We start from the raw sequence: 57671 nt of genomic DNA, 5'->3' as shown, positions 1-57671 counted from the left end.
GCGCCCGGGTGGCGTGCCCCGTCGGTGGCACGCGGCTGTTCCCGGTCGAGCGTCGTCACCGGCACCTCACCACGATCACGGGCCGAAGGCTACCCGGCCGCCCCGCCGACCTGCCCGTAGGTGGCCCGCTGACGGAAATCGGGGCGCGGCCCAAGCCGCGCCCCGATGCTCCCAGGCCCTCCCCGGCCGGTGGGGCGAGGACGATCGGCGCCGACCTTCGGACCGACCGGACGTGGACTGGCTGCCCCCGCCTGGCCGTTGTCTACTGGCCGTTCCTCTCACCCTGCCCGTACACCGGTAACCGCGACCGGTTCGCGCCGCCCCGCCGACCCCCGCCCGCTGGACCTGGCCGCCGCAACCTTCCGGTCGCTCGGCCAGCGGACGAGAGGACGAAACGAACAACAGCCGCTTCCCGTGGTAGGACTCAAAGACGGTACGGCGTGCACCCCCGTCGCTGTCAACCCACCCGGGCCTGTCGTGTGTTGCGCCACGGCGTGTCGCGTCGGCGCGTCTCGATACGCCGACAACCGACAGGGCCCGCCGGCGGAAGGCTCAACCGGCCAGATGCCGCCGCAGCAACGCCACCGCCACCCCCGGATGATCACCGGCGAGCAACCCACCGGCAGCCAACACGTAGTCCACGTCGACGACGGCGCGCGCCGCCCGCGGCAGCGGCCACCCCCCGGCGTGGTCACCGAGCACCGCGGCGAGCACACCGGCGGCGTCGACCGGCGCGGCGTGCCGCAACACCCCACCGGAACCGACCATCACCTTCACGTCCCGCAGATCCCGACCGGCGCGTTCACCGGTCGCCGCGCCCCGGGCATGCCGACGCAACGCCACCGTCGCGGCCAACCCGGCGATCCGCCGCTCCACGGCCCGGTCGGCGTCGTCGACAGGCAGGAACCCGGGATCCGCGGCCCGCACCGCCGCCGCAGCCGCCAGGGCGTCGGCCTCCCCCACCGCGAGCAGCCGCTCCTCGACGGCGGCCCGGACCACACCCGGGGCACTCCACCGCATCCCCAGATCCCCCTCGACGGTACGGGCCCGCCACAGCGTGCCGGCGACCTCCTGGCCGGGACCGCTGTCCCGCTCGTCGGGAGTGAGCACCGAATAGACATCGGTGGTGGCGCCACCGACGTCGACGACGGCCAGGTCCCCGCCGAGCGCGTCGGCCAGAACCTCCACCCCGGTGAGCACCGCATCCGGCGTCGCGGCCCGCACCAACCGGGCGAAACGACCCCCGCGGGACAACCTCTTACCGCCGATGACGTGCCGCAGGAACACCTCCCGGATCGCCGCGCGGGCCGGGCCGGGCCTCAGCACCCCGATCCGCGGCAACACATTGTCCGCGGCGGTGACCGGCACCCCCGCCGCGGACAACACGGCACCCAACTCGCCCCGCACGTCGACGTTGCCGGCGAGCACCACCGGCACCCGCCAGCGCGCCCGCGCCAACCGCGTCGCGTTGTGGGTGAGGGTGTCCGCGTCCCCGCCGTCGGTGCCACCGACGAGCAGCACCACATCGGGCCGGGCGGCACGCAACGCCGCCAGGTCGGCCCGCCCGAGCCGCCCGGCGGCCACGTGCACCACGTTCGCCCCGGCGGACAACCCGACCCGCCGGCCCGCCTGCGCCGTCACCAGCGGCTCGTAGCCGACCACGGCCAGCCGCAGACCACCCCCCGCCGACGAACACACATACCAGGGCACGTCCCCACCGACCAGCCCGGCGGTGGCCGCGCCCACCGCCGCGTCCAGACCGTGCAACACGTCGGTGCCCACCGTGGTCGGCGCGGCCGCCGCACCGACCAGCCGGGCACCGTCGAGGTCCACCACCGCGGCCTTCGTGTACGTCGACCCGACATCCGCGCAGACGGCGAGGTTCACGCGCCGCTGCCCTTCGTCAGCGACCCCGGGCACCGCACAACCATGCTCACGCCGCTGGGGGGACAACCACCGTGCCGGTGGCGGTGACCGCCACGACCGGCTCGGCGAGCACCTCGGCGGCCGACTCACCCCGGTCGGGGCGGCCCCGGCACACCACCCGCGCGGCGAAGTCGATGGTGCGGCTGCGGGTCCCGACCCGGATGACGGTCGCGACCACCTCCAACACGTCACCGGCCCTCATCGGCGCCCGGAACTGCACATCGGAGTAGGACGCGAACAACCCCTCGTCACCGTCGGTACGGATGCACACCTCGGTCGCCACATCCCCGAACAACCCCAACGCGTACGCCCCGTCCACCAGGTTCCCGGCGTAGTGGGCGTGCGAGTACGGCACATACCGGCGGTGCGTGACGGTCAACCCCACCCGGGGATCCTGCTCGCTCAACTGCTCGCCTTCCTGGAAGTGATCAACGCGTGCACGAGGTAACTGGCCACCTCACCCGGAGTCGTCCCGCGACCGAAGATCCGGTCCACGCCCAACTCGTCGGTCATGGTCTCGTCGAAACGCGGCCCACCCACGATCAACAGGGGCCGCTTCCCGGCCGGCATCGCCTCCCGGAACGCCGCCGACATCTCCCGCGTGTTGTGCAGATGCGCGTCACGCTGCGTCACCACCTGCGACACCAGCACCGCGTCGGCCCTCTCCTTCCGGGCCGCCTCGACCAGCTCCGGCACACTCACCTGCGCACCCAGGTTGCTGACCCGCAACTCCCGGTAGTACTCCAGACCCTTCTCCCCGGCGATGCCCTTCACGTTCAGGATCGCGTCGATGCCCACGGTGTGCGCGTCCGTGCCGATACACGCCCCGACCACCGACAACTTGCGACGCATCCGCTGCTTCACCACCGCGTTGACCTCCTTGGCCGACAGCAGCGGAAAGTCCCGCTCCACCACCTGCACCCTGTCCAGGTCCACCAGGTGGTTCACCCGCCCGTACACCACGAAGAACGTGAACCCGTCCCCGATCGGCTTGGCGTGCACCAGCATCGCCGGATCCATGCCCATTCTGTTCGCCAACTGCACCGCGGCGCCCTCGGCCCGCTTGTCGTGCGGCACCGGCAACGTGAACGACACCTGCACCATGCCGTCACCCGTGGTGTCCCCGTACGGCCGCACCACCGACTTCCCCGTCATGCGGGCTGCTCCAGGATCTCCGTCGCCGGGTTGTAGTAGTCACCCTCGTGCCGCGCCACCCCGTCCAGACCCTTACCCCGGTCCGCCGGCCGCTTCATGATCCCGAACGTGCCCTCGGCGATCGCCGTCAACAACGACTGCTCCCCGATCCGCTCCAACAACTCCACCGCCTCACCCAGCACCCGATGCGCCCGCTGCTGGATGAACCCGCCCGGCGCCGGCACGAAATCCTCGTGCAACCCACCCGCCGCGCCCAACACGTACCGCACGTTCTGCAACGCCACGTCCCGGTCCGACAACCACGGCGTCACCACCGCCTCCGTCATCATCCCCACCAGCAGAATGCCCTGCCCCGTCATGGTCCCCACCAGGTTGAAGAACCCGTCCAACAGGTTCCCCCGGAACACGTCCCCGGTCATGTGCTTCGTCGGCGGCATCCACTTCAACGGCGCGTCCGGGAACAACTCCCGCGCCAACAACGCGTGCGCCAACTCCAACCGGAACGACTCCGGCACATCCGGATTGATCTCGAACGCGTGCCCCAGCCCCAACAACCCGTCCGACAACCCCGCCTCGTGCGCGAAGAACTCGTTGAGCAACTGCGACACCGTCACCGTGTGCGCCTCGTCCACCGCGTCCGCCGTGGTCAGGTAGTTGTCCTCACCGGTGTTGATGATGATCCCCGCCCGCGCGTGCACCTGCCGCGAGAACCGCTGATCCACGAACGTCCGAATCGGGTTGATGTCCCGGAACAGAATCCCGTACATCGAGTCGTTGAGCATCATGTCCAGCCGCTCCAAGCCGGCCAGCGTCGCCATCTCCGGCATGCACAGCCCCGACGCGTAGTTCGTCAACCGCACGTACCGGCCCAACTCCCGCGACGTCTCGTCCAACGCCGCCCGCATCAACCGGAAGTTCTCCTGCGTCGCGTACGTGCCCGCGAAACCCTCCCGGGTCGCCCCCTCCGGCACGTAGTCCAACAACGACTGCCCCGTCGACCGGATCACCGCGATCACGTCCGCGCCCGCCCGCGCCGCCGCCTGCGCCTGCGGAATGTCCTCGTAGATGTCCCCCGTCGCCACGATCAGATAGATCCACGGCCGCTGCTTCGGATCCCCGTGCCGCCTCACCAGCCGATCCCGCTCCGCGCGCCGCCTGTCGATCTGCCGGATCCCCGCCGCGACCGCCTTCCGGGCCGCCCGCCGCGCCGCCGTCGCCGCCTTGCCAGACGGCACCCCGAACCGCACCGACCCCGCCGCCGCCTTCTGCGCCAGCAACGTCACATCCGAGACGCCCTCCCGCGCCAACGCGTCGAACACCGGCACCGCCACCCCGTGACCCAGACCCACATCCGCCACCACGGCGTCCACCAGCCGGTTCACCCACGGAATACCGTCCGGGTCCGCGCCCGACACCCCGGCCAGCCGCAGCACCGCCCGCTCCACCGACACCGTGGTGTGGCTACGCGCCAGATCCACCACCGGCTGCCCCGCCCGACGCGCCAACTCCCGCGCCCGCGACACCAGCACCGGATCCAGCCCAAGCTTCCCTGTCACGAAGACCCTTCCTGATAGATCACGTCACCGCGCAACACCGTCGCCCGACACACCGGCAGCGGCGTCGGATCATCCGGCCCCCGCAACTCCGGATCCGCCGCCAACAGCACCGGCAAACCCCGCTCCACCCCGGCCGGCGCATCCCACACCGCGAACGTCGCCGGCGCCCCCAACGCCAGCACCCCCTCGCTGTCCAGATGCACCGCCCGCCACCCACCCCGGGTGTGCGCCGCGAACGCCGCCCGCACACTCATCCGCTGCGACGGATTGTGATGCGCCGCCGCCGCCCGCACCGACCCCCACGGATCCAACGGCGTCACCGGCGAATCCGACCCGAACGCCAACGCCACCCCCACCCCGTGCATCGCACCCATCGGATTCGACTCCAACGACCGGGACAAACCCAACCGCGACTCGTACATCCGACCCGCGCCGCCCCACAACCTGTCGAACGCCGGCTGCATCGACGCCACGATCCCGAACTCCACGAACCCGGCGATCAACCGCTTGCTCATGATCTCCGCGTGCTCCACCCGGTGCCGCGCCGCCCGCAACCGCTCCGTGCCCACCCGCTCCGCCGCCGCCGCGAACCCCGCCAACACCGTGCCGATCGCCGCGTCCCCGATCGCGTGGAACCCGCCCTGCATCCCGTGCGCCGCACAGTCAAACAAATGATCACGAACCTGCTCCGCCGACACGTACCCGTGCCCACACGCCCCCGGCTCCCCGTCCAGATACGCCGCCGACACGTGCGCCGTCCGCGACCCCAACGCCCCGTCCGCGAACAGATCCCCACCCGCACCCACCGCACCCAACTCCCGGGCCTTCGCCGCACCCGACAACTCACCCCAGTACCCGTACACCTCCGGCACCCCGGCCCCCGAGATGCCCAACAACCCGGTGAAATCCTCCTCATCCGAAATGCCCGGACCACCACACTCGTGCACCGCCGCGATCCCCAACGACGCCGCATGCCCCAACGCCCGCCGCTGCGCCGCCACCCGCTGCGCCCGCGTCACCGACCCGAACGCCGCCGCCCGCACCACATGATGCGCGTCCCGCCGCAACCAACCCGACGGGTCGTACCCCGCCACCGACGACACCTCCGGACACGCCGCCAGCAACGCCGCCGACACCAACGCCGAATGAATCGACGCCTGCGACAGATACACCCGCCGCCCACCCGCCGCCCGATCCACCGCCGCCGCGTCCGGCACCACCGGCGTCACCCACGTCGACTCGTCCCACCCGTGCCCCAACACCACCGCGTCACCCGGCAACCCCGCCGCGAACGCCGACACCGCGCCCAGCAACTCCCCGGCCGACCGCACCCCCGACAGATCCAGCCCCGACAACGCCAGACCGGTATCCGTCGCGTGCACGTGCGCGTCCACGAACGCCGGCGTCACCAACGCGCCGTCCAACTCCACCACCCGGTCCGCCGACGGCGCCTCCGCGTCCGCACCCAACCAGGCGATCCGCCCGTCCCGCACCAACAACGCCGTCGCGCTCGGCTCGGCCGGACAATGCAACACTCCACCGCGGTACAGCGTCGAGGGATTCGTCATGACCTCAGTCTGCCGCCAGCCGCGCCTCGAACAGACCACGCACCCCCGGCTCGGACCGCAACAACTCCAACGCCAGCTCCGCGTGCCCCGGCACGAACCCGTTCCCCACCAGCATCGTCACGTCCGCCGCCAGACCCTCCGCGCCCAACGCCGCCGCCGCGAAACTCGTCGCCATCGAGAAGAAGATCACCGTCCCGCCGTCCGCCGTGGCCAACACCGCGCCGTGCTCACAACCCGGCACGTCCACGCACACCACCGTCACGTCCGCCGGCACCCCCAACGCCGTGGTCACCGCCGACGACAACCCCACCGGATCCCGCGCGTCCGCCAACGCCACCGCGTCGGCCACCCCGGCCGCCGCCAGCGCGTCCCGCTCCGCCACCACCGGCACCACCCCGACCGTACGACCCGCGCCCGCGCGCCGCGCCGCCGCCAGGGACAACGACCCGCTCTTACCGGCCCCACCGATCACCGCCACCGACACCGGACGCGCGTCACCCTCCCGCGCCCGCCGCGCCACCTGCTCGGCCACCACCCGCGCCGTCAACGCCGGCGCCCCGCACACGTCCAGCACGGCCAGGGACAACTCCGGATGCAGATCCGCCGGCAGCACCGCGGCGATCGACCGGGCGAACAGGATCGCGTACCCGTCGCACGGCACCTGCTCGCTGCGCCCGTCCCACCGGGCCAGCCCGTCGGAGATCGTCAGCGGCGTCAGCGTCAACGACACCAGCGTGGCCACCCGGTCGCCCGCGCGCAGCCCCAGCGGGGACCGGCGGCCCGCCTCCTCCACCGTGCCGATCAGCATCCCGCCGGACCCGGTCACCGGGTTCTGCATCTTCCCCCGGGTCGAGATGATCTCCAGCACCTCGGCGCGGACCTTCTCGCCGTCCCCGCCGTGCTTCTCCGCCAACTGTCGGAAACTCGCCGCGTCCAGGTTCAGCCGCTCCACCCGGATCCGCACCTCGTTCGCCGCGATCCGCGGGTCGGCGTCCAGCCGCCAGGCCGCCTGCGGCAGCACCCCCGCCGGTTCCACGACTCGGTGCAGACCCACCGGTGACGTCACGCCGACCCCCTACGTCCAGCCGCCCGAACCCCGGGGTGGGGTTCGCGTCGCGGGAAAACTTACGGCAGACTAATTTCTTCACCGCAGATTTTCCAGTAGCCTTCGCAAGGTTGATCAAACCGCACCGCAGACGAGGAGGGGCCGTGACCCAGACCCAACCGGTGGAGACCATCCCGACGCCCCGCTCCACGCCGGTCGCCGTCCCCGCCGCCGGACAGCCCTACGAATACCGGCGCGCCCCCCTGGTCGAACCCGACTGGACCCGCTTCCCCGGCTGGCGCCACGTCACCCGCGAACAGTGGGAGAACGCCCAGTGGCAGCGCGTCAACTGCGTCAAGAACATCAAGCAGCTCCGCGCCGTCCTCGGCGACACCGTCGACGAGACCTTCTACGCCGACCTCGAAGCGGACCAGAAGGCCCTGGCCACCATGTCCATGCTGGTGCCGCCACAAATGATCAACACGATGGTGCCGTTCGCGCCCATGACCACCGAGGCGCTGCTCGCGGACCCGATCCGCCGCTACATGATCCCGGTCGCCTCCGACCGGCGCACCGACTGGCCGTCACACCCCTACGCCAGCCGCGACAGCCTCCACGAACACGACATGTGGGTCGCCGAGGGTCTCACCCACCGCTACCCCACCAAGGTCCTCGCCGAGCTGCTCTCCACCTGCCCGCAGTACTGCGGCCACTGCACCCGCATGGACCTCGTCGGCAACTCCACCCCCGCCGTCGACAAGCTCAAGCTGACGCTCAAGCCCGTCGACCGCTACGACGCCCACATCGCCTACCTCAAGGCCCACCCCGGCGTACGCGACGTGGTGGTCTCCGGCGGCGACGTCGCCAACGTGCCCTGGCGCAACCTTGAGTCCTACCTCATGCGCCTGCTGGAGATCGAAACCATCCGCGACATCCGGCTCGCCACCAAGGCCCTGATGGGTCTGCCCCAGCACTGGCTCCAGCCCGACGTCGTGGAGGGCCTCGAACGCGTCGCCCGCACCGCCGCCCGGCGCGGCGTCAACCTCGCCATCCACACCCACGTCAACCACGCCCAGTCGCTGACCCCACTGGTCGCCAGGGCCGCCCAGACCGCCCTCGACGTCGGCGTCCGCGACGTCCGCAACCAGGGCGTGCTGATGCGCGGCGTCAACGCCACCAGCGCCGACCTGCTCGACCTCTGCTTCGCGCTCCAGGGCGAGACCGGCATCCTGCCGTACTACTTCTACATGTGCGACATGATCCCCAACGCCGAGCACTGGCGGGTCCCGGTCTGGCACGCCCAGCAACTCCAGCACGACATCATGGGCTACCTGCCCGGCTACGCCACCCCGCGCATCGTCTGCGACGTGCCGTTCGTCGGCAAGCGCTGGGTGCACATGCTCACCGACTACGACCGTGAGCGCGGCATCTCCTACTGGACGAAGAACTACCGCACCTCGATCGAGTCCGCCGACCTGGAGGCGCTCAACAAGCGCTACGCCTACTACGACCCGATCGACACGCTGCCCGAGGCCGGCCAGTCCTGGTGGCACGCCCACCGCGACGACTGACCCGCGCCGACGCACACCCCGAAGGCGGGCCACCGGTACTCCGGTGGCCCGCCTTCGTCCGTCGTCACTTCTCGAACGCGTCCTTGACGTCGCGACCGGCCTGCTTCACGTTCTCCCCGGCCTGCCTGGCGCGCGCCGTGCTCTGCTCGCTGGCGCCCTCGGCCCGCAACCGCTCGTTGTCGGTCACGTCACCGATGCGCTCCTTGGCCATGCCGCTCATTTCCTGGGCCTTGTTCTTCGCCTTGTCGGTGAAGCTCATGTCGCCCTCCTCGTCTGGGCTGCGCGTTCCTCTTGTCGCGTCCCCGGTGTGTCGGAGTGCAAACACGTGCGGTGGCGCACCACCGCTAGGGCATCCTAGGACAATAGGGTGAAGGCAGGTGTCAGGCGGGTCCGGTACCCGCGTGGTTGACTGAGGCGATGAACGAGATCCTGCTGGTACGGCACGGCGAGACCACCTGGAGCGCCAGCCATCGGCACACCTCGTACACCGATCTGGAGCTGACCGCCGACGGCGAGCGGCAGGCCCGCGCGCTCGCTCCCCTGCTCGCCGGCCGACGCTTCGTGCGGGTGCTGTCCAGCCCTCGGCAGCGGGCCACCCGCACCGCGCTGCTGGCCGGGCTCACCGTCGACGCCACCGACCCCGAGCTGGCCGAGTGGAACTACGGCGAGTACGAGGGCCGCACCACCGCGGACATCCAGGAGGAACGACCGGGCTGGAGCATCTGGACCGACGGCGGCCCCGGCGGGGAGTCACCGAACGCCGTCGGCGCCCGCCTGGACCGGGTCCTCGACCGGGTGGTCCCGCTGCTGGAACACGGCAGCGTCGCGCTTGTCGGGCACGGCCACAGCCTGCGGGTGCTCGGGGCACGCTGGATCGGGCTGCCGCCGTCGGCCGGCGGGCTGCTGCGGCTGGACACCGCCACGCTCAGCGTGCTCGGTCACGAGCACGGCCGGCGGGTCATCCAGCGGTGGAACCTGCCGGCTCCGACGACGACCGGGACCGGCCCCGACCAGGCAGCTCGCCACTGATCTTCGGCGGCCGGTTCTCGTAGGGCGTGGACAGCACCACGGTGGTGCGGGTGGTGACGTTCGCGGCGATGCGGATCTCCTGCAACAGCCGTTCCAGATCGGCCGGGCCGGCCACCCGCACCAGCAGGAGATAGAAATCCTCCCCCGCGACCGAGTAGCAGGAATCGATCTCGGGCAGGTGGGCCAGCCGCTCCGGCGCGTCGTCGGGCTGCGACGGGTCGAACGGCCGGATCGCCACGAAGGCGGTCAACGGCAGCTCCAGCGCCTCGAACGACACGTGGGCGGCGTACCCCTTGATCACGCCGCGCTGCTCCAGCCGGCGGACCCGCTGGTGCACGGCGGACACCGACAGGCCCACCCGCTCGGCCAGATCCGTGTACGACAGGCGACCGTCCCCGGTCAGCGCCGCCACGATCGCGCGGTCGATCTCCTCCACGCGCTGCAACCTACCGGAGATAGCGCTCCCACGCCGTACCCGCCTCGCCGCGGTGACGCTCAGCGGGCCGTGCGGTCGCGGACCGCGTCGGCGGCGTAGTTCAACACCTCCACCATGTCCTCCTCGTCGAGGAACGGCAGATCGGTGAGGATGTCCGTGACGGACATGCCGTCGGCCAGCATGGCCAGCAGCGTGGCCACCGGGACGCGGGACTGCCGCACGCAGGGCGCCCCGCCCATCACGTCGGGGTCGGCGGTGATCCGGGGGAAGGTCACCGCGACAGGTTAGCCCTTCGCCAGGGCGCGGGAGATGACCAGCCGCTGGATCTGGTTGGTGCCCTCGACGATCTGCAACACCTTCGCCTCGCGCATGTACCGCTCGACCGGATGGTCGGCGACGTAGCCGGCGCCGCCGAGCACCTGCACCGCGTCGGTGGTCACCCGCATCGCCAGGTCGGTGGCGAACAGCTTCGCCTTCGCCGCCTCGATCGAGTACGGCCGGCCCGCGTCGCGCAGCCGCGCGGCGGCCAACAGCAGCGCGCGGGCGGCGGAGATGCCGGTGGCGTGGTCGGCGAGCATGAAGCCGAGGCCCTGGAAGTCGACGATGGCGCGGCCGAACTGCTGCCGCTGGCGCGCGTAGTCGACCGCGTAGTCCAGCGCGGCCTGCGCCAGGCCGACCGCGCAGGCGGCGATGCCGAGGCGGCCGGAGTCCAGCGCCGACATGGCGATGGTGAAGCCGGCGCCCTCGCCGCCGATCAGCCGCTCGGCCGGCACCCGGGCGTCGTCGAACGCGATCTGCGCGATCGGGGAGGCGTGCAGGCCCATGGTGCGCTCGGCGGCCTGCGGTGCGATGCCGGGCGTGGCCCGGTCGGCAAGCAGGCAGGAGATGCCCTTCGGGCCGGGCCCGCCGGTGCGGCAGAAGATGTTGTAGAAGTCGGCGACCCGGGCATGGGTGATCCACGCCTTGGTGCCGGTCACCACGTAGTCGTCGCCGTCGCGGACCGCCCGGGTGGTCAGCGACGCCGCGTCCGACCCGCCCTGCGGCTCGGAGAGGCAGTACGCCCCGAGCAGCTCCCCGCCGATCATGTCGGGCAGCAGCTTGCGCTGCTCGTCGGTGCCGAACTGCGCGAGGGGGTAGCAGGACAGCGTGTGCACGCTGACCGCCTCGGCCACGGCCAGCCACCGGCTGGCGAGGATCTCCAGCACCTGGAGGTAGACCTCGTACGGCTGGGCGGCGCCGCCGTGCTCCTCGGCGTACGGCAGGCCGAGCAGGCCGGCCCGGCCCAGTGTGCGCAGCACGTCCCGGGGGAACTCGGCCCGCTCCTCGAAGCCGGCGGCCTTCGGCGCCAACTCCCGGTCGGCGAGCTCGGTGGCGAGCTCCAGCAGGTCGTGTGCCTCGTCGGTGGGCAGGATCCGGTCGACGTTCATAGCGCGATGAGCTCCAGGGGTGGGTGAGCCGGTGCGGCGTCCGGGTCCGGACCCTGCCAGCTTAACGGTCGTTTGGGCGGCGGTGGGAGTCCGCGTCCCTGTCGTACCCGTGGTCCATGATCCTTGTCGTCACAGCGGCACGGAGCACGGGCCGGCGACGGCGTCCCGGCTTGCCCGGCGACGCCCACCGGCGGGAAGGTCGAAACGATGACGGAGCCGACGGACGCCGCACGGCGACGACGGAGCGTGCTGCGGGTCGCGCCCCCGGCGCGGGCCCGCAAGTTGGCCAAGGTGCCCTTCGTGGAGCTGGCCGACGGCCGATTGCAGGGGGTGGTGTCCAGCGGGTCCGACGTGGAGCGGGTCTACGTCTCCTCGGTGACCGCCGGCAGCCACGCGGTCAACTGCAGCACCAACAACAACCGCCCCTGCGGCGGCCTGCGCGGCAGCCTGCTCTGCAAGCACCTGCACGCGCTGGCCGACGAGGCCGTGCTCCAGTACGGCGTCGAACAGGTGGCCCGCTACCTGCGCATCGACACCGGCGACGGCGTCGACAGCGGCGTCGCGCTGCTGGCCCGCACCGACGCGCGGCACGAGCCCGGGCCGGCGGCGGTGGTGTTCAGCCGCTTCCTGCGCCACCTGGCCTACCTGGAGGTCCCGCCGAGCACCACGCCGGTGCCCGAGCTGCACTGGTTCCCGGCCACCGCGGCGGTGCGCTGATGCTCGCCGCGCAGCTCACCCGCCTCGACGACGGCGCACCCGCCGGGCTGGCCGAGGCGCTCGCCGTGGTCGACGGCGTCGACGACTCGCTGACCCGCGGGCTGGCCCGGCCGGGCGAGCCGGACGCCGCCGCCTGGGCGGCGCTGGCCGCCGCGGTCGACGGCACCCCGCTGGCCGAGCGCGCCGCCGCGGCGGTGCGCGCCGCGACCACCGGCGCGCTCACCGAGGACCACCTGGCCGTCCTCGCCGGCGCCCGCGCCGCGCTGCTCGGCGCCGTCCACGACGCGCTGCTGGACCGGCTCGACACCGCGCTGCACCGCTCCCGCGCCCCGTGGCCCGCCGCGCCGTCGGCCGCGCCGGGCGCCACCCCCGCCCTGGCCGGGGCGCGCGCCTGGCTGCACGAGCTGACGCTCGCCGGCTGGCGCGGCACCGACCACGAGCTGCTCTCCGGCGCCGCCGGGCCGGTGGAGGCCACGCTCGCCGAGCCCTCCCAGCGCCGCCTCGCGGTGCTGCTCGACGGTCTCGCCGCCGAGCTGCGCGCCGGCCTGCCGGTGACCGCCGCGACGCCGGCGCCCACCCGCCGGTGGGCCGACCTGTGGACCCGGGCCGTGCTGCTCGCCGCCGGCGCCGCCACCGAGGCCGCCCCGGCGGAGACGGTGTCCGGCCGGCTGCTGCCGCTCGGCGTCGACGTGCACGAGCACGACACCGCGTTCCAGGCGCAGCTGCACGCCCTGCTCGAACCGGCCGGCGGCGGTCCGGGCCGGCTGGTCCGGGTCACCGTCGTCGCGGCCAAGGTAGCCACCATCGTCGGCCCGGCCGGCTGGCGGCTGCTGGAGGCGTACCCGATCCTGCTCAAGGCCCTCGCCGAGCGGCGGGCCGTGACCGTCACCGACCTGCCCGCGCACGGCGGCGACCTGCACTGGGTCGAGGAGCGCGCCGTGCTCGGCGACCCCGCCGACCCGTTCGCCACCGCCCGGGTGCTGCTCGCCGACGCGACCGCGCCGGCCACCCCGCCGCTGCAACGCCACCCCGCCGCGCTCGCCGAACCGGTCCTGGTCGAGGGCCGCGTCGTCCGCGACGACGACGGTGACCCGGTGGTCGCGCTCGACGGCCGGACGCTCCCGCTGGCCGTCGACCGGCTGCCCGCCGCCGGGCCGCTCACCCCGGCGCTTCTCAACGCCGCCACCGCGTGCCTCGGCCTGCTCCGCTGGGACGACGGCCGCTGGCTGCTGCAACCACTCGCCGTGCGGGCCACCGTCAAACGGCAGACCGTCGAGGCGCACAACGGCGACTGGGCGTGCGGCGTCACCGACCCGAAGGTGGCCAAGGCCGAGGCGCGGGCCGGCGACGCGGTGGCCGTGCTGCGCGAACGCGCCGGAAGGTTGCTGCGCCGATGACCGCCGACCGCGACCACGCCAACCGCCGCCAGGTGCTCTACTGGCGACTGCTCGCCCGCCTGTTCCACCCCGACGAGCAGCCCGCGCTGGAATCCGCCAGCGTCGCCGTCGTCGACGACCTCGACCTGCCCACCGCGCTGCTGGACCCGGCCGTCTCCGTCGACACCGTCGTCCAGCGCTTCCCGGCGCTCGCCGACGAGCTGCGCGACCTGCTCACCCCCGACCCCGACGCACCGGCCGGCCCGTTCGAGCCCACCGAGACCGAGGTACGCCGGGCCGCGCTGGCCTCGAAGCTGCTGCTCAACGTGTTCGCCACCGGCGCCGGCGAGGTCAGCGCCGGGCAACTGGCCCGCTGGCAGGCCGACGCCGGCTGGTTCGAGCAGGCCTGCGGCGTCGCCCCCGGGGAGCTGCGCCGCGACGGGACCGGTCTCGGCGCCACACTCGCCGGCCTGGAGGGCGACCTGGTCCGCCGGATGCGCCTGCGGGAGGTGCTCGCCGACCCGGCGCTGGCCGCCCGGCTCACCCCGAGCATGTCCCTGATCGAACAGCTCCTGCGCGACAAGTCGAACCTGTCCGGGGTGGCGCTGGCCAACGCCAAGTCACTGATCCGCCGCTACGTCGACCAGGTCGCCGAGGTGCTGCGCACCCAGGTCGCGCAGACCACCGTCGGCACGGTCGACCGCTCGGTGCCGCCCAAGCGGGTCTTCCGCAACCTCGACCTCGACCGCACGATCTGGCAGAACCTCACCAACTGGAGCCCCGACGACGAACGCCTCTACGTCGACCGGCTCTACTACCGGCAGACCGCGCGGCGCACCACACCGTCCCGGCTCATCGTGGTCGTCGACCAGTCCGGCTCGATGGTCGACTCGATGGTCAACTGCACCATCCTCGCCTCCATCTTCGCCGGGCTGCCCAAGGTCGACGTGCACCTCATCGCGTACGACACCCGGGCGCTGGACCTCACCCCGTGGGTGCACGACCCGTTCGAGGTGCTGCTGCGCACCAACCTCGGCGGCGGCAACGACGGCCCGGTCGCCATGGCAATGGCCCGCCCCAAGATCGTCGAGCCCCGCAACACGGTCCTGGTCTGGATCTCCGACTTCTACGAGTTCGGCCGCTCCCAGCCGCTGTTCGACGGCATCGAGGCCGTGCACCGCTCCGGGGTGAAGTTCATCCCGGTCGGCTCCGTCAACAGCTCCGGCAGCCAGAGCGTCAACCCCTGGTTCCGGCAACGCCTCAAGGACCTGGGCACCCCCGTCATCTCCGGCCACATCCGCAAGCTCGTCGTCGAGCTGAAGAACTTCCTCACCTAGGAGAGCACCCCTGATGTCCGACATGCTCCGCGCCCCCGCCGAGGTCACCTACGCCGACGAGCTGGCCTACCTCGAGTCGGTCGACACCGGGCCGAAGCCGTTCTCCTGGCGCCTGAGCCCCCGCATGGTCCGGCTGTTCGTGCTCGGCTCCGAACGCGCCGACGGCCTCGACCGGGCGATCCCGCAGAAGTGGTTCGGCGACCGCAGCTTCGTCGAACGCAGCATCGTCACGCTCGCCTCCGACCGGGGCCTGCTGCTCATCGGCGACCCCGGCACCGGCAAGAGCTGGCTCGCCGAGCTGCTCTCGGCCGCGATCTGCGGCAACTCCACGCTCGTCGTGCAGGGCACCGCCGGCACCACCGAGGACCACATCAAGTACTCCTGGAACGTCTCCATGGTCATCGCCCGCGGCCAGTCCCGCGAGTCGATGATCCCCTCGCCGATCATGACCGCGATGGAGCAGGGCGTCATCGGCCGATTCGAGGAACTCACCCGCTCCACCAGCGACGTGCAGGACGCCCTCATCTCGATCCTGTCCGAGAAGTACGTCTCCATCCCCGAGCTGGACCAGGACAACATCGTCTTCGCCCAGCCCGGCTTCTCGATCATCGCCACCGCGAACAGCCGCGACCGGGGCGTCAACGACCTCTCCTCCGCGCTCAAGCGCCGGTTCAACTTCGTCCGCATCCCGGTGGTCACCAACAAGCGCAGCGAAGCCGAGATCGTCCGCTTCCGCACCGAGGAGCTGCTGCGCCGGCACCGCATCGAGCTGGAGGTCCCGCCCACCCTGCTCGACATCCTGCTGCAGAGCTTCGCCGACCTGCGCGCCGCCGCGTCCGCCGCCACCAGCGACGACGAGAAGCTCGAGTCGGCGCTGTCCACCGCCGAGCAGATCGGCGTGCTGGAGGACGCCGTCCTGCACAGCCAGTTCTTCGGCGACCGCACCCTGCGCGCCGGCACGCTCGCCGGGTCGCTGGTCGGCTCGCTGGCCCGACGCAGCCCGGAGGACCTGGCCATCCTCAACAAGTACCTGCACGGCGTCGTCGAGCCCCGGGCCAAGGCCGACGGCGGCGAGTGGGACGGCTTCCTCGACGGCGGCCGCCAGGCGATCGCGTCGCTGTCATGACCGCACCCGCCCAGACCGGCCTCTTCGGCGCGCTGCGCGAGCAGCTCACCGACGCCGCCGCCGCGTTCGCCGAGTCCCCCGACGCGCTCGCCGGGATCCTCGCCGGCATGGTCGACGACGTCGACCGGGCCCTCTGCGAACGGCTGGAGATCTTCCCGGTCTGCCACCACTCCCCCGCCTCCGCGCTGGCCATGGCGCGACGGCTGCGCGCCCACCCACCCAAGGTGATCTACCTCGAACTCTGCGAGGACCTGCGCCCCCTCCTCGACGAGCTGCGCAACTGCCGCCTCCCGGTGGCCGTGCAGGCGTTCGCCACCGAACTCGACGGCTTCCCCGCCGAGTGGAGCCCGCTGAGCGTCATCGCCCCGATCACCGAGGCCTCCGCGGAATACCAGGCCATCGCGTACGCGCTGGACACGCCCGGCGTCGAGCTGGTGCTGGTGGACCGCTCCACCGACCACGTCTTCCAGTGGACCCCGCGCGACGACCAGCCGGCCGACCCCGACCCGACGCCGGCCACCGACGAGGACGCCGCGCTGCACGGCGACGCGGTCGGCGTGGAGATCGGCGACCTGCGCCCCCGCTTCGCCGAACTGGAAGCCCACCTGCTGCACCACGGCAAGGTCCGGCACTGGTCGGAGTGGTGGGACCAGTACGTCGAACGCCCCCTCGCCGACGCCGACCACGACACCTACCGGCAGGTCATGGTGCTGATCGGCAGCCTGTTCCGGCGGCTGCGCCCCACCCGGTCCGCCCGCGACGACCGCGACGAGGACCGGGAACGCCACATGTGGACGCGGATGCGCCAGCACCTCGCCGCCTCCGGCGCCGACCCGGCCGACTGCCTCTACGTCTGCGGCGCGTTCCACGCCGCCAGCCACGTCGAACAGTTCGGCCTCGACTCCACCGCCCCGGACTTCCCGATCAGCCCCCGCACCGGCACCCGCTGGCGCTACGGCCTCATCCCGTCCAGCCACTCCGCCATCGAGGCGCAGTTCGGCCTCGCCCCCGGCACCGTCTCCATCGCGGCGGCGAACTGGGCCGCCGCGGTCGGTCGCACCCGGCTCACGCCGTACCGGCTGGCCGGACAGCAGACCGGCAAGAAGGGCCGCCGCACCCGGGCGACCCCGACGGCCACCTCGCCCGACGAGACCGCCGACCGGCTCAGCGGCTTCCTCGCCGCGCCGCCGGCGCTCGACGCGCTGGACGAGGCGGAACTACGCGGCTGGTGCGTCGACATCGTCCGACTCGCCCGCCGCAACGGCTACCTCGCCAGCACCGCCGACGCGATCGCCGTGTTCGAGACCTCGATCCTGCTGGCCAACCTGCGTAACCGGGCCAAGCCGACCCCCTACGACTTCGCCGACGCGGCGGTCACCTGCATCGAGAAGGACGTGGTGCCGGGCCGACGCGACGTCCGCCGGCTCTGCGAGATCCTGCTCGGCGGCGACCGCGTCGGCCAGGTCGGATACGACTCGCTGCCGCCGCTGGCCCGCGACGTGCTCGACCGGCTCCGCCCGCTCGGGCTCGACCTGGAGCGGCGTACCGTGCAGCGGGCGCTGCTCGACCTGCGCGCCGACCCGGCGCTGGAACCCTGCTCCGACCTGCTCTGGATGCTGCGCCACCTGCTGCCCGCCGACGCGGTCCGCCCGATCATGGGCGAGCGCCGCCTCGGCCACCGCTCCACCCAGGAGAGCTGGGACCTCGCCCTCGGCCGCAACCAACGCGCCCTCATCGAGCTGGGCTACGAGGGCGTCACCGTCGAGCAGGTGCTGGAGCAACGGCTGCGGCGCGCGGTCCGCGGCCCGGACGCCACCGCCGCCCGCGCGCTCGCCGCCGTAGAGGACGCCATCCGCCTGCTCGACAGTCCCCGGCTGGTCGACGAACTCGGCGCGCGGGCGGTGGAGCTGCTCGCGGCCGAACGCACCGTCGACGACGCGCCGGAGGTGCTGCGCCGCATCCGGCGGCTGCTCGCCCACCACCGCACCACCGCGCCGACGCTGCCGGCCTGGTGTCAGGCGTTCGTCACCACCGGGTACGCCCACTACTGCACGCTGCTGCCCACCGCGTTCGTCGACGAGGCCACCGGCGTCCGCCAGGTCGGCGCCATGCTCGGTTTCCTGTTCCACATGGAGAGCCTCGCGCTGTCGCTGGGCTGCGACCGGTCCCAGCTCGAACTGGCCGTCGCCCAGGCCCACCCCGAGGCGCCGGCGAAGCTGGCGCTGCTCTGGGCCGCCCGCCACCAGCTCGGCCTGCTGCCGCTGGCCCAACTCCGGGAGCACTGCGCCGAGCTGCTGGGCAACCCGCTGGTGGTGCCGGCGTTCCCGCAGTACCTGTCCGGGTTCGTGCACGCGCTCGACCCGGTGCCGGGGCTGGCGCCCTTCGTGGTGGAGACCATGTCGGCAGCGTTCGCCGGGCTGCCGGACGCGGTGCTGTTGCCGTGGCTGCCCACCCTGATCACCACGCTGCGGGAGCACGGCCCGGAGCTGGTGCCGCTGCTGGTCAAGGAGGCGGAGCGCACCTTCCCCGCCACGCTGCCCGAGCTGGACGCCTGGACACCGCCGTGGGCCGCCGCGCCCGCCGCGCCCACGGCGGCACCGCCGCCGGCCCAGCCGGGCCCGGTGAACGGCATGCTGGTCGGCCACCCGGACGCGCTGGACGCGGTGGCCGCGTTGCTCGGCTGCGACGCGCCGTGGCGCTCCCCCACCGGGCCCGACCAGCCGACCGGCGGCGGCTCGCCGCTGCTCGCCGCGCATCCGGACACCGCCGTCGCCGTGGTGGCCCTGCTGACGCCGGACCGGCCCGAGGTCAGTACGGGGTGACCAGGGGCCGACTGTCGTCCACGAAGTACGACGAGAGCATCCGGGTCTCGACGTCGCCGACGTTGCGCGCGTTGTGCACGACGCCCGGCGGGATCAGGAACGGCTCCCCGCCCGCCACGGCGAGCGCAGGCCGGTCGTCGAACTCCATCACGATGTCGCCCTGGATCAGATAGCCGACCTCCTCGCCGGGGTGGCTGTGCCGTCCCGACTGGCTGCCGACCGGAATCTGGAACAGGGTCTGCACGATCAGGCGGCCGGGCACCTCGGCGTGGGCGCGCTGCAACTCGGTGCGGGTGACGCCCTCGGTCGACGGCTTCATGACGGCGTGCTCCTCTCCGCGCGGCCGACCGGGCCGCAACCCGACGGTAACCCGATCCCCGCCGCGGTTCGGGCCGGTTGCCGGCGGCAGGCACCATGGAGTGGTGATCCGCTTCCTGCTGAACCTGTTGTGGCTCGTCTTCGGCGGCGGCATCGTCCTGGCCCTGGGCTACGGCGTGGCCGCCCTGATCTGCTTCGTCCTGGTCGTCACCATCCCGTTCGGCGTGGCCTCGCTGCGCCTGGCCTCGTACGCGCTGTGGCCGTTCGGGCGCACGCTCGTGCCGAAGCCGGGCGCCGGCGTCCCGTCCGGGCTGGCGAACGTGCTCTGGGTGCTGCTGGCCGGCTGGTGGCTCGCCCTGTCGCACATCCTCGCCGGGGTCGCGCTCTGCGTGACGATCATCGGTATCCCGTTCGGGGTGGCCAACTTCAAGCTGGTCCCGGCCGCGCTGTGGCCGCTCGGCCAGGAGGTCGTCGAGACGCCCTGACCAGGCCGTTCTCGCCCGCCCGCCGGGCAGCACCCGTCCCTGGTCGGTCCCTTTCGAGCTGATGGCGGAAACGACTCAGGGCCGCCACGGCTGCGGTGTCCGACAGCCAGGAGCAGCACCGTCGCGGGACGAACCGCCACGCCCCGCCGCCCGGGCGCGGCGGGCGACACGCTGGAGGCCGCCGACGGCCTGGACCGCGTCGCCGTGGCCGGGAACCTCGGTGGCCTGCTGCGCGTCGGGCGAGTCGTTGCCGCTCTCAGCTCGAAAGGCGCCACGGACGGCTGTCTGCCGCCGCGGGGCCGTGATTCCGACGCCATCACGTGCCTCCGCTGCGCGCCGCCGACGGGTCACACCCCCTACGGCATCCTAGGAGGATAGTGTGCTCGGCGAAACGACCGAATGTGGCTCGCGTTCCACCGCGGGTGACTACGGTCGGTGAGGTGGGGGGTCGGGACGGGGTGATCGAGGCGCTCAAGGCGGATCCGGCGCTCGCCGGGCTGCGTCGTTCGCTGGACTTCTACCACGGCGACCGGGCCCGCGAGGCCGCGCTGGACGCGTTCTACGCGCCGCTGGTGCGCGCCGGCGACCTGGTCCTCGACATCGGCGCGCACGTGGGTGACCGACTGGCCAGCTTCCGTCGACTCGACGCCCGGGTGGTGGCCGTGGAGCCACAACCGCTCTGCGCACGGGTGCTGCGCGCCCTGCACGCGGGCGACGAGGCGGTCACCGTGGTGGAGGCGGCCTGCGGGCGCACCACCGGACCGGTGCGGCTGCACGTGAACTCCGCCAATCCGACCGTCTCCACCGCCTCCCCCGGCTTCGTCCGGGCCGCCGGGCAGGCCGCCGGCTGGGCGGGTGAGACCTGGGACGCCGAGATCGAGGTGGCCGGCACCACCCTGGACGCCCTCCTCGCCGAGCACGGCGTGCCGGCGTTCATCAAGATCGACGTGGAGGGTTTCGAGGACGCGGTGCTGGCCGGACTGAACCGGCCGGTGCCGGCCCTGTCGTTCGAGTTCACCACCATCGCGCGGGACCTGGCCGGGCGCTGCCTGGACCGACTCACCGCGCTGGGCTTCACCGGGTTCGCCGTGGCGCTCGGTGACGAGATGGGATTCGCGCTGCCCGGCTGGCGGTCGGCGGCCGAGGTGGCGGCGTACCTGTGCGCGGTGCCGCACGAGGCGAACGCCGGCGACGTGTACGCGCGGAGCTGACGGCGTCCACTCGGCCAACCGCTTCGACATGGCATCGACGCTGCTCACCGGCTTGATCCACCCATCCGCTGCCCCGCCGCTTTTTTCAGGGCTCGAACTTAGCCGTGTTTCGTTATCTGCCCGTTATTGACGTGACCGGCGCCACTTCGGTTGACTGCCACGGAACCGCTACCGCAACCGGTTCCGAAACATCCCCCTCACCCCTGCGACCCGGGAGCGTCACGTGCCGATCACCATCGCCGACGTCGCCACCCGGGCCGGGGTGAGCAAGACGACCGTCTCGCGCGTGCTCAACGGCAAGGGCGAGGTGCACATCCGCACCGCCGACCGGGTCCGCGCCGTGATCAGCGACCTCGGCTATGTGCCCAGCGCCCGCGCGGTCGGCCTGGCCCGGGGGCGTACCCGGGTGGTCGGCATGCTGGTGCCGGCGCTGACCTGGCCGTGGATGGGCGAGGTGCTCCAGGGCGCGGCCGACGCGGTCGAGGCCGCCGGCTACGGCATGCTGCTGTTCACCTGCACCCACGGCGACGAGTCGATGCGCCGCTTCGCCTCCCAGGTCTCCGCGAAGTCCTTCGACGGCCTGCTCGTGGTCGAACCCGAGGGCACCCTGGACTACATCACCGGGCTGCACCGCCGCGGCCTGCCGGTGATCCTGATCGACGACCGCGGTCACCAGCCCGGCTTCCCGTCGGTGCGGACCACCAACGAGGCCGGCGCGCGGGCCGCCGCCGCGCACCTGCTGGCGCTCGGACGCCGACGACCGCTCGTCATCACCGGCCTGCGCCGGTTCGGCTGCACCCGCGAACGGCTCGCCGGCTTCGCCGGCGGCTACGCGGACGCCGGCGTACCCATCGAGCCGGCGCGGGTGGTGGAGGGCGACTTCACGTTCGAGTGCGGGCGCGCGGCGGTGCGCCGGCTGCTCGCCGACGGCGTGCCGTTCGACGCGGTCTTCGCGCACAACGACCTCTCCGCCGCCGGCGCGCTCCAGGCGCTGCGCGACGCCGGCCGCCGCGTCCCACAGGACGTGGCGGTGGTCGGCTTCGACGACCTGCCGCTGGCCGGGCACACCCACCCGCCGCTCAGCTCGGTGCACCAGCCGCTGCGGGAGATGGGCGCGGCCGCCGCCCGGCTCCTCATCGCCCACCTCACCGGCACGCCGCTGCCGGACACCCCGACCGTCATCCCCACCGGCTTCGCCGCCCGCGCCTCCACCCGCGTCACCTGAGCAGTCACCCCGCCGAACCCGGCGACCACACCGGCGGGCCCCGCCCGCCGGTGGCACCACCGCACACCCTCCATCCACCACATCCCGCCCGAGGACATGCGGGACCACCGAGGGAGACCTCCATGAGAAGAAGGCACCTCCTCGCCGTCGCGCTGGCCGGCGCGATGGTCACCACCACGGTCGCCGCGTGCGGCGACAGCCCGAACGCGAACAAGAAGAGCGGCCAGGCCGCGACCGTGCTGAACGTCGGCATGCCCAACGGCCCGCAGGCGGAGAACAACAATCCGTTCCTGACCACCTCGGCCGCGGCGTCGCTGGGCTACCGCTGGCAGATCTACGAGCCGCTGATGATGTGGAACCCGGTCAAGCCGGCGGACCCGTTCAAGCCGTGGCTGGCCAGCAAGGCCGAGTGGTCGGCGGACTACAAGTCGGTCAAGGTCACCATCCGTGACAACGCCACCTGGTCGGACGGGCAGAAGGTCACCGCCGAGGACGTGGCGTTCACCTACAACCTGGTCAAGAAGTTCCCGGCGCTCAACGACCAGGGCGTGCCGTACACGGACGCGGTCGCGACCGGCAACGAGGTCACCATCTCGATGTCCAGCCCGCAGTTCGTCAACCAGCAGAAGGTGCTGTGGCGGGTGCCGATCGTGCCCAAGCACCTCTGGGAGAAGATCGCCGACCCGACCACCGACCCGGTGAAGCAGCCGGTCGGCAGCGGCCCGTACACGCTCAAGTCGTTCACGCCGGCCACCACCACGCTGACCGTGCGGGACAAGGGCTACTGGCAGGACGCGCCGAAGGTGAAGGAGCTGCGCTTCACCTCGTACACGGACAACAGCGCGCAGACCACCGCGCTGGCCAACGGCGAGTCGGAGTGGAGCTTCGTCTTCATCCCCAACTACCAGACCGTGTTCGTGGCCAAGGACCAGAAGAACCACAAGGTGTGGGCACCGCCGGTGCTGGGCATCCACGGCCTCTACCTGAACACCACGAAGAAGCCGTTCGACGACCCGACGCTGCGTAAGGCGATGAACATGGTCGTCGACCGGGCGGACATCTTCACCACCGCCGAGGCCGCGTACTTCCACCCCGAGGTGAAGAGCGTGACCGGGCTGCCCAGCCCGGCCGGGGACCCGTTCATCGCGGCGGAGTACAAGGGCCAGGAGCACAAGGTCGACGTCGAGGGCGCCAAGGCGCTGCTCACCGGCGCGGGCTACAAGCTCGACGGCACCACGCTCAAGGACAAGGGCGGCAAGCCGGTGACGATCAAGTTGACCGACCCGGCCGGCTGGTCCGACTACCAGACCAGCCTGGAGATCGTGAAGGACAACCTGTCCAAGATCGGCATCGCGGCGACCATCGACAAGGCCAACCAGGACGCCTGGTTCCGCAACGTGGAGCAGGGCAACTTCGACGCCACGTTCCGGTGGACCGAGAGCGGCGCGACGCCGTACGACATCTACCGGACGATCATGGACGGCCGGGTGCTCAAGCCGATCGGGACCGCCTCGCCGGCCGGCAACTTCGGCCGCTTCGACGACAAGGCGGCGACCGACGCGCTGATCGCGTACGCCAACGCCACCGACGACGCCGCCCGCACCACCGCGCTCGCCACGCTCCAGAAGATCTTCGTCGAGCAGGTGCCGATGATCCCGGTCGGCGCGGACAACATCGGCGGCGCGTACAGCGTGAAGAACTGGACCGGCTGGCCGGACGACTCGAACCCGTACGGCGCGCTCCAGCCCACCCAGCCCAACGCGGTGGACGTGGTGCTGCACCTCAAGCCGACCGCCGGCTGACCCGGCGTCGTCTCCCCGGCCGGCGCGCCCGCCGGCCGGGGAGACGGTGCCCGCCCCTCACCCCGGCAACCCCAGACAGGAATTCGGCATGACGACGACCGAGAGCGCCCCGGCGCCGGCCGACGAGGTGGTGCTGGAGGCCGTCGGCCTGACCAAGCACTTCCCGGTCCGCCGGCGGCTGCGCGACCTCCTCTCCCGGACCTCGGCGGTGGTGCACGCCGTCGACGACGTCTCGATCGCGCTGCGCCGCGGCCGGGTGACCGCGCTGGTCGGCGAGTCCGGCTCCGGCAAGTCCACGGTGGCGCGGCTGCTGGCCCAGCTCTATCCGCGCACCGCCGGCGACATCCGGCTGCACGGCGTCCCGACCCGGGTCCGCGGCGGCCGGCGCTTCCGGGCGTACGTGCGCCGGGTGCAGTTGATCCTCCAGGACCCGTTCGCCTCGTTGAACCCGGTGCACACCGTGCGCTACCACCTCACCCGGTCGCTGCGCATCCACGGCAACGCCGGCGACGGCGCGGACGGGCTGGAGAAGGCGCTGGCCGACCTGCTCACCCGGGTCAGCCTCACCCCGCCCGAGCGCTACCTCGACGCGTTCCCGCACGAGTTGTCCGGCGGCCAGCGCCAACGCGTCGCCATCGCCCGGGCGCTCGGCGCGGACCCGGAGGTGCTGCTCGCCGACGAACCGGTCTCCATGCTGGACGTCTCGATCCGCCTCGGCGTGCTCAACCTGCTCCAGGACCTCAAGGACCGGCTGAACCTCGCCATCCTCTACATCACCCACGACATCGCCTCGGCCCGCTACTTCGCCGACGAGACGATCGTCATGTACGCCGGGCGGATGGTCGAGGGCGGCGACAGCGAGACGGTCACCCAGCGGCCGGCGCACCCGTACACCCGGTTGTTGATCGATTCGGCGCCGGACCCGGAGCGGATCACCGGCGCGGGCGCCGGCGGTGTCGCGGCGGCCGGGCCGGACCACGGCGAGCCGCCGAGCCTGATCCGCCCGCCGGCCGGCTGCCGGTTCCATCCGCGCTGCCCGCACGCCATGCCGCGGTGCGCCGCCGACCTGCCGCCGCCGATCCCGATCGACGACCGGCCCGGGCACTGGGCGGCGTGCTGGCTGTTCGACGGGGCAACCGTCGCGGCGGCGGAGGCAACCGTGCCCGAGGAGGCAGCCCGATGAGGTTCCTGCTGCAACGGGTGGCCTTCTACCTGTTCACCGCCTGGGCGGCGATCACGCTCAACTTCTTCATCCCGCGGATCGTGCCGGGCGATCCGGTGCAGTCGTTGATCTCCCGTAACCAGGGTCGGATCAGCGCCGACGCGATCGCCTCGCTGCGGGTGCTGTTCGGGCTGGACTCCGACCGCAACCTGTGGGAGCAGTACGTCGCCTACTGGGGGCAGCTCCTGCACGGCGACCTGGGCCTGTCGTTCACGTTCTTCCCGGCGCCGGTGTCGGAGGTGATCGGGAGCAGCCTGCCGTGGACGGTCGGTCTGGTCGGCGTCACCACGGTGGTCAGCTTCCTGATCGGCACCGCGCTGGGCGTGGGCGCCGGCTGGCGGCGCGGCTCGTGGATCGACGGGCTGCTGCCGGCCACCACGTTCCTCTCCTCGATCCCCTACTTCTGGCTGGGTCTGGTGGCGATCGCGTTGTTCGCCGGTCCGGGCAGCTTCTTCCCCTCCTCCGGCGGCTACGAGCCGGGGCTGGTGCCGGCGTTCGACGCGTACTTCATCCCGAGCGCGCTCCAGCACAGCATCCTGCCCGCGGCGACCATCCTGGTCTCCTCGATGAGCGGCTGGATCCTCAGCATGCGCAACATGATGGTCACCGTCGCCAGCGAGGACTACATCACGGTGGCGCACGCCAAGGGGCTCTCCGAGCGCCGGGTGGCGCTCAGTTACGCCGCGCGCAACGCGCTGCTGCCCAACGTCTCCGGCTTCGCGTTGTCGCTGGGCTTCATCGTCGGCGGCACGCTGCTGGTGGAGATCGTCTTCTCCTATCCGGGCCTGGGGTTCCAGCTCTTCCAGGCGGTCGGCAGCAAGGACTACCCGCTCATGCAGGGCATCTTCCTGATCATCACGATCTCGGTGCTGGTGGCGAACCTGCTCGCCGACGTCGCGTACCTGCTCCTCGACCCGCGGACCCGAAAGAGCTGAGCGATGACAATCTCCCCGTCGAGCATCGAGCAGGTCATCCCCGGCCAGGGCGCGATGGCGCAGCCGTCGGCCCGGGCGCGGCGCCGCCGGTTCCGCTTCGTGGCCAACGCCAAGGCCGCGACCGGCCTGGCCATCCTCGGCGTGTACGTGCTGCTGGCGGTCATCGGGCCGTGGATCGCGCCGTACGACCCGGACGCGCGAGGCGCGGACGTGCTCCAGGCGCCGTCGACCCGGCACTGGTTCGGCACCACCCACCTCGGGCAGGACATCTTCAGCCAGATCCTGGTGGGCGCGCGCAGCGTGATGGTGGTGGGCCTGATCGCCGGCGTGCTGGCCACGATCCTGTCCGTCCTGATCGGGGTGACCGCCGGCTACCTGGGCGGCGCGGCCGACGAGGGCCTCTCCGCGCTGTCCAACGTGTTCCTGGTGATCCCGGCGCTGCCGCTGATCATCATCGTGGCGTCGCTCGTCGACCAGGCCGGTGACCTGCTGGTCGCGCTGATCATCGGGCTCACCTCGTGGGCCTGGGGCGCCCGGGTGCTGCGCGCCCAGACGCTGTCGTTGCGCCGCCGCGACTACGTCGAGGCGGCGCGGGCCAACGGCGAGCGGACCTGGCGGATCATCGGCTTCGAGGTGCTGCCGAACCTGACCGCGATCATCGCCTCCGGCTTCGTCGGCACGGTGATCTTCGCGGTGATGTCGGAGATCACCCTGGCGTTCATCGGCATCTCCTCGGTCAGTTCCTGGAACTGGGGCACCATCCTGTTCTGGGCGCAGGGCCAGCAGGCGCTCGCACAGGGCGCGTGGTGGTGGTTCGTACCGGCCGGGCTGGCCATCGCGCTGCTCGGCACCGCGCTCGCGCTGATCAACTTCGGCATCGACGAGTTCGTCAGCCCCCGGCTGCGCACCGGCGGCCGGACCCGGATCCGCACCGCGGACGGCCGCACGGTCCGGATGCGCGTGGGGTTCACCCCCGTGCTGGCCCCGGCGGCGGCCCCCGTCCCGATGCCCGACACCCGAGAGGACCAGACCCGATGAGCGACCAGGTGCTGGAGATCCGGGGACTGTGCGTCGACTACGGCGTCGGCCCGGACGCGGTGCGGGCGGTCCGCGACGTGGACCTGACGTTGCACCGCGGCGAGGTGCTCGGCCTGGCCGGGGAGAGCGGCAGCGGCAAGTCCACCCTGGCGTACGGGCTGACCCGGCTGCTGCCGCCGCCCGGCGTGGTCAGCGGCGGCCAGGTGATCTACCACCCGGCCGACGGCCCACCGGTGGACGTGCTGACGCTGAGCCCCGCCCGGCTGCGCGAGTTCCGCTGGGCGGAGACGTCGATCGTGTTCCAGGGCGCGATGAACTCGCTCAACCCGGTGCACCGGGTCTCCACCCAGCTCCTCGACGTGATCAGGGCGCACGAGCCGAGGAGCACCCCGGCGAGCCGGCGGGCCCGCGCAAAGGACCTGCTGCGCCTGGTCGGGATCGCCGCCGACCGGCTGGACAGCTACCCGCACCAGCTTTCCGGCGGCATGCGGCAACGCGTCATGATCGCCATGGCGCTGGCGTTGGAGCCGCAACTGGTCATCATGGACGAGCCGACCACCGCGTTGGACGTGGTGATGCAACGGCAGATCCTCGGCCAGCTCACCGAGCTGCGCGAGCGGCTCGGCTTCGCGGTGCTGTTCATCACCCACGACCTGTCGCTGCTGGTCGAGTTCTCCGACCGGATCGCCATCATGTACGGCGGCCGGATCGTCGAGGAGGCGCCCGCCGCCCGGCTGTACGCCGAGCCGCTGCACCCGTACACCGAGGGGTTGCTGCACTCGTTCCCGGCGCTGCACGGGCCGCGCCGGGAGCTGACCGGCATCCCCGGCTCCCCACCGGACCTGCGCGCCATGCCGGCCGGCTGCGCGTTCCACCCGCGCTGTCCGAAGGCGTTCACGCCGTGCGACGAGCGCCTGCCGGTGCTGGGCCCACCCGGTGTCGACGATCCGACCCGGGCCGTCGCGTGCTGGCTGCACCCGGCCGTCGCCCCCCTGCCCCGCTGAGAAGTCCGAGCCCACCGCTACCGCGAGGAGAACCATGGACACCGACCTCAACCGCCCGAGCGTCGATCAGGCCGACCCGATCGACACGCTGCCGCCGACCTTCCGGTGGGGGGTGGCGACGTCGTCGTACCAGATCGAGGGCGCGGTGGCCGAGGACGGTCGCACGCCGTCGATCTGGGACACCTTCTGCCGGGTCCCGGGGGCGGTGGCCAACGGCGACCACGGCGACGTGGCCTGCGACCACTACCACCGGATGCCGCAGGACGTGGCGCTCATCGCCGACCTGGGGCTGGACACCTACCGGTTCTCGGTGGCCTGGCCGCGGGTGCAGCCCGGCGGGCGCGGGCCGGCCAACACGGCCGGGCTGGACTTCTACGACCGGCTGGTGGACGAGCTGCTCGGCCGCGGCGTGGACCCGTGGGTGACGCTCTACCACTGGGACCTGCCGCAGGAGCTGGAGGACGCCGGCGGCTGGCCGAACCGGGACACCGCGTACCGCTTCGCCGACTACGCGGAGCTGGTCTTCGCCGCGCTCGGCGACCGGGTCCGCACCTGGACCACGCTCAACGAGCCGTGGTGCTCGGCGATGCTCGGGTACGCCTACGGCGACCACGCCCCCGGCCGGCGGAACCTGGGCGACGGCATCGCCGCCGCGCACCACCTGCTGCTCGGGCACGGGCTGGCCGGCCAGCGGCTGCGCGCGGCGGCGCAGACGCCGATCGAGCTGGGGCTGACCGTGAACCTGTCCACCGCCGACCCGGCGACCGACAGCGCGGCGGACCGGGACGCGGCGCGGGCGGCGGACGGGCTGGGCAACCGGCTCTACCTGGACCCGGTGCTGCGCGGGTCCTACCCGCAGGACGTGATCGACGACCTGGCGGCCGAGGGGGTGCGGATCCCGGTCGAGGACGGCGATCTGGACGTCATCGCCACCCCGATCGACGTGCTGGGCGTGAACTACTACTTCGGGCAACTCCACTCCGGCGTGGACGAGCAGGGGCGGGAGCGCGACGACGACGGCCGACCGGTGCGCCGGGTGGTCCGCCGGGACCTGCCGCGCACCGCGATGGACTGGGAGATCGTCCCGGAGTCCTTCACCGACCTGCTGGTGCGACTGCACCGCGACTACCCGGGCGTGCCGATGGTGATCACCGAGAACGGCGCGGCGTTCGACGACGAGCCGGACGCGGAGGGGTTCGTGGCCGACGACGACCGGGTCGGCTACCTGACCGAGCACCTGCGGGCGGTGGCCCGGGCCCGGCAGGCGGGCGCGGACGTGCGGGGCTACTTCGCCTGGTCGCTGCTTGACAACTTCGAGTGGGCGTACGGCTACGACAAGCGGTTCGGCATCGTCCGGGTGGACTACGACACCCAGCGCCGCACCCCGAAGCGCAGCGCGCTGTGGTACCGCGACACCGTCCGGCGGGCGCGCGAGCGGCGCTGATCCGACCTCCGGGGCGGCCGAGCGGGAGCTTCCCGGGCGGCCGCCCCTTTCTTTCACGTCTTGACATAAGCCCGGAACAACGGTTCGCTCATTCGCGGATGTCTATTCATCCGGAAGGAGCACCCGTGTCCCCCACCACCGTTGCCCGCCTCGCCGGCCGCGTCGCCCTGACGCTCTGCCTCACCGCCGGCGCCCTCGTCCCCACCACCGCCGCCCACGCCGCCGGTGAACGCGTCGACGTCTGGCTCACCACCACCTCCGACAGCGGCGGCCGGACCGTCACCCGTGGGCTGCAACAGCAGAGCCCACTCGCCTTCGCCGCCACCAGCCCCGGCGCCACGCACACCATCACCGTCGACGAGAACACCCGCTACCAGCCGTTCGAGGGCGCCGGCGCGTCCATCACCGACACCACCGCGTACCTGCTGCGCGGCGGCCCGATCAGCGCGGCCACCCGGGACGCGGTGATGCGCAAGCTGTTCAGCCCCACCGACGGGATCGGGCTGTCGTTCGTCCGCAACCCGGTCGGCGCGTCCGACCTGTCCCGGCCCGGCAACATGTCCCTCGACGACACCTGCTGCGACCTCAACGACTTCGGCGCGAACGGCTACGACACGAACGTCGAGCTGCTCACCGCGCAGGCCCGCCAGCTCAATCCGGCGCTGCGGGTGATGGTGGTGCCGTGGAGCGCGCCCGGCTGGATGAAGGACAACGGCCGGATGGACCAGATGGGCTGGCTGAAGTGGGAGCACTACGCCACCTACGCGCAGTACCTGGTCCGGACGCTCCAGGCGTACGCGGCGCGCGGCGTCACCGTCGACTACCTGTCGGTGCAGAACGAGCCGAACTGCTGCCAGGCCGGCAACCCCACCGCGATGGACTACCCCGGCATGAGCTGGAACGCCGCCGGCCTGACGGAGCTGACCAAGAACTTCGTCTACCCGGCGTTCCGCGCCGCCGGGATCAACACGAAGGTGCTGGTGCACGACTGGAACTACGGCGACTACGGCACCATCGGCTCCGGGCTGCTCGCCGACAGCGCGGTCCGCACCGACCCGCTCTTCGGCGGCATCGCCTGGCACGGCTACTTCGGCGACCCGGCGGTCGGCAGCCAGGTGCGCGCGCAGTACCCGGCGGTGCCGCAGTTCAGCACCGAGCACTCCGGCGGCACCTGGATCACCAACCAGCACAACGAGGACATGGCCGACATCGTGAGCTACGCCCGGAACTGGAGCCGCAGCGTGGTGAAGTGGAGCCTCGCGGTCAACCAGAACATGGGCCCGCACAACGGCGGCTGCGGCACCTGCACCGGCCTGATCACCGTGCAGGAGGGCGGCGCCCGGGCCGGCCAGGTGGACTACACGATCGAGTACTACACCACCGGCCACCTGACCAGGTTCGTCCGGCCCGGCGCGACCCGGATCGACTCCACCGCCAACGGCACGGTGCAGAACGTGGCGTACCGCAACCCGGACGGCTCCAAGGCGCTGCTGGCGCACAACGGCGGCACGTCCGCGCAGTCGGTCCGGGTGGTGTGGGGCGGGCAGTCCTTCAGCTACCCGCTGCCGGCCCGAACCACCGCCACGTTCACCTGGTCCGGCACCCAGTCCGGCGGCGGCGCGACGCCGACCGGCCCGGTCACCGGCATCGGCGGAAAGTGCCTGGACGTCACCGACAACGCCAGCGCCGACGGCACGCCGGTGCAGATCTGGAGCTGCACCGGGGCGGCCAACCAGCGCTGGACCCGGGCCGCCGACGGGACGCTGCGTGCGCTCGGCAAGTGCCTCGACGTGGCCGGCGGCGGCACCGCCGACGGCACGAGGGTGCAGCTCTGGGCGTGCAACGGCAGCGCCGCCCAGCAGTGGACCGCGACCGCCGGGCGGGACCTGGTGAACCCGCAGGCGGACAAGTGCCTCGACGTCACCGGCAACACGTCCGCCGACGGGGCGAAGACGCAGGTGTGGAGCTGCACCGGGGGCGCCAACCAGAAGTGGACGCTGCCGTCCTGACCCCACGGGGTGGCCGGGCCGGCGGCGACGCCGGTCCGGCCGCCGCCGCGGATGACGCCGGTCCGGCCGGGCCGGCCGGTCAGCGGCCCGGCGACCGCCGCGATGGGGCCGGCCGGGCCGCCGGCTCGCGGCGCACGCCGCCGTCGCGCAGCAGCCGGGCCATCGGCAGGGTGGCCGCGCCCATCGCGACCGCGTCCGGTCCGAGCCGGCACAGCTCGACCGAGGTCTGCGCGTACGGCTGGCGCAGCGCGTGCCGCGCGGTCGCCTCGCGGATCGCCGGCAGATGGCGCTCGCCCAGCGCCAGCCCGGCCCAGCCGCCCAGCACCACCCGCTCCGGGTTGAACAGGTTCACCAGGTTGGCCAGGCCGGCGCCGAGGTAGCCGACCGTCTCGTCGATCACCGTCGCGGCGGTGCGGCTGCCGGCGCGCAGCAGCTCACCGAACGCGCTCTCCTCGTCCCCGCCGGGCGCCGGGCGGCCCCGGTTGGCCCGCCGGAACCGGTCGAGCACCCCCTCCGCGCCGACGTACGCCTCGAGGCAGCCGAGGTTGCCGCAGCGGCAGCGCCGGCCCCCGTACACGATGGTGGTGTGGCCCCACTCGCCGGCGCTGCTGTGCGCGCCGCGGTAGCCGACGCCGTCGGCGACCACGCACGCCCCGACACCGGACCCGACCAGGACGACCACCGCGTGCCGGACGCCACGGCCGGCGCCGAACCACATCTCGGCCTGGCCGAGCGTCTTGGCGCCGTTGTCGATGTGCACCGGCACGTCGGTGCCGGCGCGCAGCATCGCGCCGAGCGGGACGCCGTCCCAGCCGAGTGTCTGCGCGTGCACCACCGCGTCGGCGGCGCGCTCGACCGTGCCGGAGACGGCGACGCCGAAGCCGAGCACCGCGGCCGGATCGACGCCCGCCTGCTCGGTCACCGCGGCGAGGCCGTGCAGCAGGTGCGTGGCGACCTGTCGCGGGTCGGGCTCGGCGGCGGCGATCGGGTACTCCGCCTTGGCCAGCGCGGTCATGGTCAGGTCGAACAGCTCGACCTGCACCCGAGTCTCGCCCACGTCGGCGCCGACCAGGTAGCCGTGGCCGGGGGCGACCCGCAGCAGCACCCGGGGGCGACCGCCGTCGGACTCCACCGAGCCGGCCTCCTCGACCAACCCTTCGGCGATCATCTCGCCGACCAGGTTGCTCACGCTGGCCAGGCTCAACGCGGTGGACTGGCCCAGCTCGTGCCGGCTGAGCGGGCCGTCCAGCCAGATCCGGGTGAGCAGGACCGACCGGTTGGCCCGGCGCATGTCGCGCACCGTGGTGCGTCTGGCGTCCACGTCCGCCGCCGTCCTTCCCTACATTTCACGTCCTGAACGAAGTGCTGACAGACTACTGCGCATTTACACTTAACAAAGTTAACTGATAACCTCCGCCGCATCGATGAGGAGGTATGTCATGCGACTCGGACGTGGGACGACCGCTCTGCTCGGTGGTGTCGCGCTGCTCGCCGCCACCGTGGCCCTGCCCGCCGCCGGTGGCTTCGCCGCCGCCGCGAACCCCACCGCGCTGGTGGCCTGCGACGCGCCGGCCTGGGCCGAGGGCGTCACCTGGACCGCCGGCAGCCGGGCCAGCTACGCCGGCCGGCTCTATCAGGCGTTGGTCACGCACACCCCGCCGGTCGGCGCGGGCTGGACGCCGGCCGCCGTGCCGGCGCTCTGGACCGACCTCGGCGCCTGCACCGGCGGCACACCGTCACCCAGCCCGACCACCCGGCCACCGTCACCCACGCCCAGTCCCACCGCGTCCCCCTCCCCCACCCGGACCCCCACGCCGACCCCGACCGCGACGTCCACGCCGGGCGGTGACACCTGCGCGCTGCGGTCCCGACCGACCGGCAAGGTGCTCCAGGGCTACTGGGAGAACTGGGACGGCGCGGCCAACGGCGTGCACCCCGGACTCGGCTGGATCCCGGTCACCGACGCCCGGATCACCGGCCACGGCTACAACGTGGTCACCGCCGCGTTCCCGGTCATCCGCGCCGACGGCACCGTGCTCTGGGAGGACGGCATGGACGCCGGCGTCCGGGTGCCCACCCCGGCGCAGGTCTGCCAGGCCAAGTCCGCCGGCCTGACCGTACTGCTCTCCATCGGCGGCGCCGCCGCCGGCATCGACCTCAGCTCCGCCGCCGTCGCCGACCGGTTCGTCGCCACCGTGGTGCCGATCCTCAAACGGCACAACTTCGACGGCATCGACATCGACATCGAGACCGGGCTGACCGGCAGCGGGAACATCAACCAGCTCTCGCCGTCGCAGGCCAACCTGATCCGGATCATCGACGGGGTGCTGGCCCAGATGCCGGCCGGTTTCGGGCTCACCATGGCGCCGGAGACCGCGTACGTCACCGGCGGCAGCGTCACCTACGGCTCGATCTGGGGCGCGTACCTGCCGATCGTCAGGAAGTACGCCGACAACGGCCGGCTCTGGTGGCTGAACATGCAGTACTACAACGGCTCCATGTACGGCTGCGCCGGTGACTCGTACCCGGCCGGCACCGTGCAGGGCTTCACGGTGCAGACGCAGTGCCTGAACAACGGGCTCACCGTCCAGGGCGTCACCATCCGCGTCCCGTACGACAAGCAGGTCCCCGGCCTGCCGGCGCAGCCCGGCGCGGGCGGTGGCTACCTGAGCCCGTCGCTGGTCAGCCAGGCGTGGCACTCAGTGCCGGGACTCAAGGGCCTGATGACCTGGTCGGTCAACTGGGACGGGTCGAAGGGCTGGACGTTCGGCGACAACGTCCGGGCGCTCCAGGGCCGCTGAGCCGGTCCGGGGCCCCGCCGACCCGCGGGGCCCCGGACCCGGTCAACCGACCCTGATCTGCTTCGGCGTGGTCTTCGAGTCCAGCCAGGCGTTGACCAGCTTGGTGAAGTCGCGGCCGGTCCGCTCGTTGAGGAACGCGATGAACGACGCGCGGTCCTGTTGGGTGTTGCGCTGGTCCTGCACCCAGGCGCGGGCCAGCACGAAGAACGTCTTGTCGCCCACCTGCCGGTGGATCTCGCGGAGCATGGCCGCCGGGCAGAGGTAGACGTTGCCCTCGGCGAACCGCTTCGGGTCGGGCCTGCCGGGCGGGCCCAGCTTCTTGCGCAGGGCCGCGTCGCCCTCGCGCAGGTAGCGGTCCAGGCTCGCCGCGCTCAGCTTCAGCGTCTCCTGGGTGTACAGGTCCTGGGCGTACTTCGCCCAGCCCTCGTTCAGCCACAGGTCGGTCCAGCTCGTGGGCGTGACGGAGTTGCCGAACCACTGGTGGGCGTACTCGTGGAGCAGGTCGCTGCCCCAGCGGTCCCGGCGGGCCCGGGTGTCCTCGATCTTCCCGCCCATCGTGATCATCTGCTGGGTCTCCATGCCCGACGCCGAGTCCACCACCACGACGCCGCCGGAGGGGAACGGGTACGGGCCGAACTTCTTCTCCAGCCAGGCCAGGTACTGCGGGGACTTCTTCAGGTACGGCACCAGATCGTCGTCGGCGCCCTTGCGGTACCAGTAGGTCAGCGGCACGCCGCGCGGCCCCTTGGCGGTCAGCTTCTGGTACTTCCCGACCGCGAGCGTGGTCAGGTACGTCGCGACCGGGTCGGCGCTGCGGTAGGAGAACGTGGTGCCGGACTGCCCGGCCGGGGTGCCGCCGGCGATCGCGGTCCACCCCGCCGGCACGGTCACCCGGATGTCGTAGAGCGCCTCGTCGGCGGGCTGGTCGTTCGCCGGGTACCAGGTGAACGCCCCGAACGGCTCCTGCATCGTCCAGAGGCCGCCCTCCTTGGTGACGGTGAGGCCGAGGTCCTCCACGTCCTTGCGGTGCGACGGCATCGGCGTGGTCCGCGGCCGGCCGTGGTACTTGACCAGCAACGTCACCGGTTTGTCGGCCACGACCGGCGCGGTCACCGTGAGCTTCTCCCGGGCCACCGCCGCGGTGACCGGCGCGCCGTCCAGCGTCACGCCGTCGAGCTGGTAGGGCATGAAGTCGAGCACCAGGTTCGGCGCGTCCCGGACCGGACGGATCCGCAGCGTGGCGGCGCCGGTGAGGGTCCGGGTCGGCGGCGCCCACTGCACCGCCAGGTCGTAGTGCAGGACGTCCAGCGCGTCGGTGCCCCGCGCCGGGTAGACCTTGTCGGCCACCGGCGTGGAACGGCCCGCCTGCCAGGCGGTGTAGTCGACGGCGGGGACGGTCGGACCGGGCGTGGTCGGCGGAGCGGACGGGTCGGCGGCCGGCGCGGCGGGGTCGGTGGTGCACCCGGCGGCGAGCAGCGGCGCGAGAAGCAGGATCAGCGGTACGCGGCGACGCATCAGCGCACCATACGGGAATGATCCACTTCTGGGGGCCCCTCCGCTGGCGTCCGCCGGGACATGCTGCCAGGCTGTCGGGCGTGTATGACTACGACCTGCTGGTGCTGGGCTCCGGACCAAGTGGACAGAAGGCGGCGATCGCCGCGGCCAAGCTGGGCCGTCGCGTCGCCGTCGTGGACCGTCGCGACATGCTCGGCGGGGTGTGCATCAACACCGGCACCGTGCCGTCCAAGACGCTGCGCGAGGCGGTCCTCTACCTGACCGGGCTGAGCCAGCGTGACCTCTACGGAAGCAGCTACCGCGTCAAGGAGGACATCACGGTCGCCGACCTGGCCGCCCGGACCCAGCACGTGATCGGCCGGCAGACCGACGTGATCCGCGACCAACTGGCCCGCAACCGGGTCACGATGATCACCGGCACCGGCCGGTTCGCCGACGCGCACTCGGTCTGGGTCGACGCCGGCTCCGGCCGGGAGACCCGGGTCAGCTTCGACAAGGCGGTCATCGCCGCCGGCACCCGCCCGGCACGCCCGGACAGCGTCGACTTCGACGACCGGACGATCGTCGACTCCGACGGCGTCATCAACCTCCAGGCCGTGCCGCGCAGCATGGTCGTGGTCGGCGCCGGCGTGATCGGGATGGAGTACGCGTCGATGTTCGCCGCGCTCGGCACCAAGGTGACGGTGGTCGAGCGCCGCGAGCGGATGCTCGACTTCTGCGACGAGGAGATCGTCGAGTCGTTGAAGTACCACCTGCGGGACCTGTCCGTGACGTTCCGCTTCGGCGAGGAGGTGGCGTCGGTGGAGAAGCACCGCACCGCCGCGCTCTGCGTGCTGCGCAGCGGCAAGAAGATCGTCGCCGACACGGTGATGTACTCCGCCGGCCGCCAGGGGCAGACCGACGAACTCGCGTTGGAGGCGGCCGGGCTCACCGCCGACCACCGCGGCCGAATCCAGGTCGACGCCGACTACCGCACCGCGGTCGAGAACATCTACGCCGTGGGCGACGTCATCGGCTTCCCGGCGCTCGCCTCCACCTCGATGGAACAGGGCCGCCTGGCCGCGCAGCACGCCTGCGGGGAACCGGCCCGCGCGATGCCGGAACTGCAGCCGATCGGCATCTACACCATCCCGGAGATCAGCTTCGTCGGGAAGACCGAGGACGAGCTGACCGACAGCTCCACCCCGTTCGAGGTGGGCATCGCCCGCTACCGCGAACTGGCCCGGGGGCAGATCGTCGGCGACTCGTACGGCATGTTGAAGCTGCTCGTCTCGCCGACGGACGGGCGCCTGCTCGGCGTGCACGTGTTCGGCACCGGCGCCACCGAGATCATCCACATCGGGCAGGCGGTGATGGGCTGCGGCGGGACGGTCGACTACCTGCTCGACGCGGTGTTCAACTATCCGACGCTGGCCGAGGCGTACAAGGTGGCGGCGCTGGACGCCGCCAACAAGATCCGCAACATCACCCGGATCGACGGCTGAGCGACATGCGGGCGAGCCGGACCGCGGTGCTGGTGTGCCAGGGCCGTGCCGCCGCCGACGGGCGGCTCGCCCCGGGGCGCTTCACCGACCCGACCGCCGCGCCGATGCTGCGCCCGGACGAGCGCGTCGCCGTCGACCGGGTCCGCGCCGGCGCGGCGCCGCCCGGCTGGCGGCCCCGGGTCGACTACGAGAGCGTCCGCGCCTGCGCCGAGGTGATGGCGCCCCGCACGGTCGCCGTCGACGACGCCGTCCGGGAGCGGCCCGGCCCGCAGGTGGTGATCCTCGGCGCGGGGCTGGACGGGCGCGCGTGGCGGATGCCGGAACTCGCCGGGGCGGCCGTCTTCGAGGTCGACCAGCCGGCCAGCCAGCGGGACAAACGCGACCGGGCCGGCGCGCTGCCCGGCGCCCCGCCCCGGTTCGTTCCGGTGGACTTCGGCCGGGACCGGCTGGGCGAGGCGCTGGCCGCCGCCGGGCACCGCGCCGACACGCCGACGACCTGGGTCTGGGAGGGCGTGGTGCCGTACCTGACCCGGGCGCAGGTGGCGACCACGGTCGAGGCGGTGGCCGCCCGTTCCGCACCGGGCAGCCGGCTCGTGGTCAACTATCAGACGCCCGCGGTGACCACCACGCTCGGCCGGGTGCTGGCCCGGCTGCTGGCGGCCACCACCGGCCGGTCGAGCGTCTGGGTGGACGAGCCGTGGCGCTCCACGTGGACCCCGGCCGCGATGGCCGCCCTGCTCACCCGCCACGGCTTCACCGTCACCCGCACCGAGCACCTGCTCGACACCGCCCGCCGCCTGGGCACCCCCACCCACCACCCCCGCTCCCTCCGCCACAGCCACATCACCACCGCCGACCACCCCTAACCCCCACCCTCCCCACCCTCCCCTCCCGCCCCCTCTCTCCCCCGCGATCTTGCAGTTGCGGCCCGGTGGAAGCCCGGTTTGTCCGCGATGCCGGGGCCGAATCTGCAAGATCGACGCGGCGTGGGGCAGGGACGGGGGGACGGGGGGTCAGCGGCCGGTGGCGTAGTTCTGGGCGCCTCGGGGGTTGGCGGCGGCGGACAGGACGCCGGTGCGCGGGTCGCGGGTGACGGCGCACAGGCGGCCCAGGCTCCACGGGTCGGCGCGGCGCACGGTGTGGCCCTTCGCGCGCAACGCGGCCAACACGTCCGGGTCGAACCGGTCCTCCACCACCAGCACGCCCGGCTCGACCTCACGCGGGTAGAACGACGCCGGCAGGCTGGTGGTGTGCCAGGCCGGCGCGTCGATCGCCTCCTGCAACTCCTGTCCGCCGGCGACGTGACGCAGCAGGAACAGCAACTGCCACTGGTCCTGCTGGTCGCCGCCGGGCGTGCCGCAGGCCAGCACCGGCTCGCCCGCACGCAGCACCAGTGTCGGGCTCAACGTGGTACGCGGACGCCGGCCCGGCCGCAGCGACGACGCGAGCCCCTCCTCCAGCCAGCACATCTGCAACCGGCTGCCCAGCGGGAAGCCCAGCTCCGGAATGGTCGGCGAACTCTGCAACCAGCCGCCGCTCGGGGTGGCCGAGATGATGTTGCCCCACCGGTCCACCACGTCGACGTGGCAGGTGTCGCCGCGGGTCACCCCGTCCGCGCGTACCGTCGGTTCGCCGGTGCTCGGGTCCGGCGGGCCGGCCCGCCGGGCGGCGTGCGCGCCCAGGTGCGCCGGGAGCCGCGGCGACGCGCCCGCCGGGCGACCCGGACGCAACCCGGTCGCGGCCCGGTCGCCGATCAGCGCGGCCCGTTCGCGGGAGTACGCCGACGAGAGCAGCGCCGCGCCCGGCACGTCGGTGTCGCCGTACCACGCCTCCCGGTCGGCGAAGGCGAGCTTCAGCGCCTCGGCCTGGGCGTGGATGCCGTCCACGGTGGACGGATCCAGCGCCCGGGGATCGTCGAGCGCGTCGAGCGTCGCCAGCGCCTGCAACAGCACCGGGCCCTGGCCCCAGAAACCGGTCTTCGCCACGGTGTGCCCGCGCCAGTCGAGCGTGACCGGCTCCTCCCAGGTGGCCGACCAGCCGGCCAGGTCGTCACCGGTGACCAGGCCGGCGTGCGGGCGACCACTGGAGTCACGGAACGGGCGGCGACTGAACCGGTCGATCGCCTCGGCGACGAAACCCTCCCGCCAGGCGCGCCGGGCCGCCTCGATCTGCGCCACCCGGTCCGCCCCGGCATCCCGCCCGGCCTCGACCAGGCGGCGCAGCGTCCCCGCGTACGCCGGGTTGGTGACCATCTCCCCCGGCGCGGGCGGGCGGCCGTCGCGCAGCCAGAGCCGCGCGGAGGTCGGCCAGTGCTCGGTGAACAGCGACCGGACCCGCGCCACGGTCTGCCCGGCGGCGCCGACCAGCGGATGACCGGCGGCGGCGTAGCCGATCGCCGGTTCCAGCACCTCGTCGAGCGGGCGGGTGCCGTGGTCGCGCAACAGGAGCAGCCAGGCGTCGACCGCGCCGGGCACCACGGCGGCGAGCGGGCCGGCGCCGGGCACCAGGTCCAGACCGAGCGCACGGAAGTGCGCGACGGTGGCGCCGGCCGGGGCCGGGCCCTGGCCGCAGAGCACCCGCGGGGTGGGATCGCCGGCCGTGGCGAGGATCGCCGGCACCTCGCCGCCGGGGCCGTTGAGGTGCGGCTCGACCACGTGCAGCACGAAACCGGCGGCGACCGCGGCGTCGAACGCGTTGCCGCCGCGCTCCAGCACGCCCATCGCGGACTGGCTGGCCAGCCAGTGCGTCGAGGAGACCATGCCGAACGTGCCGCGCAGCGTCGGCCGGGTGGTGAACGTCATCGGGCGGCTCCTGCGGGCGACGGCGGCCCGGTGAGCCTACGCCGCGCCGGTGTCGGCGCGCGCCGCGCCGCCGTCCCGGTCCGGCCCGTCCGCGCGGTCCGTTCCGACGACGGGCAGCAGCGCGCCGTCCAGCGGGAACAGGCAGGCGGCGTGCTGGCCGGGACCGACCTCGGCCAGCGCCGGATCGGTCCCGGCGCACGCGTCGCGGGCCTGCGGGCAGCGGGTACGGAAGCGGCAGCCGCTGGGCGGGTCCACCGGGCTGGGGATGTCACCGGAGAGCACGATGCGCCGGCGTTCCCGCTCGACGCGGGGATCGGCCACCGGCACCGCCGACAGCAGCGCCGCCGTGTACGGGTGCGCCGGCCGCTGGTAGATCCGCTCCGGCGGGCCGGTCTCCACGATGCGGCCCAGGTACATCACCGCGATCCGGTCGCTCATGTGCTCGACGGCGGCCAGGTCGTGCGCGATGAACAGGTAGGTCAGCCCGAGATCCCGTTGCAGCCGCCGGAGCAGGTTCATGATCTGCGCCTGCACGCTCAGGTCCAGCGAGGCGATCGGTTCGTCCAGCACGATCAGGTCCGGCTCACCGGCCAGCGCGCGGGCCACCCCCACCCGCTGACGCTGGCCGCCGGACAGCTCGTGCGGGTGCCGGTCGGCGGTCTCCGGCCGCAGGCCGACCAACTCCAGCAGCTCCGCCACCCGGGACCGGCGGGCGGCGGCGGACGTGGCCAGCCGGTGCACCACGAGCGGCTCGGCGACGCTGTCCGCGACCGTACGGCGCGGGTCCAGCGACGCCTGCGGGTCCTGGAACACCATCGCCACGTGCCGGCGCATGCCGCGCAGGCGACGCCGGGACAGCCGGGTCACGTCCGCGCCGGCCACCCGGACCCGGCCGGCGGTCGGGTCGACCAGCCGCATCAGCGCCAGGCCGGCGGTGGACTTGCCGCTGCCGGACTCACCGACCAGGCCGAGCGTCTCGCCCCGGCGGACGGCCAGGGTGACGCCGTCCACGGCGCGGACCACGCCGGCCGGGGTCGGGAAGTGCACCGCCAGGTCGTCCAGTTCGGCGACCACGTCCGCCGCTGTCATGGCGTCTCTCCCGGATAGAAGGTGCGGACGGTGTGCCCGTCGCCGACCGGCGTCAGCGGGGGCAGCTCGTGCTCGCACCGGGGGTCGGCGCGCACCGGGCAGCGCGGCCAGAACGCGCAGCCCGGCGGCAGGTCGAGCGGGCTCGGCGGGGCGCCCGGGATCGCCACCAGGTCCTCACCCCGGCGGGCCGGGTCCGGCCGCGCCGCGAGCAGCGCCCGGGTGTACGGGTGTGTCGGCGCGTCGAACACCGCGTCGACCGGGCCCTGCTCGACGATCCGCCCCCCGTACATCACCGCGACGGTGTCCGCGATGCCGGCGACCACGCCCAGGTCGTGGGTGACCCAGACGACCGCGGTGCCGAGCCGCTGCTGGAGGTCGGCGACCAGCTCGACGATCTGCGCCTGGGTGGTGACGTCGAGCGCGGTGGTCGGCTCGTCGGCGATCAGCAGGTCCGGCTCGCAGGCCAGCGCCATGGCGATGACGACGCGCTGGCGCATGCCGCCGGAGAACTGGTGCGGGAACGCGTCGACCCGCTGCGCGGCCGACGGGATGCCGACCAGGTCGAGCAGCTCCACCGCCCGGTCCCGGGCGGCGCGGCGGGTCAGCCCGAGGTGCGCCTCGGCCGCCTCGGTGACCTGCCGGCCGACCGGCAGCACCGGGTTGAGCGAGGTCATCGGATCCTGGAACACGAACCCGACGTGCCGGCCGCGCAGCCTGCGCCGGCGGTCGTCGGGCAGGGCGCTCAGCTCGGTGTCGAGCAGCCGGACCCGGCCGGTGACCGTGGCGGCGCGTGGCGCCAGGCCGGTCGCCGCGAGCAGCGTCATGCTCTTGCCGCTGCCGGACTCGCCCACCAGCGCGAACGTCTCGCCGGCCCGCACCTGCCAGGACACGCCGGCCACGGCGCGGGCCGGCCCGCGCCGGGTGCCGACGGTGACGGTGAGGTCCTCGACGGAGAACACGGCATCGCCACTGGTCACGGGATGCTGGCTGGGCATGCGCTCGTGGCCCTCGCTTCGCTCGGTGCGCTCGCTCATGCGGTGCTGACTGGGCATGCCCTCGCGGCCCTCGCTTCGCTCGGTGCGCTCGCTCATGGAGTGCTCCTGCGGGCCTCGCTGAGGGTGAGCTGGCGGGGGTCGAGCACGTCGCGCAGCGCGTCACCGACCAGGTTGAACGCGAGCACGGTCAGGAAGATCGCCGCGCCCGGGAACACGCCCAGCCACCAGGCGTCGGTGACGAAACCCCGCCCGTCGAAGAGCATCCGACCCCAGGCCGGCGCCGGCGGCTGGATGCCCAGCCCGAGGAAGGACAGGGCCGCCTCGGACAGGATCGCGAACGCCAACGACAGCGACGTCTGCACGATCAGCGGCGCGGCGATGTTGGGCAGCACGTGCCGGCGCATGATGCGCAGGTCGGACGCGCCGATGGAGACGGCGGCCCGGACGAAGACCTGCTCGCGGACGGCCAGCACGCCGGCACGGGTGATCCGGGCGAAGATCGGGGTGTAGACCACGCCGATGGCGACCATGGCGGTGAGCAGGCCGGGCCCGAGCACCGCCACGATGGCCACCGCCAGCAGCAGCACCGGGAACGCGAACAGCACGTCCATGCAGCGCATCAGCACGCTGTCCAGCCAGCCCCGGTAGTAGCCGGCGAACAGCCCGAGCGTCACGCCGGCGACCAGTGCGATGCCGACGCTGACCACGCCGACCTGGAGCGAGACGCGCGCCGCGACCAGCACCCGGCTGAGCACGTCCCGGCCCAGCTCGTCGGTGCCGAACGGGTGTGCCCCGCTGGGCGGGCGCAGCATCGCATCGACGTCGACGTCGTTGACGCCCGACGGGGCCAGCCAGGGACCGGCGACGCCCACCACGACCAGCAGCAACAGGACCAGCGTGCCGCCGACGGCGAGCGGGTCGCGGCGCAGCGCGTCCAGCACGCGACGCCGGGTGCTCTCGGATGCGCCGCTCACCTGACCGTGATCCTCGGGTCGAGGCGGGCGTAGAGAATGTCCACCAGCAGGTTGACCAGCAGGAACAGCGCGGCCACGAGCAGCACGGCGCCCTGCAGGACCGGATAGTCGCGGGCCTGGACCGCGTCGAACGTGAGCCGGCCGATGCCGGGCCAGGCGAACAGCACCTCGATGACGATGACGCCGCCGAGCAGGCTGGCCAGTTGCACCGCGACCACGGTGACGACCGGGATCAGCGCGTTGCGCAGCACGTGCCGCAGGATCACCACCCGGTTGCGCAGCCCCTTCGCCTCGGCGGTGCGCACGTAGTCGGCGGAGAGGACCTCCAGCACCGAGGAGCGGATGAACCGGGTGAGGATCGACGCGGTGACCAGGCCGACGGTGACCGCCGGCAGCGCCACATGCGACGCCCACCGGCCCGGGTCCTCGGTGAGCGCGACGTAGCCCGACGGCGGCAGCCAGCCCAGCACACCGGCGAAGAGGATGATCCCCATGATGCCCATCCAGAAGTCGGGCACCGAGACGCCGAACTGGCTGAACACGCGCGCCGCGTGGTCGACCGCCGAGCCGCTGCGCACCGCCGCGACGATGCCCAGCGGGAACGCCACCAGCAGCGCGAACACCACCGCGGTGAGCGCCAGCGACAGCGTCGCCGGCAGTCGTTCCAGCACGATCCGGCTGACCGGCTGGCCGGTGCGGAAGCTGACCCCGAGGTCGCCGGTGAGCGCGTGACCGAGGTAGCTGGCGTACTGCACGGGCAGCGGCTGGTCCAGGCCGGCGCGTTCCCGCAGCGCCTCGTACGTCTGCGGGTCGAAGCGGGTGCCGAGCGCCACCCGCACCGGGTCGCCGGGCACCAGTTGCAGCAGCAGGAAGACCACCAGGGTCACCCCGAGCAGCACGATCGCGGACTGGAGGACCCGCCGCAGGACGAAGCGGGTCATGTCACTTGCCGAGGGCGACCGTGCGGAACCGGATCGCCCGGTCGCTGCGGACGTCGTAGCCGGAGACCTTCTTCGACCAGCCCTGCACCACGTCCGGGTTGTACAGGTAGAGGTAGCTGGCGTCGTCGACGATCTGCTTCGCCGCCTGGTCGTACGCCTGCTTGCGGGCGGCCTGGTCGGTCTCGGTGCGGGCGGTGTCGAGCAGTTTGTCCACGGCCGGGTTGGCGTACTTGTGGAAGTTGAACGTGCCGCCGCTGTGGTGCTGGGCGTAGTAGAACTCGTCCGGGTCGACGTTGCCCAGCCAGCCGAGCATGAACCCGTCGAAGTTCCCCTTGGCCTGCTCGTCGAGCCACTGGGCGAAGTCCAGCGTACGGATCTTCACGGTGATCCCGACGTCCTTGAGCTGCGCGGCGATGACCTGGGCGGCGGTGACCGTCTCCGGGTACTCACTCGTGACCATCAGGTCCATGGTGAGGTTGCCGACGCCGGCCTGGCCGAGCATCTGCTTCGCCTTGGCCGGGTCGTGCGAGAAGGGCGCGTAGTCGTAGAAGAACGCGCTGTCGCGCGGGATGGCGGTCTGGTTGACCGTGGCGAGACCGAACTTGGCCGCCTTGGTGATCGCCTCCCGGTCCAGCGCGTAGCCGATCGCGCGGCGGACCTCGGGGTTGTCGAACGGCTTGCGGGCCTCGTTGAGCGCCACGTACCAGTAGTCGGTCGACGGCGCGGTCTTCACCACCGGGTCGTCGCCGTCGCGCAACGACGTCACCTGCTGCGGCGGCAGGTTGTCGGTCCACTGCACCTGGCCGCTGCGCAGGTTCTGCAGCGCGACGGTCGGGTCCTTGACGAACGTGAAGGTGACGCCGTCGAGCTTCGGCTTGTCACCCCAGTACGTGTCGTTGCGGACCAGCTTGATGCTGTCACCCGAGGTGTAGCCGGCGACCTTGAACGGGCCGCTGCCGACCGGCGCGGTCTTCACCTTGCCGGACTCCACGTTGGACTTCTCCACGATCGCCACGCCCTTGAAGCCGCCCAGGTTGGCCAGCAGGTTGGGGGTGGGCGCGGTCAGCGTCACCACGACGGTGGCCGGGTCGGGGCCGGTCACCGACTTGACGGTGGCGAACTTGTAGGCGGTGTTCAGCTTCTGCTTGATGATCCGCTCGTAGGAGTAGACGACGTCCTCCGAGGTCAGCGGCGACCCGTCGGAGAACTTCGCCCCGTCGCGCAGGGTGAACGTCCAGGTGAGCTGGTCGGCGCTGGTGGTCCACTTGGTGGCCAGCGACGGCACCATCTTCAGGTCGGCGTCCGGCTCGACGAGCGTGTCGTAGACGTTCTCCAGGACCTGGAAGCTGTAGTAGGCGGACGTCTTGTGCGGGTCGAGCTGGTCCGGTTCGCCGCCGATCGCGGCGTTGAGGACACCGCCCGCGCCCCCGGCGCTCCCGCCGCCGTCACCGACGTCGACGGCCTCGCCGCCGCTGCATCCGGACAGGACACCGGCCGCGAGCGTGAGCGCCGCGCCGATCACGCCGAGCTTGTTCCTGGACATTGGCCCCCCTGCCGCTTTCCGAACAAAAGAAAGTTTCGGCCACTCTTCTCGCCGAGCGGGATGATGTCAACCGAATCGAGCCGAATCGACCTGTCGACGCGCGGTTGCCGGTCAGGGTTGAACGGTGGTTCAATCCACCTTCCGCCACCGCGCGCTGGGAGTGCCGCCGTGACCACACACGAGGTCGTCAACCAGGTCCCGCCGCTGGTCGGCCACGACACCGCCGACGATCCGGCGCTGCTCGACGGCCTGGCCCGGGAGGGCGCCGGCTGGGCCGCCGCCGGGCTGCGCGAGCTGGGCCGGCTGGCCGGCGGCGAGGCGGCCACCGAGCACGGCCGGCTGGCCAACGAGCACCCCCCGGTGCTGCGCACCCACGACCGCTACGGCCACCGCGTCGACGAGGTGGAGTTCCATCCCTCCTGGCACGAGCTGATGCGTACCGCGGTCGGGCACGGCCTGCACGCCGCGCCGTGGGCCGACGACCGGCCCGGCGCGCACGTGGCCCGCGCCGCCGGCTTCTACGTCTGGCGGCCCGACGCCGGGCACGGCTGCCCGATCTCGATGACCTACGCGGCGGTGCCGGCGCTGCGGCACAGCCCCGAGCTGGCCGCGCGCTACGAGCCACTGCTCACCAGCACCGAGTACGACTTCGGGCTGCGCCCGCCGGAGAGCAAGCGCGGCCTGTTGGCCGGCATGTCGATGACCGAGAAGCAGGGCGGCTCGGACGTGCGCGCCAACACCACCACCGCCCGGCCCGAGCCGGACGGCAGCTACCGGCTGGTCGGGCACAAGTGGTTCACCTCCGCGCCGATGTGCGACCTGTTCCTCACGCTCGCCCAGGCGCCGGACGGCCTCACCTGCTTCCTGGTCCCCCGGGTGCTGCCCGACGGCGGTCGCAACCCGATGCGGCTGATGCGGCTGAAGGACAAGCTCGGCAACCGCTCCAACGCCTCCGCCGAGATCGAGTACGAGCACGCGGTGGCGTGGCGCGTCGGCGACGAGGGCCGCGGCGTGCGCACCATCATCGACATGGTCAACCTGACCCGCCTGGACTGCGTGATCGGCGCGGCGGCCGGCATGCGTCAGGGCGTGACCACCGCCGTGCACCACGCCACGCACCGGCAGGTGTTCGGCCGCTACCTGGCCGAGCAGCCGCTGATGCGTAACGTGCTGGCCGACCTGGCGGTGGAGTCCGAGGCGGCCACCGTGCTGATGACGCGGCTGGCCGGCGCGACCGACCGGTCGGCGCGTGGCGACGCCGGCGAGACCGCGTTCAAGCGCCTGGCGCTGGCGGTCGGGAAGTACTGGGTGTGCAAACGCTGGCCGGGGCACGCCGCCGAGGCGCTGGAGTGCCTGGGCGGCAACGGCTACGTCGAGGAATCCGGCATGCCGCGGCTGTTCCGCGAGTCGCCGCTGAACTCGATCTGGGAGGGCTCCGGCAACGTCGCCGCGCTGGACGTGCTGCGTGCGCTCACCCGGGAGCCGCAGGTGCTGGCCGCGTACGAGGCGGAGGTGGCCGCCGCGGCCGGCGCTGACCCGCGCCTCGACGCGGCGGTCCGCGCGGTGCGCGACGAGCTGGCCGACCACACCGACCTGGAGCTGCGGGCCCGCCGCGTGGTGGAGCGGCTCGCGCTGGTGCTCCAGGGCGCACTGCTGGTCCGGCACGGCCACCCGGCGGTCGCGGACGCGTTCTGCGCGTCCCGGCTGGGCGGCGACCACGGTCAGGCGTACGGGACGCTGCCCGGCGGCCTCGACCTCGCCGCGATCATCGACCGGGCCGCCCCGAAGGTCGGCTGACCGGTGCGACTCGTCTCGGCCCACATCCACCCGGTGAAGTCGCTGGCCGGCGTGGACGTCGACCGGGCCACGGTCGAGCCGTGGGGGTTGCGGCACGACCGGCGCTGGGTGCTGCTGCAACCGGACGGCGCGGTGCTCACCGCCCGCACCGCGCCCCGGATGCTCGGGCTGACCGCCGTGCCCGGCGTCGGCTCCCTCACGCTCACCGACCGGGCCGGCGGTTCGTTGGTCGTCCCCGAGCCGGTGGCCGGCCCGCCGGCCGCCACCACGCTGTCCCGGCTGGACTCGGTGCGTCTGGCCACCACCGAGGCGCACGAGTGGCTCACCGAGCGCCTGGCGCGTCCGGTGCGGCTGGGCTGGCTGGACGACCCGCGCCGCCGCCCGGTGTCGGAGGCGCACGGGGGCCGCCCCGGCGACCCGCTGAACCTCGCCGACGCCGGCCCGCTGCTGGTCGCCACGCTGCCGTCGCTGCGCCGGCTGCGGGACTGGATCGTCGAGGGCGCGCTGGAGCGGGGCGAGCCGGCGCCGGACCCGCTGCCGATGGCCCGGTTCCGGCCCACCGTGGTGCTCGACGGCCCGGTCGCGCCGTTCGCCGAGGACGGCTGGACCCGGGTGCGCATCGGCGCGGTCGACTTCCGGGTCGCGGAACGCTGCGACCGCTGCTCGCTCACGCTGGTCGACCCGGTGACGCTCACCAGCGGCAGGGAGCCGATCCGCACGCTGGCGCGGCACCGGCGGTGGGACGGGAAGGTGTGGTTCGGCGTCCGACTCATCCCGGTCGGCGCCGGCGAGATCCGGGTCGGCGACCCGGTCACCGCCGACTGACCGCCTCCGGACCCGGGGCCGCACGCGGCCGGCTCAGCCCGCGCGGGGGCGCCACTCGTCGGCGAGGACGGCGAAGACGAGCTGGTCGGCCCACTCGTCACGGAACCGGTAGCTGCGCACGTGCCGCGCCTCCCGGCGCATGCCGAGCCGGGCCAGCAACCGGGCGGACGCCTCGTTGCCGGCATGGCACCGGCCCGTCACCCGGTGCAGCCCGAACGGGCCGAACCCCCAGTCCAGCAGCGCGCCGGCCGCCTCGGTGGCCAGGCCCCGGCCGCCGTGGTCGGGATGGAAGACGTACCCCAGCTCGGCGGTGCGGTCGGCGCGGCTGCGCCAGACCAGCTCCACCGTGCCGATCACCCGGTCGCCGGCGACCGCGGCCAGCGTCAGGCAGTCGCCCTCCGCGCGCAGCGCGTCCTCGCCCACCATCGCGGCCACCGACGACCGGGACTGCTCCCGGGTACGCGGCTGCGCGAGCGTCCAGCGGCACACGTCGGGACGGCGCTGCCAGGCGTGCACGTCGTCCAGGTCGTCGGGCGTGACCGGGCGCAGCAGCAGTCGCGGCGTCCGCAGTGGATACGTCGGGCGGGCCATCGGGCGATGGTAGAGCCGCCTAGGGTGAACGGCATGCGCGTTTCCGCCGACGACCGCAACCCGCTCACCCGGCTGACGCTGGACCAGCTCCGGCAGCGCACGAGCGTCAAGTGGCGGCTGCACCCGCCGGACGTGCTCCCGCTGTGGGTGGCCGAGCAGGACGTGCCGCTCGCGCCGCCGGTGGCCGACGCGCTGCGCCGCGCGGTCGAGCTGGGCGACACCGGTTACGCGCACGGGACGGGCTACGCGGAGGCGCTCGCCGGGTTCGCGGCGCAGCGCTGGGACTGGCCGGACTTCCCGGTCGGGCGCAGCACGCTGGTGCCCGACGTGATGATGGGCGTGGTCGAGGTGCTGCGGCTGGTCACCGAACCGGATGACGCGGTGGTGGTCTGCCCGCCCGTCTATCCGCCGTTCTACGCGTTCGTCTCGCACGCCGACCGGCGGGTGCTGGAGGCCCCGCTCGGGCCGGACGGACGGCTCGACCTCGCCGCGCTGGACGAGGCGTTCCGCCGGGCCCGGCTGCTCGGCGCACGGCCCGCGTTCCTGCTCTGCAACCCGCACAACCCGACCGGCGTGGTGCACCGCCGCGACGAGCTGGCCGCCGTCGCCGAGCTGGCCGCGCGGCACGGCGTCCGGGTCGTCGCCGACGAGATCCACGCTCCGCTGGCGCTGGCCGGCGCGCGGTTCACCCCTTACCTCTCGGTCCCCGGTTCCGGGAACGCGTTCGCGTTGCTGTCGGCGTCCAAGGCGTGGAACCTCGCCGGTCTCAAGGCGGCGGTGGCGGTCGCCGGGCCGGACGCCGCCGCCGACCTGGCCCGGATGCCGGAGGAGGTCAGCCACGGGCCCAGTCACCTGGGGGTGCTCGCGCACACCGCCGCGTTCGCCGCCGGTGGGCCGTGGCTGGACCAGCTCCTCGACGGCCTCGACGCCAACCGCGCGTTGCTCGGGACGCTGCTCGCCGAGCACCTGCCCGCGGTGTCCTGGCAGCCGCCCGAGGGCACCTACCTCGCCTGGCTGGACTGCACCCGGCTCGGCGTGCCCACCGAGACGCCGGGTGACGGGCCGGGCGTGGTCACCGACCTGTCCGGCCCGGCGCGGATGTTCCTCGACGACGCCCGGGTGGCGCTCAGCTCCGGGCACGTCTTCGGCGCCGGCGGCGCGGGCTTCGTCCGGCTCAACTTCGCCACCTCGCCGGCCGTGCTGACCGAGGCGGTGACCCGGATGGGCCGGGCCGTCGCCGCGCCGGGGTGAGGGCGGGCCCGCGCCGGGTCAGGTGGTGGTCCGCCGGTCGAGCGTCTCGCGCAGGATCTCCGCGTGCCCGGCGTGCTGCCGGGTCTCGGCGGTGACGTGCATCAGCACCGCGCGCACGCTCAGCACCGTGCCGGGCTCGTGCCAGGGCACGTCCGGCACCGGATGCGCCGCCGACAGGTCGTCCAGACCGGCGACGATCTCCTCGGTACGGGCGGCGACCCGCGCGTACCGGTCGAGGATGGCGGGCAGCGTGTCCTCGGGCAGCATCTGGAACGTCCGCTCCCGTTCGATCGCCCAGCGCGGCAGTTCGCGCGCCGTGCCGGCCAGGAACTCCGCCCAGGTCACGCCGTCGGGCAGGGTGAAGGTCATCACCGCCGGGCCGTCGACCACGAACCGCAGCCAGGCCTCCTCGCCGGACGCGACGTGCTTGAGCACCCCGCCCAGGCAGAGCGCGCTCACGGTGGGGCGCTCCCCCGCCTGGGCATCGGTCAGGTCGCGCACCGTGGCGGTCAGCGCGGCGCGGGCGCCGGCGAGCGCCCGGAGCAGGTCGGTCCGCTCGGCGTCGAGCGTGGTGGGCGGCGCGGTCGGGGCGGTCACGGTCATCGGTTCCTTCCGGTCGGCGATCGGTACCGGTCGACGCTCGCAGGCGTAGCGGTCAGTTCCTGTCCGCTACCAAGGGCAGAATGCGGTCCATGCCGACGACGTCCGCCCGCCTGCTCGCCCTGCTGTCCCTGTTGCAGGCCCGTCGCGACTGGCCGGGCGCGGTGCTGGCCGAACGGCTCGGGGTGAGCGCGCGGACCGTGCGCCGCGACGTCGACCGGCTGCGCGAGCTGGGCTACCCGATCGCCGCTGTCAAGGGCCCGGACGGCGGCTACCGGCTGGGCGCCGGGGCGGCGCTGCCGCCGCTGCTCTTCGACGACGAGCAGGCCGTGGCGCTCACCGTGGCGTTGCAGACCGCGGCGACCACGGTGACCGGCATCGAGGAGTCGGCCGCGCGGGCGCTGACCACGGTCCGGCAGGTCATGCCGGCGCGGCTGCGCCACCGCGTCGACGCCCTGCGGGTGGTCGCGGTGGAGAAGTCCGGCGGCGCGGTCGGGCCCCGGGTCGAGCCGGGCCTGCTGGTGACGCTCAGCGCCGCCGTGCACGCCCGCGAGGTGCTGCGCTTCGACTACCCGGCCGGGCCGGCGGCCGACGCACCGCACGGCCTGCCGCCGCCGCGCCGGGTCCAGCCGCACCACCTGGTCACCTGGGGCGGGCGCTGGTACCTCGTCGCCTGGGACCTGGACCGCGACGACTGGCGCACGTTCCGCGTCGACCGGATCAGTCCGCGCACGCCGACCGGCCCCCGGTTCACGCCCCGGGAGCTTCCCGGCGGCGACGTGGCGGCGTACGTCGCCGGCCGGTTCCACGGCGCCGGCGGCTCCGGTGACTGGCCGTGCCGGGGGGAGGTGATCCTCGACCTGCCGGCCCGGACGGTCTCCACCTGGACCCGCGACGGCCTGGTCGAGGAGCTCGGCCCGGACCGCTGCCGGCTGGTGCTCGGCGGCTGGTCCTGGCCCGGCCTGGCGGCCCTGCTCGGCCGGTACGACGCCGACATCGAGGTGGTCGGGCCGCCCGAGCTGCGGGACGCGTTCGCCCGCCTGGCCCGGCGCTACGCCGCCGCGGCCGTCGGCACCCGCCGGCCAGCTTCCCCGTGACGACCGCCCTCGCCCGCAGCACGGCGACGGCGTCAGTCGGTCGGCAGGAGCGGGCGCATGAACGTGCGGTCGTACCGCAGCACGCACCCCGACTCGTCGCGGATCCGGTCGGCCGCGACGAACTCCGGGTCCACGCCGAACCGGGAGCGGTACCGCTCGTACGCCGCCAGGCTCTCGAAGCTGAACAGCGCCTCGGCGCGGTCGCTGGCGCCCTCGGCGGGCAGGAAGTAGCCGTGGTGCACGCCGCCGTGCCGGGCCACCAGCGTCATCCAGACACGGGCGAACCGTTCGAACGCCTCGATCCGGGCGGGATCGATGGTGTAGTGCACGACGCACGTGATCATGCGGCCACCCTAGCGGCGCGCGGTCACCGCCCGGCGTCGCTCGGGGGCGAGCCCAGTGGACCGGCCCCGCCCGTGCGCTCGGCGACCACCACCGCGATGCCGTCCAGCACCCGCCGCAGCCCGAACTCGAAGGCGTACTCCGGGCCGTAGGCCGCGCCGTGCGCCGCCCCGGCGGCCGAGCCGACCCGGGCCGCGGTCGGGTAGCTGCCCGAGGTCATGAACTTCTCCAGCCACGGGCCGTGGATCTGCCACCACTGCCCGTCGGTCATCCCGGTCTCGCGTTCCAGCCGCGCGCCGTCGTGGTCGGCGCGGGCGATGCTCTTGACGTGCCCGAGGACCAGGGTGAGCACGGCGTCCATCTCCACGTCGTCCAGCCCGATGTCGGCCACGGCGCGCAGCTCGTAGTCGTACTTGGCGAGCGTGTGGGGGCCGAGCACCGGGCGGCTGGTCTCGGCGCGCAGCAGCCACGGGTGGGCGCGGTAGAGCGCCAGATTGTCCCGGGCGATCCGGTCCAGCCGGCCGCGCCAGCCGCCCGGCACGTCGGCCGGGCGCGGCATGTCGCCGTAGACGGTGTCGACCATGACGTCGAGCAGCTCCGACTTGCCGGGCACGTAGGTGTAGACCGACATGGTTCCGGCGCCCAGCGCCTCGCTGACCCGCCGCATGGTGAGTGCGTCGATGCCCTCGGCGTCGGCGATCTCGACGGCCGCCCGCACGATCCGGTCGACGCTGAGCCCCGGACCGGTGCCGCGGCTGGTGGGCTCCCGGGTGCGCCAGAGAATGGCCAGGCTGCGTGCGGGGTCGGCCTTGCCGCTGCGCTCCTTCGACATAGTGGCTCCATCCTACCGGCGCCATACCGTATGGCGTACGGGCCGTCCGCTGGGGCGGCCGGCCGGAGCGGGACCCTCCGGCCGGCCGCCGGTCCACGGATCAGTCCCTCGACAGGTCCAGCAGCGCGTCGGCCGGGTCCGGTCCGGGCGGGCCCGCCGGCCACCACCGGCCGGAACGCCTGCGGAACGGGTACCAGCGGCCGTCCGGGCCGTAGCGCACCTGCACGTCCCGGCCCACGGTCCAGCGGTTGCGCCAGTTCCGCACCTCCGGCGTCGCGCCGCCGATCCCGCCGGCCTCGCGCAGCGCGTCGGTGGCCCGGGACACCAGCTCCCTCGGCGGGCTGAACACCGCGTCGACAGCGGCCAGGCCGGCGGCGCCGGCGTACTCCCAGGCCCTGATCGCCAGGGGCAGGTCGGCGGCCCGGCCGCTGGCCTCGCCGAGGCGGCGCGCGGCCCGCGAGCGCGGCATCCGCGACGCCAGCCGCACGGCGTCCGACCAGGCGTCGTGCTCGGGCGCGAGCACCTCGGCCGCGTCGGCGGTGAGCAGGCGCCGGGCCCGGGACGCGGCATCCGCGGCGAGCACGCCCAGCGCCTCGGCGTCCAGGCCGGGCGCGTCGTGCGGGGCCAGCAGCGGCGTGAGCGCCATCGGCTCGTCGCGGACCACCGGCGGCGGCCCGGGCAGGGCGGCCGGGACGCTCGCGTACGCCTCCTCGGCCCGGACGCCGACGGCGTCCGCCGCGCCGGCGGCGACCGCGCGGCCGGCGTTACGCGTGCGCAGCTCCTCGACCAGCTCCGGCTCCGCCCGGCCCCGCATCAGCAGCAGCACGAACGGATCCCGGTCCAGCAGCCAGGACGCCTGGTAGGACAGCGCCGCGGCGTGCCGGCAGGGATGGTCCCAGGACGGGCAGTCGCACGACGGCTCCAGGTCGCCGTAGCCGGGCAGCAGCCGCACCCCGGCGTCGTCGGCGGCGGTCACCAGCTCCTGCGGCATGTCCCGGTCGAGCAGCGCGGCGATGTGCCCGGCCCGGGCGGCGACCCGGTCCAGCAGGCGGTCCCACTCCGCGTCGGCGAGCGTCCCGATCCGGACCTCGGTGTGGTGCGGGGTGTACTGGTCGCCGTCGTGCACCGGCGCGGAGATCCGCCCGGGGCTGACCGTGATCGACCCGACCTGGCCGGCGAACGCGTACCGCCGGCCCTTCCTGAGCTGTTCCGGGTCGAGCGCGGTGTGCTCCATCGACTCGATCCAGGCATTGCCCCACCAGGTGTCGGCGAACTTCCGGCCGATCCGCCGGCCCGGCCCGAACGCCGGGAAGCTGCGGGCCCGCCCGTCGTCCTCGACCGGGCCGGCCGGCTCGTCGTCCGGCTCGTCGTCGAACTCGTCGTCGAACTCCACGTCCGTCATCCCTCGTCGCGCAGCCGCACGAGCCGGAGCAGCTCGGCGTCGGACAGTTCGGTCAGCGCGGTCTCGCCGCCGGTGAGCACCGCGTCGGCCAGCTCCCGCTTGGACTCCAGCAGCGCGGCGATCCGGTCCTCCAGGGTGCCCTGGGCGATCAGGCGGTGCACCTGCACCGGCTTGGTCTGCCCGATCCGGTACGCCCGGTCGGTGGCCTGCTCCTCCACGGCCGGGTTCCACCACCTGTCGTAGTGGATGACGTGGTCGGCCCGGGTCAGGTTGAGACCGGTGCCGGCCGCCCGGAGGGAGAGCAGGAACACCGGCGCCGCGCCGGCCTGGAACCGGCGGACCATCTCCTCGCGCTGCGGCACCGGCGTGCCGCCGTGCAGCAGTTGCGCCGGCACGCCCCGCTCGGCCAGGTGCCGCTCCAGCAGCCGGGCCATCCGCACGTACTGAGTGAAGACCAGGGCCCCGCCGTCCTCGGCGAGGATGGTCTCCAGCAGGTCGTCGAGGAGCTGCAACTTCTCCGAGCGGCCGGCGAGCTCGCCGTGCGGCTCCTTCAGGTAGTGCGCCGGGTGGTTGCACACCTGCTTCAGCCCGACGAGCAGTTTCAGCACCAGCCCTCGGCGGGCGATGCCGGTCGGGTTGGCGCGGATCTCGCCCATCACCTCGTCGACGACCCGGCGGTAGAGCGTCTCCTGCTCGGCGGTGAGCGACACCAGGTGGTCGGTGACCGTCTTCGGCGGCAGCTCCGGCGCGATGCCCGGGTCGGACTTGCGGCGCCGCAGCAGGAACGGACGGACCAGGCGGGCCAGCCGGTCCACGCCTGACGCGTCCCGGTCCACCTCGATCGGCCGGGCCCACCGGGCCCGGAACACGCCGATCGTGTCGAGCAGGCCGGGCGTGGTCCAGTCGAGGATGGTCCACAGCTCGGAGAGGTTGTTCTCCACCGGCGTGCCGGTGAGCGCGAGGCGGGCGTCGGCGGGGATCTCGCGCAGCGCCCTCGCGGTGCCGCTGAGCCGGTTCTTCACGTACTGCGCCTCGTCCGCGACCACCATCCCCCACCGCCGCCCGCCGAGCACGGCCGCGTCCAGTCGCATGCTGCCGTAGCTGGTCAGCACGAACCCGTCGGTGCGGTCGTCGAGCGTGCGGGCCGCGCCGTGGAACCGGCGGACCGGCACGCCCGGCGCGAACCGGCGGATCTCGCGTTCCCAGTTGCCCAGCACCGAGGCGGGGCAGACCACGAGCGTCGGCCCGGCGAGGGCCGGGTCGGCGCGGCGACGCAGGTGCAGCGCGACGACGGTGACGGTCTTGCCCAGACCCATGTCGTCGGCGAGGCAGCCGCCGAAGCCGAGCGAGGTCATCCGGTCCAGCCAGCGCAGCCCCCGCAACTGGTACGCGCGGAGCGTGCCGGCCAGCCCGGCCGGCGGGGCCAACCGCTCGGGGCCGCCGTCCGGCTCGGCGATCCGCTCGCGCAACGCGCCGAGCCAGCCGTCGGCCACCGCCTCGACGCGCTCGTCGTCCACCTCGGTGCTGGCGATCAACGTGGCGGCCAGCGCGTCGTACGCCTGGAGCGGAGGGAGCTGCCGCTCCCGGGCCCGGCGGGCCAGTTCCGGCTCGACCGCCACCCACCGCTCGCGCAGCCGGACGATCGGCCGGGACTTGGCGACCAGGTCCATCTCCGCGTCGGTGAGCGCCTCGCCGGCGAGCGTGAGCTGCCAGCTCCGCGGCATCGGCGCGGCCGAGCGGAGGAAGCCGGCCGGGTCGGCCGGCTGTTCCGGCGGCGAGGAGATCAGGACGCGGGCGGTGAGCTCGCGGGACAGCCGTGGCGGCCACTCGACGTCGATGCCGGCCGCGGCGAGCCGCCGTTCGGCGCCGCCCAGCAGGTCGGTCAGGTCCTCGTCGAGCAGTTCCAGCTCGACCGGGGCGGCCTCGTCGAGCAGCCGGGCCAGCGGCTGCCACACCGTCGCGGCCCGACGCACCGCGCGCATGGCCTCGAACGTGGCCTGCTCGCCGAGGCCGTGCGCGTCGCCCTCCCAGAGCGCGGCCGCGTCGCTGACCACCGTCGGGTCGGCGAGGCTGCGCAGGCGGACCACGGCGGTGAGGCCGGTGGTGGCGAAGTCGCCGCGCCCCTCCAGCCGCAACGCCACCCGCAGCCCGGTGTCCAGGCCGGCGGAGACCTCCCGCGCCCAGTCGCGCAGCTCCTCCACCGGCTGCGGGTCCAGGCCGGTGAACCGGTCGTCACCGGTCAGCCACGGCGCCGCCGGGATACGCGGCAGCGTGTCGGCCACCGCGTCCAGGAACGCCCGGACCAGGTCCTCGGCGTCGGGCAGCACGAGCGTCCCGGCGAACGGGTCGACCGGCACGGCGCGAGCCCCGGCCGGCATCGCCGCGGCGAGCGCGCGGATGCGCTCCACGACGGCGACGTCGAAGGGGCCGACCCGCCAGGCGTCGTGCCCGGCCGGGGTGACGCCGGGCAGCAGCCGGCCCCGCGCCACCAGGTGCAGGCCGGTGACCGCCACCGCCGACCAGAACGCGGCGGCGGGCGTCACGTCCGCCGCGTCGCGCAGCGCGACGAGCTGCCGCACCGCGTCGGCGACCGGCACGGCGCAGACCCGCACCTGCCACGCCTCGACCGGGCCGTCGAGGGGCAGGGCCAGCGTCAGCTCGCGGACGTCGCCGAGTTCGTCGCACTCGTCGGGCACCGCGTCGCCGGTCGGGTCGTAGAAGCTGACCGTGCCGGCCCGGGGCGGATCGCCCGGCGCGAAGACGACCGCGAACCGCGCGAGCAGCACCTCGTACCTCCCGTTCGCGTCGACGGTCCACCCCGCTTGGCGTACAACGTACCGTAGCTTACCCGTCCGCCCGGGCGGGTCAGTTGCGCAAGGAGTGGTATCTGCGGACCGCCAGCGGCAGGAAGACCGCCACCAGGACCAGCGGCCACGCCACCGCCAGCACCGGGTAGTGGGACACCACCCAGGAGTCACCGCCCCAGCCGGGGTTGCCGAACAGCTCC

The 57671-nt window shown here is 73.3% G+C and carries 50 protein-coding genes (1 of these 50 running past the window's edge); 24 read left to right on the top strand and 26 right to left on the bottom strand.

Features of this window, described 5'->3' with window-relative positions; translation table 11 throughout:
- Window positions 1-552 precede the first annotated feature (552 nt).
- Genes ACZ6O5_RS13500 through kdd form a run of 6 tightly spaced genes read right to left on the bottom strand, consistent with a single transcriptional unit; the run spans window position 553 to window position 7271 of the window.
- The gene (locus ACZ6O5_RS13500; protein ID WP_465977238.1) at window positions 553-1887 is read right to left on the bottom strand and encodes a glutamate mutase L; all 1335 of its coding nucleotides are present in this window, start codon (window positions 1885-1887) and stop codon (window positions 553-555) included.
- A 46-nt stretch (window positions 1888-1933) separates the two neighbouring features.
- A complete protein-coding gene (gene kal, locus ACZ6O5_RS13495; RefSeq protein WP_465977019.1) occupies window positions 1934-2332 on the bottom strand; it encodes a 3-aminobutyryl-CoA ammonia lyase in 399 nt (132 codons plus the stop codon).
- Window positions 2329-3081: a lysine 5,6-aminomutase subunit beta gene (kamE, locus tag ACZ6O5_RS13490; RefSeq protein WP_465977017.1), complete on the bottom strand. Its 753-nt coding sequence runs from the start codon at window positions 3079-3081 to the stop codon at window positions 2329-2331. Before kamE ends, kal begins: the two co-directional genes overlap by 4 nt.
- A complete protein-coding gene (gene kamD, locus ACZ6O5_RS13485; RefSeq protein ID WP_465977015.1) occupies window positions 3078-4637 on the bottom strand; it encodes a lysine 5,6-aminomutase subunit alpha in 1560 nt (519 codons plus the stop codon). Before kamD ends, kamE begins: the two co-directional genes overlap by 4 nt.
- Entirely contained in the window at window positions 4634-6205 is a 1572-nt protein-coding gene (locus ACZ6O5_RS13480) for an amidohydrolase (protein WP_465977013.1), read from the bottom strand. The genes kamD and ACZ6O5_RS13480 overlap by 4 nt, the downstream gene beginning before the upstream one ends.
- Before the next feature lie 4 nt (window positions 6206-6209).
- Window positions 6210-7271, bottom strand: coding sequence for an L-erythro-3,5-diaminohexanoate dehydrogenase (gene kdd, locus ACZ6O5_RS13475; protein ID WP_465977012.1), 1062 nt, complete (start codon window positions 7269-7271; stop codon window positions 6210-6212).
- A 143-nt stretch (window positions 7272-7414) separates the two neighbouring features.
- Between kdd and ACZ6O5_RS13470 the strand changes: the two genes are divergently transcribed.
- Window positions 7415-8821, top strand: coding sequence for a KamA family radical SAM protein (locus tag ACZ6O5_RS13470; protein WP_374709240.1), 1407 nt, complete (start codon window positions 7415-7417; stop codon window positions 8819-8821).
- Between the two features lie 64 nt (window positions 8822-8885).
- Here ACZ6O5_RS13470 and ACZ6O5_RS13465 read toward each other — a convergent pair whose 3' ends face one another.
- On the bottom strand, window positions 8886-9080 hold the full coding sequence (locus ACZ6O5_RS13465; RefSeq protein ID WP_396758058.1) for a CsbD family protein: 195 nt from the start codon (window positions 9078-9080) through the stop codon (window positions 8886-8888).
- Window positions 9081-9238: 158 nt separating this feature from the next.
- Between ACZ6O5_RS13465 and ACZ6O5_RS13460 the strand changes: the two genes are divergently transcribed.
- Window positions 9239-9850: a histidine phosphatase family protein gene (locus tag ACZ6O5_RS13460; protein WP_465977010.1), complete on the top strand. Its 612-nt coding sequence runs from the start codon at window positions 9239-9241 to the stop codon at window positions 9848-9850.
- Here the strand turns inward: ACZ6O5_RS13460 and ACZ6O5_RS13455 are convergent.
- The 3 genes from ACZ6O5_RS13455 to ACZ6O5_RS13445 are packed head-to-tail and all read right to left on the bottom strand — an operon-like array spanning window position 9780 to window position 11713.
- Entirely contained in the window at window positions 9780-10286 is a 507-nt protein-coding gene (locus ACZ6O5_RS13455; RefSeq protein ID WP_465977009.1) for an Lrp/AsnC family transcriptional regulator, read from the bottom strand. The genes ACZ6O5_RS13460 and ACZ6O5_RS13455 overlap by 71 nt on opposite strands.
- A gap of 59 nt (window positions 10287-10345) precedes the next feature.
- Entirely contained in the window at window positions 10346-10561 is a 216-nt protein-coding gene (locus ACZ6O5_RS13450) for a DUF433 domain-containing protein (RefSeq protein WP_107156812.1), read from the bottom strand.
- A 9-nt stretch (window positions 10562-10570) separates the two neighbouring features.
- Window positions 10571-11713: an acyl-CoA dehydrogenase family protein gene (locus ACZ6O5_RS13445; protein ID WP_465977007.1), complete on the bottom strand. Its 1143-nt coding sequence runs from the start codon at window positions 11711-11713 to the stop codon at window positions 10571-10573.
- Window positions 11714-11959: 246 nt separating this feature from the next.
- Between ACZ6O5_RS13445 and ACZ6O5_RS13440 the strand changes: the two genes are divergently transcribed.
- Genes ACZ6O5_RS13440 through ACZ6O5_RS13420 form a run of 5 tightly spaced genes read left to right on the top strand, consistent with a single transcriptional unit; the run spans window position 11960 to window position 19091 of the window.
- A complete protein-coding gene (locus ACZ6O5_RS13440) occupies window positions 11960-12430 on the top strand; it encodes a hypothetical protein (RefSeq protein ID WP_465977236.1) in 471 nt (156 codons plus the stop codon).
- Window positions 12430-13827 carry a hypothetical protein gene (locus ACZ6O5_RS13435; protein ID WP_465977005.1) on the top strand — a complete coding sequence of 466 codons (1398 nt, stop codon included), beginning with the start codon at window positions 12430-12432 and terminating at the stop codon, window positions 13825-13827. The genes ACZ6O5_RS13440 and ACZ6O5_RS13435 overlap by 1 nt, the downstream gene beginning before the upstream one ends.
- The gene (locus tag ACZ6O5_RS13430; RefSeq protein ID WP_465977003.1) at window positions 13824-15143 is read left to right on the top strand and encodes a VWA domain-containing protein; all 1320 of its coding nucleotides are present in this window, start codon (window positions 13824-13826) and stop codon (window positions 15141-15143) included. The genes ACZ6O5_RS13435 and ACZ6O5_RS13430 overlap by 4 nt, the downstream gene beginning before the upstream one ends.
- 13 nt (window positions 15144-15156) lie before the next feature.
- Entirely contained in the window at window positions 15157-16269 is a 1113-nt protein-coding gene (locus ACZ6O5_RS13425) for an ATP-binding protein (RefSeq protein ID WP_465977001.1), read from the top strand.
- Complete coding sequence (locus ACZ6O5_RS13420) at window positions 16266-19091, top strand: DUF5682 family protein (RefSeq protein WP_465977000.1); 2826 nt, start codon at window positions 16266-16268, stop codon at window positions 19089-19091. Before ACZ6O5_RS13425 ends, ACZ6O5_RS13420 begins: the two co-directional genes overlap by 4 nt.
- Here the strand turns inward: ACZ6O5_RS13420 and ACZ6O5_RS13415 are convergent.
- On the bottom strand, window positions 19078-19410 hold the full coding sequence (locus ACZ6O5_RS13415) for a cupin domain-containing protein (protein ID WP_465976998.1): 333 nt from the start codon (window positions 19408-19410) through the stop codon (window positions 19078-19080). The genes ACZ6O5_RS13420 and ACZ6O5_RS13415 overlap by 14 nt on opposite strands.
- A gap of 103 nt (window positions 19411-19513) precedes the next feature.
- Here ACZ6O5_RS13415 and ACZ6O5_RS13410 point away from each other — a divergent pair, with 103 nt between their 5' ends.
- The 10 genes from ACZ6O5_RS13410 (at window position 19514) to ACZ6O5_RS13365 (ending at window position 31784) form a co-directional block, all read left to right on the top strand.
- On the top strand, window positions 19514-19894 hold the full coding sequence (locus ACZ6O5_RS13410; protein ID WP_199199704.1) for a YccF domain-containing protein: 381 nt from the start codon (window positions 19514-19516) through the stop codon (window positions 19892-19894).
- Window positions 19895-20334: 440 nt separating this feature from the next.
- Window positions 20335-21105 carry an FkbM family methyltransferase gene (locus ACZ6O5_RS13405; protein ID WP_465976996.1) on the top strand — a complete coding sequence of 257 codons (771 nt, stop codon included), beginning with the start codon at window positions 20335-20337 and terminating at the stop codon, window positions 21103-21105.
- A gap of 223 nt (window positions 21106-21328) precedes the next feature.
- Complete coding sequence (locus ACZ6O5_RS13400) at window positions 21329-22330, top strand: LacI family DNA-binding transcriptional regulator (RefSeq protein ID WP_465976994.1); 1002 nt, start codon at window positions 21329-21331, stop codon at window positions 22328-22330.
- Window positions 22331-22452: 122 nt separating this feature from the next.
- Window positions 22453-24132 carry an ABC transporter substrate-binding protein gene (locus ACZ6O5_RS13395; protein ID WP_465976992.1) on the top strand — a complete coding sequence of 560 codons (1680 nt, stop codon included), beginning with the start codon at window positions 22453-22455 and terminating at the stop codon, window positions 24130-24132.
- Window positions 24133-24220: 88 nt separating this feature from the next.
- Window positions 24221-25315 carry an ABC transporter ATP-binding protein gene (locus ACZ6O5_RS13390; RefSeq protein WP_465976990.1) on the top strand — a complete coding sequence of 365 codons (1095 nt, stop codon included), beginning with the start codon at window positions 24221-24223 and terminating at the stop codon, window positions 25313-25315.
- Window positions 25312-26289, top strand: a complete 978-nt coding sequence (locus ACZ6O5_RS13385; RefSeq protein WP_465976988.1) for an ABC transporter permease — start codon at window positions 25312-25314, stop codon at window positions 26287-26289. Before ACZ6O5_RS13390 ends, ACZ6O5_RS13385 begins: the two co-directional genes overlap by 4 nt.
- A gap of 3 nt (window positions 26290-26292) precedes the next feature.
- Window positions 26293-27327 carry an ABC transporter permease gene (locus ACZ6O5_RS13380; protein ID WP_465976986.1) on the top strand — a complete coding sequence of 345 codons (1035 nt, stop codon included), beginning with the start codon at window positions 26293-26295 and terminating at the stop codon, window positions 27325-27327.
- Window positions 27324-28331, top strand: a complete 1008-nt coding sequence (locus ACZ6O5_RS13375) for an ABC transporter ATP-binding protein (protein WP_465976985.1) — start codon at window positions 27324-27326, stop codon at window positions 28329-28331. The genes ACZ6O5_RS13380 and ACZ6O5_RS13375 overlap by 4 nt, the downstream gene beginning before the upstream one ends.
- A gap of 34 nt (window positions 28332-28365) precedes the next feature.
- A complete protein-coding gene (locus ACZ6O5_RS13370; RefSeq protein ID WP_465976983.1) occupies window positions 28366-29775 on the top strand; it encodes a GH1 family beta-glucosidase in 1410 nt (469 codons plus the stop codon).
- Window positions 29776-29900: 125 nt separating this feature from the next.
- Entirely contained in the window at window positions 29901-31784 is a 1884-nt protein-coding gene (locus ACZ6O5_RS13365) for a ricin-type beta-trefoil lectin domain protein (RefSeq protein WP_465976981.1), read from the top strand.
- A gap of 79 nt (window positions 31785-31863) precedes the next feature.
- Here the strand turns inward: ACZ6O5_RS13365 and ACZ6O5_RS13360 are convergent, their stop codons facing one another.
- Window positions 31864-33105 carry an ROK family transcriptional regulator gene (locus ACZ6O5_RS13360; RefSeq protein ID WP_465976979.1) on the bottom strand — a complete coding sequence of 414 codons (1242 nt, stop codon included), beginning with the start codon at window positions 33103-33105 and terminating at the stop codon, window positions 31864-31866.
- 118 nt (window positions 33106-33223) lie between these two features.
- Here ACZ6O5_RS13360 and ACZ6O5_RS13355 point away from each other — a divergent pair, with 118 nt between their 5' ends.
- Window positions 33224-34585 (top strand): glycosyl hydrolase family 18 protein, encoded by a 1362-nt coding sequence (locus tag ACZ6O5_RS13355; protein ID WP_465976977.1) that lies wholly within the window; start codon window positions 33224-33226, stop codon window positions 34583-34585.
- A gap of 42 nt (window positions 34586-34627) precedes the next feature.
- Here ACZ6O5_RS13355 and ACZ6O5_RS13350 read toward each other — a convergent pair whose 3' ends face one another.
- Window positions 34628-36100, bottom strand: coding sequence for a M1 family metallopeptidase (locus tag ACZ6O5_RS13350; RefSeq protein WP_465976975.1), 1473 nt, complete (start codon window positions 36098-36100; stop codon window positions 34628-34630).
- Between the two features lie 80 nt (window positions 36101-36180).
- On the opposite strand from ACZ6O5_RS13350, the gene sthA reads away from it, so the two are divergent.
- Together sthA and ACZ6O5_RS13340 are read left to right on the top strand one after the other, a co-directional pair.
- Window positions 36181-37584 (top strand): Si-specific NAD(P)(+) transhydrogenase, encoded by a 1404-nt coding sequence (gene sthA / locus ACZ6O5_RS13345; RefSeq protein WP_425788021.1) that lies wholly within the window; start codon window positions 36181-36183, stop codon window positions 37582-37584.
- 5 nt (window positions 37585-37589) lie between these two features.
- The gene (locus tag ACZ6O5_RS13340) at window positions 37590-38450 is read left to right on the top strand and encodes a class I SAM-dependent methyltransferase (RefSeq protein ID WP_465976973.1); all 861 of its coding nucleotides are present in this window, start codon (window positions 37590-37592) and stop codon (window positions 38448-38450) included.
- A 147-nt stretch (window positions 38451-38597) separates the two neighbouring features.
- On the opposite strand, the gene ACZ6O5_RS13335 is transcribed toward ACZ6O5_RS13340, so the two are convergent.
- The 6 genes from ACZ6O5_RS13335 to ACZ6O5_RS13310 form a co-directional block, all read right to left on the bottom strand.
- Window positions 38598-40385, bottom strand: coding sequence for a gamma-glutamyltransferase family protein (locus ACZ6O5_RS13335; RefSeq protein ID WP_465976971.1), 1788 nt, complete (start codon window positions 40383-40385; stop codon window positions 38598-38600).
- Window positions 40386-40421: 36 nt separating this feature from the next.
- Window positions 40422-41474: an ABC transporter ATP-binding protein gene (locus ACZ6O5_RS13330; RefSeq protein WP_465976969.1), complete on the bottom strand. Its 1053-nt coding sequence runs from the start codon at window positions 41472-41474 to the stop codon at window positions 40422-40424.
- On the bottom strand, window positions 41471-42469 hold the full coding sequence (locus ACZ6O5_RS13325) for an ABC transporter ATP-binding protein (RefSeq protein WP_465977234.1): 999 nt from the start codon (window positions 42467-42469) through the stop codon (window positions 41471-41473). Before ACZ6O5_RS13325 ends, ACZ6O5_RS13330 begins: the two co-directional genes overlap by 4 nt.
- Window positions 42470-42561: 92 nt before the next feature.
- Complete coding sequence (locus tag ACZ6O5_RS13320) at window positions 42562-43443, bottom strand: ABC transporter permease (protein ID WP_396769926.1); 882 nt, start codon at window positions 43441-43443, stop codon at window positions 42562-42564.
- Entirely contained in the window at window positions 43440-44384 is a 945-nt protein-coding gene (locus ACZ6O5_RS13315) for an ABC transporter permease (protein ID WP_465976966.1), read from the bottom strand. The genes ACZ6O5_RS13320 and ACZ6O5_RS13315 overlap by 4 nt, the downstream gene beginning before the upstream one ends.
- Window position 44385: 1 nt before the next feature.
- The gene (locus ACZ6O5_RS13310) at window positions 44386-45927 is read right to left on the bottom strand and encodes an ABC transporter substrate-binding protein (RefSeq protein ID WP_465976964.1); all 1542 of its coding nucleotides are present in this window, start codon (window positions 45925-45927) and stop codon (window positions 44386-44388) included.
- Between the two features lie 168 nt (window positions 45928-46095).
- On the opposite strand from ACZ6O5_RS13310, the gene ACZ6O5_RS13305 reads away from it, so the two are divergent.
- Together ACZ6O5_RS13305 and ACZ6O5_RS13300 are read left to right on the top strand one after the other, a co-directional pair.
- Window positions 46096-47724: an acyl-CoA dehydrogenase family protein gene (locus ACZ6O5_RS13305; protein WP_465976962.1), complete on the top strand. Its 1629-nt coding sequence runs from the start codon at window positions 46096-46098 to the stop codon at window positions 47722-47724.
- Window positions 47725-47727: 3 nt separating this feature from the next.
- Window positions 47728-48549: an MOSC domain-containing protein gene (locus tag ACZ6O5_RS13300; RefSeq protein WP_465976961.1), complete on the top strand. Its 822-nt coding sequence runs from the start codon at window positions 47728-47730 to the stop codon at window positions 48547-48549.
- A gap of 33 nt (window positions 48550-48582) precedes the next feature.
- Here the strand turns inward: ACZ6O5_RS13300 and ACZ6O5_RS13295 are convergent, their stop codons facing one another.
- Window positions 48583-49140 carry a GNAT family N-acetyltransferase gene (locus tag ACZ6O5_RS13295; RefSeq protein WP_465976959.1) on the bottom strand — a complete coding sequence of 186 codons (558 nt, stop codon included), beginning with the start codon at window positions 49138-49140 and terminating at the stop codon, window positions 48583-48585.
- 33 nt (window positions 49141-49173) lie between these two features.
- Between ACZ6O5_RS13295 and ACZ6O5_RS13290 the strand changes: the two genes are divergently transcribed.
- Window positions 49174-50391 carry a MalY/PatB family protein gene (locus ACZ6O5_RS13290; protein ID WP_465976957.1) on the top strand — a complete coding sequence of 406 codons (1218 nt, stop codon included), beginning with the start codon at window positions 49174-49176 and terminating at the stop codon, window positions 50389-50391.
- A gap of 18 nt (window positions 50392-50409) precedes the next feature.
- Here ACZ6O5_RS13290 and ACZ6O5_RS13285 read toward each other — a convergent pair whose 3' ends face one another.
- Window positions 50410-50994 carry a mycothiol transferase gene (locus ACZ6O5_RS13285; protein WP_465976955.1) on the bottom strand — a complete coding sequence of 195 codons (585 nt, stop codon included), beginning with the start codon at window positions 50992-50994 and terminating at the stop codon, window positions 50410-50412.
- Between the two features lie 89 nt (window positions 50995-51083).
- On the opposite strand from ACZ6O5_RS13285, the gene ACZ6O5_RS13280 reads away from it, so the two are divergent.
- Window positions 51084-52088 carry a helix-turn-helix transcriptional regulator gene (locus ACZ6O5_RS13280; RefSeq protein WP_465976953.1) on the top strand — a complete coding sequence of 335 codons (1005 nt, stop codon included), beginning with the start codon at window positions 51084-51086 and terminating at the stop codon, window positions 52086-52088.
- Between the two features lie 32 nt (window positions 52089-52120).
- Here ACZ6O5_RS13280 and ACZ6O5_RS13275 read toward each other — a convergent pair whose 3' ends face one another.
- From ACZ6O5_RS13275 to ACZ6O5_RS13255, 5 genes are all read right to left on the bottom strand, one after another.
- Window positions 52121-52432 (bottom strand): NIPSNAP family protein, encoded by a 312-nt coding sequence (locus ACZ6O5_RS13275; RefSeq protein ID WP_465976951.1) that lies wholly within the window; start codon window positions 52430-52432, stop codon window positions 52121-52123.
- A 23-nt stretch (window positions 52433-52455) separates the two neighbouring features.
- Complete coding sequence (locus ACZ6O5_RS13270) at window positions 52456-53262, bottom strand: TetR/AcrR family transcriptional regulator (protein ID WP_465976950.1); 807 nt, start codon at window positions 53260-53262, stop codon at window positions 52456-52458.
- A 100-nt stretch (window positions 53263-53362) separates the two neighbouring features.
- Window positions 53363-54664, bottom strand: a complete 1302-nt coding sequence (locus ACZ6O5_RS13265) for an SWIM zinc finger family protein (protein ID WP_465976948.1) — start codon at window positions 54662-54664, stop codon at window positions 53363-53365.
- A complete protein-coding gene (locus ACZ6O5_RS13260) occupies window positions 54661-57450 on the bottom strand; it encodes a DEAD/DEAH box helicase (protein ID WP_465976946.1) in 2790 nt (929 codons plus the stop codon). The genes ACZ6O5_RS13265 and ACZ6O5_RS13260 overlap by 4 nt, the downstream gene beginning before the upstream one ends.
- A gap of 79 nt (window positions 57451-57529) precedes the next feature.
- A protein-coding gene (locus ACZ6O5_RS13255) for an ABC transporter permease (RefSeq protein WP_465976945.1) crosses the window boundary here: on the bottom strand, window positions 57530-57671 show its final stretch. Its footprint extends 692 nt past the window's final position; the window shows 142 of its 834 coding nt (coding positions 693-834); its start codon lies beyond the right edge, outside the window; the stop codon is at window positions 57530-57532.

The sequence above is a fragment of the Micromonospora sp. NPDC049201 genome (genome assembly GCF_055586805.1).
This window is presented reverse-complemented; position numbering and strand designations above follow the sequence as displayed.

Bases quoted from the DNA above. Each gene is read 5' to 3' on its own strand.
- ACZ6O5_RS13425 (WP_465977001.1), top strand. From the start codon at position 15,157: ATGTCCGACATGCTCCGCGCCCCCGCCGAGGTCACCTACGCCGACGAG.
- ACZ6O5_RS13270 (WP_465976950.1), bottom strand. From the start codon at position 53,262: ATGTCGAAGGAGCGCAGCGGCAAGGCCGACCCCGCACGCAGCCTGGCC.
- ACZ6O5_RS13285 (WP_465976955.1), bottom strand. From the start codon at position 50,994: ATGACCGTGACCGCCCCGACCGCGCCGCCCACCACGCTCGACGCCGAG.
- ACZ6O5_RS13385 (WP_465976988.1), top strand. From the start codon at position 25,312: ATGAGGTTCCTGCTGCAACGGGTGGCCTTCTACCTGTTCACCGCCTGG.
- ACZ6O5_RS13380 (WP_465976986.1), top strand. From the start codon at position 26,293: ATGACAATCTCCCCGTCGAGCATCGAGCAGGTCATCCCCGGCCAGGGC.
- ACZ6O5_RS13330 (WP_465976969.1), bottom strand. From the start codon at position 41,474: ATGACAGCGGCGGACGTGGTCGCCGAACTGGACGACCTGGCGGTGCAC.
- ACZ6O5_RS13275 (WP_465976951.1), bottom strand. From the start codon at position 52,432: ATGATCACGTGCGTCGTGCACTACACCATCGATCCCGCCCGGATCGAG.
- ACZ6O5_RS13435 (WP_465977005.1), top strand. From the start codon at position 12,430: ATGCTCGCCGCGCAGCTCACCCGCCTCGACGACGGCGCACCCGCCGGG.
- ACZ6O5_RS13480 (WP_465977013.1), bottom strand. From the start codon at position 6,205: ATGACGAATCCCTCGACGCTGTACCGCGGTGGAGTGTTGCATTGTCCG.
- ACZ6O5_RS13395 (WP_465976992.1), top strand. From the start codon at position 22,453: ATGAGAAGAAGGCACCTCCTCGCCGTCGCGCTGGCCGGCGCGATGGTC.
- ACZ6O5_RS13460 (WP_465977010.1), top strand. From the start codon at position 9,239: ATGAACGAGATCCTGCTGGTACGGCACGGCGAGACCACCTGGAGCGCC.
- ACZ6O5_RS13415 (WP_465976998.1), bottom strand. From the start codon at position 19,410: ATGAAGCCGTCGACCGAGGGCGTCACCCGCACCGAGTTGCAGCGCGCC.
- ACZ6O5_RS13290 (WP_465976957.1), top strand. From the start codon at position 49,174: ATGCGCGTTTCCGCCGACGACCGCAACCCGCTCACCCGGCTGACGCTG.
- ACZ6O5_RS13325 (WP_465977234.1), bottom strand. From the start codon at position 42,469: ATGCCCAGCCAGCATCCCGTGACCAGTGGCGATGCCGTGTTCTCCGTC.
- ACZ6O5_RS13340 (WP_465976973.1), top strand. From the start codon at position 37,590: ATGCGGGCGAGCCGGACCGCGGTGCTGGTGTGCCAGGGCCGTGCCGCC.
- kamE (WP_465977017.1), bottom strand. From the start codon at position 3,081: ATGACGGGGAAGTCGGTGGTGCGGCCGTACGGGGACACCACGGGTGAC.
- ACZ6O5_RS13445 (WP_465977007.1), bottom strand. From the start codon at position 11,713: ATGAACGTCGACCGGATCCTGCCCACCGACGAGGCACACGACCTGCTG.
- ACZ6O5_RS13390 (WP_465976990.1), top strand. From the start codon at position 24,221: ATGACGACGACCGAGAGCGCCCCGGCGCCGGCCGACGAGGTGGTGCTG.
- ACZ6O5_RS13430 (WP_465977003.1), top strand. From the start codon at position 13,824: ATGACCGCCGACCGCGACCACGCCAACCGCCGCCAGGTGCTCTACTGG.
- ACZ6O5_RS13265 (WP_465976948.1), bottom strand. From the start codon at position 54,664: ATGACGGACGTGGAGTTCGACGACGAGTTCGACGACGAGCCGGACGAC.
- ACZ6O5_RS13465 (WP_396758058.1), bottom strand. From the start codon at position 9,080: ATGAGCTTCACCGACAAGGCGAAGAACAAGGCCCAGGAAATGAGCGGC.
- ACZ6O5_RS13295 (WP_465976959.1), bottom strand. From the start codon at position 49,140: ATGGCCCGCCCGACGTATCCACTGCGGACGCCGCGACTGCTGCTGCGC.
- ACZ6O5_RS13370 (WP_465976983.1), top strand. From the start codon at position 28,366: ATGGACACCGACCTCAACCGCCCGAGCGTCGATCAGGCCGACCCGATC.
- ACZ6O5_RS13375 (WP_465976985.1), top strand. From the start codon at position 27,324: ATGAGCGACCAGGTGCTGGAGATCCGGGGACTGTGCGTCGACTACGGC.
- ACZ6O5_RS13350 (WP_465976975.1), bottom strand. From the start codon at position 36,100: ATGCGTCGCCGCGTACCGCTGATCCTGCTTCTCGCGCCGCTGCTCGCC.
- ACZ6O5_RS13315 (WP_465976966.1), bottom strand. From the start codon at position 44,384: ATGACCCGCTTCGTCCTGCGGCGGGTCCTCCAGTCCGCGATCGTGCTG.
- ACZ6O5_RS13335 (WP_465976971.1), bottom strand. From the start codon at position 40,385: ATGACGTTCACCACCCGGCCGACGCTGCGCGGCACGTTCGGCATGGTC.
- ACZ6O5_RS13280 (WP_465976953.1), top strand. From the start codon at position 51,084: ATGCCGACGACGTCCGCCCGCCTGCTCGCCCTGCTGTCCCTGTTGCAG.
- ACZ6O5_RS13310 (WP_465976964.1), bottom strand. From the start codon at position 45,927: ATGTCCAGGAACAAGCTCGGCGTGATCGGCGCGGCGCTCACGCTCGCG.
- ACZ6O5_RS13420 (WP_465977000.1), top strand. From the start codon at position 16,266: ATGACCGCACCCGCCCAGACCGGCCTCTTCGGCGCGCTGCGCGAGCAG.
- ACZ6O5_RS13355 (WP_465976977.1), top strand. From the start codon at position 33,224: ATGCGACTCGGACGTGGGACGACCGCTCTGCTCGGTGGTGTCGCGCTG.